The organism is Pseudomonas sp. P1_A1, assembly GCF_056406935.1.
The window spans coordinates 287,412-345,082 of the sequence record NZ_JBFTZE010000006.1; the positions used below are offsets into that span (position 1 = coordinate 287,412).

The following is a 57,671-nucleotide window of genomic DNA, read 5'->3' on the forward strand; positions in this document are numbered from 1 at the left end:
CGTGATGCCTTTGACCCTCGTTCTTGAAGCGGACTGGTGATATGACTGACAACCTGATCGAAATCCGTGACCTCAATGTAGCCTTCAGTGGCCAGACCGTGGTGCGCAACCTGTGCCTGGACATCCACCCCGGCGAATGCCTGGCGCTGGTCGGCGAGTCCGGATCCGGCAAGTCGGTGACCGCCCACTCGATCCTGCAACTGCTGCCCGAAAACGGTACGCAAACCACCGGCAGCATTCGCTATCGCGGCCAGGAATTGATCGGCGCCGACGCTAACGTCTTGCGCGAACTGCGCGGTAACCGGATCGCGATCATATTCCAGGAGCCGATGACCTCCCTCAATCCGCTGCACAGCATCGAGAAACAGATCGGCGAAACCCTGCTGCTGCACAAAGGGCTGGGTGGCAAAGCGGCGCAAGCGCGGATTCTCGAATTGCTGCAACTGGTGGGCATCCAGAAGCCCGAAGAACGGCTCAAGGCCTACCCTCATCAACTGTCCGGCGGCCAGCGACAACGGGTGATGATCGCCATGGCCCTGGCCTGCGAACCGGAATTGCTGATCGCCGACGAGCCGACCACCGCGCTGGATGTGACGGTGCAGCGCAAGATCCTGCGGCTGCTCAAATCCCTGCAACAGCAGCTTGGCATGTCGCTGCTGCTGATCAGCCACGACCTCAATCTGGTGCGCAGCATGGCCCAGCGCGTCTGCGTGATGCACGCCGGGGAAATCGTCGAGCAGGCACCTTGCGAAACGCTGTTCACCGAGCCGAAACACCCTTACAGCTGTGTGCTGCTGAACGCCGAGCCGGAAGGTGAAGCCCTGCCCCGGGACGAGCGTGAAAACGTGCTGGAAGTGGAGAATTTGCAAGTGCAGTTCACCCTCGGTGGCGGGCTGTTCCAGCGTAAGACGTACCTGCGCGCAGTGGACGGCATCAGCCTGAACGTTCAGCGCGGCAAGACCCTGGGCATCGTCGGTGAGTCCGGTTCAGGCAAGTCCACGCTCGGTCAGGCGATCCTGCGCTTGCTTGATTCCGAAGGCAGCATTCGCTTTCAGGGGCAGGCGCTGGATGGCCTGACGCAAAAGCAACTGCGGCCATGGCGCAAGAAGATGCAGGTGGTATTCCAGGACCCTTTCGGCAGCCTCAGCCCGCGAATGTCCGTGGCGCAGATCATCAGTGAAGGCCTTGAGGTCCATAGCCAGTCCACCCCTGCCCAATGCGAGGCCCAGGTCATCCGGGTGCTGGAAGAAGTCGGCCTCGATCCGCAAAGCCGTCATCGCTACCCGCACGAATTTTCCGGCGGGCAACGCCAGCGCATCGCCATTGCCCGCGCGCTGGTGCTCAAACCGGCGCTGATCCTGCTCGACGAACCGACCTCGGCGCTCGATCGCACGGTGCAAAAACAAGTGGTCGCCCTGCTCCGCCAGCTTCAGGAGAAATATGGCCTGACCTACCTGTTCATCAGCCACGACCTGGCGGTGGTGCGTGCCCTGGCCCACGACATGATCGTGATCAAGGACGGCAAAGTGGTGGAAAGCGGCGCCAGCCACACGGTGTTCGACTCGCCGCAGCATCCGTACACCAAAGAGCTGTTGGCGGCGGCGCATCCGGGGTTGGCATAATCCCTGCGATCTTTTGATCTTGATTTCCAAAAATGGACACCCCGATGAACACCACCGAAAGCCTCAAGGACTACCAGCGCGTTCGCACCCTGGCGATCCGCTCGCTGTTCGAGATCATCGAGCAATCGAGCGAAGGCACGGTGATTGTCGACCGCGATGCGAACATTGTCTGGATGAACGAGCGCTATGCCCGGCGATTCGGCCTGGAGTCGGCCGCAGGTGCCATCGGCAGGGCCTGTGAAAGCGTGATCCCCGGCAGCCTGTTGCGTGAGGTGGTGCGCACCGGACGGCCGATCCTGCTGGACATGCAAGACACCCCCAAGGAACCGCTGGTGGTGATGCGCCTGCCGATTCACGACGATGCCGGCGCGGTGATCGGCGCCATCGGTTTTGCCCTGTTCGACGAATTGCGCAGCCTGTCGCCAATGCTCAAGCGCTACCTGAGCATGCAGGAAGAACTGGCGTCCACCCGCTCGCTGCTGCGGGCGCGACAGACCAAGTACAACTTCGCGCACTTCATCGGCACCAGCGCCGCCAGCCTCGAAGTCAAACGCCGCGCCCGACGCAGCGCCAGTGCAGAGTCGCCGGTGTTGTTGCTCGGTGAAACCGGCACCGGCAAGGAACTGCTGGCCCAGGCGATCCACGGCGCATCGCCCCGAGCCCACAAAGCTTTCGTCAGCATCAACAGCGCAGCGATTCCCGAGTCGCTGCTGGAAGCCGAGTTCTTCGGCACCGCGCCCGGTGCGTTCACCGGCGCCGATCGCAAGGGTCGCGCCGGCAAGCTGCAGATCGCCCAGGGCGGCACGCTGTTTCTCGACGAAATCGGCGACATGCCGCTGCCGCTGCAAAGCAAGTTGCTGCGGGTGTTGCAGGAAAAGGAATTCGAACCGGTGGGCTCCAACGAAGTGATTCAGAGTGATGTGCGAGTGATCGCCGCCACCTCCACCGACCTGGTGGCGGCGATCAAACGCGGCGAGTTTCGCGCCGACTTGTATTACCGCCTCAACGTGCTGCCAATCCAGGTCCCGCCCCTGCGTGATCGCCTCGACGACCTGCCGGCCCTCAGTGAAGCGATCCTTGAGGAACTGCGCAGCCAGCACGAATTGAATCGCGAAGCCCTGGAATTGTTGGGGCAACACGCCTGGCCAGGGAACATTCGTGAACTGCGCAACGTGCTGGAACGGGCGGCGTTGCTCAGTGATGACTTGATGCTGAACGCGGCGGACATCCGCGCGGCGATTGGCAGTTTTACCCCGGTGGAGCGTGCGGCGCCTCTTCCCCTTGAGCCGATTGCCCATGAAACCTTCAGTGAGGCTCGCGAACGGTTTGATCGGCAGTTGATTGAATCGACCCTCGCGCAATGCGGTGGGAAGGTGATCGAAGCGGCGGCGCGGTTGGGGCTGGGGCGGTCGACGCTGTACAAGAAGATGCTGGCGCTGGGGATTGCAGAGTCTCTGTAAAGAGACATGCGTCTCTATTTGTAGATGGATTTTCAAGATCAAAAGATCGCAGCCTTCGGCAGCTCCTACGGTGAATTCCGCGTTCCCCTGTAGGAGCTGCCGAAGGCTGCGATCTTTTAAGGCGCCAAATCGTCTCCGAATAGAGACAAAAATCCTCCACAACATTCATAAAAAAGTATAAATCTTTTATATTTCAATAACTTAGATATCTGGCACGAAACCCGCTATAGCCCTCCCACCAAGCTTCACCCTACAAAAATAACAATCCTGGAGAGACACACCATGAGTGTGATCATTGCCTTGGCAGCCCTCGCGCTGCTGATGGTGGCTGCTTACCGTGGCTACAGCGTTATCCTCTTTGCCCCGATCGCCGCCCTCGGCGCCGTCCTGTTCACCGACCCTTCCGCCGTTGCCCCTGTCTTCACCGGGGTGTTCATGGAAAAAATGGTCGGTTTCGTCAAACTGTATTTCCCGGTGTTCCTGCTCGGCGCAGTGTTCGGCAAGCTGATCGAGTTGTCGGGTTTCTCCCGCTCCATCGTCGCAGCAGCGATTCGCTTGCTCGGCACTCGCCAGGCGATGCTGGTGATCGTGCTGGTCTGCGCCTTGCTCACCTACGGCGGTGTGTCGCTGTTTGTGGTGGTGTTTGCGGTGTACCCGTTTGCCGCCGAGATGTTCCGCCAGAGCAATATTCCCAAACGCCTGATCCCGGCGACCATCGCCCTCGGCGCGTTCTCGTTCACCATGGACGCCCTGCCTGGCACGCCGCAGATCCAGAACATCATCCCCAGCACCTTCTTCAATACCACCGCCTGGGCGGCGCCGTGGCTGGGGGTGATCGGCACGATTTTCGTGTTCTGCGCCGGCATGCTGTTTCTGCAGCGCCAGCGCAACAAGGCCCAGCGCAGTGGTGAAGGCTATGGTTCAGAGCTGCGTAACGAGCCGGAAACCGCGCCGGACATCAAACTGCCTAATCCCTGGGTCGCGCTGTCCCCGCTATTGATGGTGGGCCTGATGAACCTGCTGTTCACCCGCTGGATTCCTGTGTGGTACGGCAAGACCCACAGCCTTTCGCTGCCGGGCATGGCCGCCCCGGTGACCACCGACATCGCCAAGCTGACGGCGATCTGGGCGGTCCAGGCGGCCTTGCTGGTGGGCATCGTCATGGTGCTGGTGTTCGGCTTTCAGGCGATTCGTGGCAAGTTGGCCGAAGGCAGTAAAAGTGCGGTCAGCGGCGCATTGCTGGCAGCGATGAATACTGCATCGGAATACGGTTTCGGGGCGGTGATCGCCTCGTTGCCGGGCTTCCTGGTGCTGGCCGACTGGCTCAAGAGCATTCCCAACCCGTTGGTCAACGAAGCGATCACCGTGACCTTGCTGGCCGGCATCACCGGCTCGGCGTCGGGTGGCATGAGCATCGCCTTGGCGGCGATGTCCGAGAGTTTCATCAGCGCCGCCCACGCCGCCAATATTCCGCTGGAAGTGCTGCACCGGGTCGCTGCGATGGCCAGTGGCGGCATGGACACCCTGCCGCACAACGGCGCGGTGATTACCTTGCTGGCGGTCACCGGGTTGACCCACCGCGAGGCCTACAAAGACATTTTCTGTATTACGCTGATCAAGACACTCGCTGTTTTTGTGGTGATCGGTACTTTCTACGCCACTGGCATTGTGTGAGGTATTCATGACGACTCTTTCGGGCAAGACCGCACTGGTCACCGGTTCCACCAGCGGCATCGGTCTGGGGATCGCCCTGAGCCTGGCCAAGGCTGGCGCCAACCTGATCCTCAACGGTTTCGGCGATGCGTCCGCGGTGATTGCCGAGGTCGAACAATTCGGTGGCAAGGTCGGCCATCACCCCGCCGACGTCAGCGACCCGGCGCAGATCGCCGACATGATCGAGTACGCCGAGCGTGAGTTCGGCGGCGTGGATATCCTGGTCAACAACGCCGGCATCCAGCACGTGGCGTCGGTGGAAGATTTTCCGGTGGAGCGCTGGGACTCGATCATCGCGATCAACCTGTCATCGGTGTTTCACAGCACCCGCTTGAGCCTGCCGGGCATGCGTACCAAGGGCTGGGGCCGCATCATCAACATCGCTTCGGTGCACGGCCAGGTCGGTTCGGTGGGTAAAGCGGCGTATGTCGCGGCCAAGCATGGCGTGATCGGCCTGACCAAAGTGGTCGGCCTGGAAACCGCCACCACCCACGTTACCTGCAACGCCATTTGCCCAGGCTGGGTGCTGACGCCGCTGGTGCAGAAGCAGATTGATGATCGCGCCGCGACCGGGATCGACCCGCAGCAGGCGCAACACGACTTGCTGGCCGAGAAACAGCCGTCCCTGGAATTCGTAACGCCGCCGCAGCTGGGTGAGTTGGTGCTGTTTTTATGCAGCGAAGCGGGTAGCCAGGTGCGTGGCGCGGCGTGGAATATAGATGGTGGGTGGTTGGCGCAGTAGCCTGCCGCCAGCCCCCTGACAATGATCGTTCCCACGCTCCGCGTGGGAATGCCTCAATGGACGCTCTGCGTCCGCTTTTGGGACGCGGAGCGTCCCGGGCTGCATCCCCACGCGGAGCGTGGGAACGATCTGACTAGAAAAAGAGGCCAAGCCATGTCCGACATCCTCTGGCAACCCGGCACCGAGCGCATCGGCAAGAGCCGCATGGAGGCCTTCCGGCGTTTCGTCAATCAGCGACACACCCTTGGGATCGCCGACTACCCTGCCCTGCACCAATGGAGCATCGACCAGCGGGAAGCCTTCTGGCAGGCGATCGTCGATTTCTTCGACATCCGTTTTCACGATCAGCCAGACGCGGTGCTGATCGAGGGCTCGCAAATGCCCAGCGCCCAATGGTTCCCCGGCGCTACCTTGAACTTCGCCGAACACCTGCTGCGCCGTCGCGACGATGCCGTGGCAGTGGTCGCCATCGGTGAAAACGGCCAACGGGAACAGCTGACCTGGGCCGAACTGGCAAGCCACGTCGCCGGTTTTCAAAATAGCCTGAAAGCCGCCGGTGTCGGCCTCGGCGACCGCGTGGCGGCGTGCATGCCGAACACCTGGCAAACCCTGGTGGCCATGCTCGCCACCACCAGCCTGGGTGCAATCTGGTCCTGTTCTTCACCGGATTTCGGCACCCACGGGGTGATCGATCGCTTCGGCCAGATCGAACCGAAAGTGCTGATCACCTGCGCCGGTTACCGCTACGCCGGTAAAGAGATCGACCAGAGCACCAAGGTCAATGAAATCCTCGGACAGTTGCCGTCATTGCAGCAATTGATTGTTGTGCCTTATGCGCGTCCTCAAGCGCGCATCGAGGATTTCCACTGCCAGGCCAACGTGACGCTGTGGGACGATTTTTACGACCCGGGCGGCGAGCCGCAATTCGTTCCCGTGCCCTTCGCCCATCCGCTGTACATCCTCTATTCCAGCGGCACCACCGGCGTACCGAAGTGCATTGTGCACGGCACCGGCGGCGTGCTGCTGCAACACGTCAAGGAACATGGCCTGCACACCGACCTCGGTGCCGGTGACCGTTTGTTCTACTACACCACCTGCGGCTGGATGATGTGGAATTGGCTGGTCTCGGCGCTGGCCGTCGGCAGCGCCGTGGTGCTGTATGACGGCTCGCCGTTTCATCCAGGGCCGGAGCGCTTGATCGACCTGATCGACGACGAACGCCTCAATGTCTTCGGCACCAGCCCGAAATTCCTCACTGCGCTGGAAAGCAATGGCTTGAAGCCGTGCGAAAGTCATGACCTGAGCAGTCTGAGAACCATCCTGTCCACCGGCTCGGCGCTGTCGCCGCAAAGCTTCGATTACGTCTACGGCGCATTCAAGTCCGACCTGTGCCTGTCTTCGATGTCCGGTGGTACCGATATCGTATCGTGCTTTGTGATTGGCAACCCGGTCCTGCCTGTGCGCCGTGGTGAGATGCAATGCAAGAGCCTGGGCATGGCGGTCGAAGTGTGGAACGACGATGGCAAGCCTGTGATCGGTGAAAAAGGCGAGCTGGTGTGCACCCGACATTTTCCTGCCATGCCCATCGGCTTGTGGAACGACCCGCAACAGGAAAAGCTGCGCGCCTCATATTTCAGCCTGTTCCCCGGTGTCTGGGCCCAGGGCGATTACGCCGAACAACTGCCCCATGGTGGCATGCTCATCCACGGCCGCTCCGACGCAGTGCTCAACCCCGGCGGCGTACGCATCGGCACGGCGGAAATCTACCGTCAGGTGGAGAAAGTCCCGCAGGTGCTGGACAGCGTCGCCATCGGTCAGCAATGGCAGGATGACGTGCGAGTGGTGCTGTTCGTGCGTTTGCGCGACGGCGTCGAGCTGGACGAAGCGCTGCAACAACAGATTCGCCAGGTCATCCGCGCCAACACCACGCCACGGCATGTGCCGGCGAAGATTGTCGCGGTGACGGACATTCCGCGGACCATCAGCGGCAAGGTGGTCGAACTGGCGGTGCGCAACGTGGTGCATGGCCAGAAGGTGAAGAACACCGATGCACTGGCCAACCCCGAAGCCCTGGAGCAATTTCGAAACCGCCCTGAACTGAACGACTGAAATGCGCCACATCGAACTGAACGACTGAAATACGACCCCTGTAGGAGCTGCCGAAGGCTGCGATCTTTTGATGTTTAGCGATTCATCTGACGCCAAAGTCAAAAGATCGCAGCCTTCGGCAGCTCCTACGGGGGTAGACGTCAGTCCATTAGACCCCATTCACCCGGCGGCGTATGGGGACCGGGCGTGGCCTCGGCGTGCATTTTCAGGCGCAAGCGCAGGTTGTTCACCGAGTCGGCATGTTTCAACGCCTCTGCCTCATCGATCGCGCCCTCGGCAAACAACGCGAACAGCGCCCCGTCAAACGTCTGCATCCCCACCTCTGAAGACTTCTCCATAATCCCCTTGAGTTCGCCAAACTCATTGCGCCGGATCAGGTCGCCGATAGTCGGCGTGCCCAGCATCACCTCCACCGCCGCCCGGCGCTGCCCGTCGCGGGTACGCACCAGACGCTGGGACACAAACGCCTTGAGGTTGTTACCCAGGTCGTTGAGCAACTGCCCCCGGCGCTCTTCGGGAAAGAAATTGATCACCCGATCCAGCGCCTGATTGGCGTTGTGCGCATGCAACGTGGAAATCACCAGATGACCGGTATCGGCAAACGCCAGCGCATGTTCCATCGTCTCGCGGTCACGGATTTCGCCGATCAACACCACGTCCGGCGCCTGGCGCAACGTGTTTTTCAGCGCGGCATGGAAACTGCGGGTATCGACGCCGACCTCGCGCTGATTGACGATCGATTTCTTGTGCCGATGGATAAACTCGACCGGGTCTTCAATAGTGATGATATGACCGCTGCTGTGGCGGTTGCGATAATCGATCAACGCCGCCAGCGAGGTCGACTTGCCTGAACCGGTCGAGCCGACGAACAGCATCAACCCTTGTTTGAGCATCACGGTTTCGAGCAGCACCGGTGGCAAGTTAAGGTCTTCGAAGCGTGGAATGTCGAGTTTGATGTTGCGCGCCACGATGGAAACATCGTTGCGCTGCTTGAAGATATTGAGCCGGAAACGCCCGACCCCGGCCAGGGAAAGCGCCAGGTTCATTTCCAGGTCCCGATCGAACTCCTGGCGCTGTTCGGCGTCCATGATGGACGCGGCAATGGCCGCCACTTCTCCCGGCTTGAACGGTTGATCGGTCAGGGCTTTGAGCACACCGTCAAATTTCGCGCTGGGTGGCGCGCCCGTGGACAAGTAAAGATCGGAGCCATTGCGGCTGGCCAGAATCTGCAACAGTGCATCGATTTCCATGGCAAAAAGCACCCGCGAAGCATTCAATGAAAAAAATGACCCCATGCGGGTCATCCAGCGTCTACCGCCTTGCAAGGATAGTAGACGCCGCCACACTGACTCATGCGCAGGACATGTAGATGAACGCACCACCGACCGCCAGCGATGCCCAGGCCTTGATTGCCCGACTGGACTGGACAAACAACCCGCTGGGCGCCGCCGAAAACTGGCCGCAGAGCCTGCGCACCGCGGTGGACATCGTGATCCACTCGCCGATGCCGATGCTATTGCTGTGGGGCCCGCAGCTCACCCAGATCTACAACGACGGCTTCGCCTTCCTCGCCGGCAGCAAACACCCTCACGCTTTCGGACAACCGACGCACCTGATCTGGCCGGAACTCAAAGACTTTACCGACCCGATTTACAGCGCCGTCCTACAGGGTCAGGTGCGGACCTACAGCGAACAGCGCTTCACCTTGCAGCGCGACGGTCGGGATTCCGACTTCTGGCTGGATTTAACCTACAGCCCCATTCGCAATGAAAGCGCCGAGGTTGCCGGGATTCTGGTCACGGCCATCGAAACCAACGAACGCCGCCGCATCGCCCTCGAACTGGAACAACGCTCTGCCGCCAGCCTCAAGGCCCAGCAAGAAACCGAGCAGCGTCTGCAACTGGCACTGGCCGCCACCGATGCCGTCGGCACGTGGGACTGGGACATTGGCGAAGACCGTTTCATCGCCGATGCGCACTTCGCGCAATTGCATGGTATAGATCCGGCCATGGCCAGCCAGTTGCCGATCAGCGAATACCTCCACGGCGTGCACCCGGAAGACCGCGCCATGATCGCCCGCAGCATCAAGCACTGCATCACCCATGGCAGCGAGTACGCCGAGGAATATCGCTTGCTGCAAGCCGACGGCCAGTTGCGCTGGGTGTTTGCCCGGGGTCGTTGCTACAAGGACCACCATGGCCGGCCGATCCGCTTCCTCGGCGCCGCGCTGGACCTGACCGAACGCAAACACATCGAACAGGCCTTGCGCCAAAGCCAGACCGAGCTGCAACTGATCATCAACGCGATGCCGATCCTGATCAGTTATGTGGACCGCGAAGAGCGCTTTCGCCTGAATAACGCCGCCTATCTGGAATGGTATGGCCTGACGCCCCAGGAGCTTTACGGCCGTACCATTCGTGAAGTGCTCGGCGATGAAGCCTATGCCCTGCGCGCCGAACACATCGCCGAAGCGCTGAAAGGCAAGACCTGTTGTTTCAGCATCAGCGCCGATCACCGCGATGGCAGCACCCGCCAGGCCCTGATGAACTACCTGCCACGCCACGGCGCAGACGGCGCGGTGAATGGTTTCTACATCTTCGTGATCGACGAGACCGAGCGCAAACAGACTGAAGAGGCGCTGCGCAACCTCAACGAAACCCTGGAAGAACGCGTGAGCGCTCGCACCCAACAACTGGCCGAAGCCAACCAGCGACTGCAGAACGAGATGTTCGAACGCGAGCGCGCCGAAGACGCCTTGCGCCATGCACAGAAAATGGAAGCGGTCGGCCAGCTCACCGGCGGCATCGCCCATGACTTCAACAACATGCTCACCGGGATCATCGGCAGCCTCGATTTGATGCAGCGCTACATCGCCGATGGGCGCGCGGCCGAGATCGGTCGCTTCACCGAAGCGGCGGTGTCCTCGGCCCATCGCGCCGCCGCCCTGACCCATCGGTTGCTGGCATTCTCAAGGCGTCAGTCACTGGATCGCAGGCCACTGGACGCCAACCAGCTGGTGCATTCCCTGGAAGACTTGCTCAGCCGGACCAAGGGCGATCACATCGAGCTCAAACTGAAGCTGGCCGATGAGGTCTGGCCGGTCAGTACCGATGTCAGCCAACTGGAAAACGCCTTGCTCAACCTCGTGATCAATGCCCGGGATGCGATGCCCGATGGCGGCGAGTTGTTGATCGAAACCGCCAATGTTCACCTCGACGGCAGCGACGTCACTCCGCTGGAGCCAGTCAGGGCCGGGGATTACCTGATGATTGCCGTCAGCGACAACGGTGCCGGCATGACCCCATCAGTACTGGCCAAGGCCTTCGATCCGTTCTTCACCACCAAACCCATCGGCCAGGGCACCGGCCTTGGGTTGTCGATGATCTATGGTTTCGCCCAGCAGTCGGGCGGGCACGTCAGCCTGCACAGCCGGCCTGGCCAGGGCACCAGCGTTCGCCTGTATTTGCCACGGTTGCACGTCGCCCTGCCGGAACACGCTCAGCTGCCGGTCACCGGCGAAGCACCGCCAGCGGTTGCCGGTGAAACCGTGGTGTTGGTGGAAGACGATCCGGCGGTGCGCATGCTGGTGCTCGACCTGCTCAAAGAGTTGGGTTATCACGCCCATGAAGCCGAAGATGCGCAGAGCGCCCTGCCCTTGCTGGAGTCCGACCTGCGGGTCGATCTGCTGGTAACCGATGTCGGGCTGCCGGGCATGAACGGTCGGCAATTGGCGGAAATCGCTCGTCAGCACCGCCCGGAACTCAAAGTACTGTTCATTACCGGTTATGCCGAGAAAGCCGCCGAACGCCAGGGCTTCCTGGAGGAAGGCATGGACATGGTAGCCAAACCCTTTTCCATGGACCTGTTGGCCAACAAGATTCGCACGATGATCGGCCAAGCCGGCTGAGTTAAGGCATAATCGCGCGCCCCACGCTGGCACCAACATAGCCACCACCGTTGCAAGGTACTGCCCATGAAAGCCCAAGCCCGCCATATTCTGGTGAAAACCTCGGAAGAAGCCGAGCAGCTCAAACAACGCATCGCCAAGGGCGAAGCCTTCGATGTGCTGGCCAAGAAATACTCCACCTGCCCGTCCGGTAAACGCGGCGGCGACCTTGGCGAAGTACGGCCCGGGCAGATGGTCGGGGCGATCGATGCGGTGATCTTCAAAAAACCGCTGCGGGTGGTGCATGGGCCGATCAAGAGCAAGTTCGGGTATCACCTGGTGCAGGTGTTTTACCGGGACTGATCGGCTGGCTCGATGTACAGGGTGAGGCTTGCCAAAAAAATCACAGCATCCCCAAAGATTGCATTTCAATCTTTGGGGATCAGTGCCCCCGGAATCTGAATCACCCGACTCGCCAAGCGATGCCCCGCTTCAGCAGCCTCGACCGGGCTCCCACCCTTGAGGCGGCAAGCCAGATACGCCGCGCTGAACGAATCCCCCGCCGCCGTGGTGTCCACTACCCGTTCGACCACCTGCGCCGGCACTTCGAACGACTCGCCGTCACAGCGAATCAGACACGCCTCGGCACCGCGCTTGAGCACCACTTCGGGCGTGCCCATCTGCTCGTAAGCGGCAAACACCGCCGCGTAATCAGAAAAGTGGAACAACGCCTGCTCGTCATCAACCGTCAGCAACGCCAGGTCGACATAAGGCAGCACACGGCGATAAGCCGCCCGCGCGTCCTCGACCGAGGCCCACAGACGTGGTCGATAATTGTTGTCGAACACGATCCGCGCATCCCGCTGTCGGGCTTCGATCAGGGTGTCCAGCAGTTTCTCCCGGCCCTGCTCACCGAGCACCGCCAGGGTGATGCCGCTGAAATACAGCACGTCGTAATCCGGCAGTGCTGCCAGGATCGGCGCGGCCGCCGGGGTGGTAAAGCAATCGCGCACGGCCGCTTCATTGCGCCAGTAGAGAAAACGCCGCTCGCCGGCCGCATCGGTCTGGATGCAATACAGACCGGGCAAGCGACCGGGCAAACGCTGGACCATGCCCAGGCCGATGTGTTCGCTGGCCCAACTCTGGCACATCGCATCGCTGAAACTGTCGTCACCCAGGGCAGTGACGTAATCCACCGTGCCGCCATCGCCCAGTTCACGGGCCAGATAGACCGCGGTGTTCAGGGTATCGCCGCCGAAGCTTTGTTGCAGAGAGCCGTCGGCGCGCTGCTGCAGTTCGATCATGCACTCGCCGATCAGGGCGATGCGCGGAGTGTTGGGGCCCAGGGGGCTGATGTTGTTCATGTTGTGGGGGCTCTTAGAAACAGGTTTCCATGGTTTCGATGACATTCAGTTGCTCATCCACCAGACACCCGATACGCCACTTGTCGAACGTCAAACACGGGTGCGAAGTCCCGAACGAAATGATATCGCCCACCCGCAACTCAACCCCCGGTGCCACCGTCATGAAAGCGTGCTGGTCCATCACCGCCGTCACCTTGCAGGCACTCACATCATCGCCGGTCGCCGGCACCACGCCGGCCTTGTAACGCAGCAACGGCACCGGCAAACCGGCGTCATAGGCCACGTCGCGCTTGCCCAGGGCGATCACCGCAAAACCCGGTTCGGGCAACGACTGCACATGCGCCCAGACTTCCAGCGCCGGGCGCAAACCTTCGTGCAGGTCGCTGCGACGGTCGAGCACGCAGCATTGCGCTTCTTTGTAGATGCCATGGTCGTGGGCCACGTAACTGCCGGGGCGCAGCACGCTGAGGAAGCGCCCGCCGGCATTCTGCGCTTCGAACGACTCGGCGATCAGGTCGTACCAGGCCGACCCCGACGCGGTGATGATCGGCTTGGCAATCGCGAACGCGCCGCTGTCCTGCAGTTGCACCGCCAGACGCACCAGGGAGGCGGCGAACTCGCGGATGCCGCTCACCGCGTGATCGCCGTGAATCACCCCTTCGTAGCCCTCGATGCCGGTCAGCGCCAACGCCGGTTGAGCGTTGATAGCCTTGGCCAGCGCCAGCACTTCGGCTTCGGTGCGGCAACCGCAACGACCGCCGACTACGCCGTACTCGATCATCACGTTCAGGCGCACGCCGCGCGAAGCGAAAAACGCGCCGAGGTCGGCGACGTTATCCGGGTGATCGACCATGCAATAGAACTCGAAGGTCGGGTCTGTCAGCAGGTCGGCGATCAGTGCCATGTTCGGCGTGCCAACCAGTTGATTGGCCATCAGCACCCGGCGCACACCATGGGCGTAGGCCGCGCGGGTTTGCGTGGCACTGGCCAGGGTGATGCCCCAGGCACCGGCGTCCAGTTGGCGACGAAACAGCGCCGGGGTCATGCTGGTTTTACCGTGGGGCGCCAGTTCCGCGCCGCTGTGGCTGACGAAGTCCTGCATCCAGCGAATGTTGTGTTCCAGCGCGTCGCGATGCAGCACCAGGGCCGGCAGGCTGACGTCCCGCACCAGGTTGGCGCCGGTCTGGGCGGCGCCCTTTTCCACGGCGGCGGTATTGATGGCAGTAGACATGGTCGATCTCCTCACACACGCGGCCGCAGGCAGCCGCTGTTATTCGTTGATGCGCCGGGCGAGGCTGTTGGCGCTGTCGATCAGTACCCGGCGATAGTCGTTGTAATTGTTCTTCGCATCGGCCCGTGGGGCGACGATGCACAGGGTTGCGATGGCAATGCCGTTCGGGTCTTTGACCGGGGCGGCGAAGCAATGGGTAAAGGTGTCGGCGACGCTGTCGAAGGAAAAGAATCCGTCGATGGTGGCCTGGCGGATCTCCTGGAGAAATTGCTCCAGCGGCAGGCGTTCGCCGTCGGGCAGGATGAAGTCGTCGGGGTCGATCAAATCGACGATTTGCTGATCGCTCAGGTGCGCCAGCAGCAGGCGCCCGGAAGCGGTCCAGGGGATCGGCGCGTTTTCGCCGATGTCCGAGGAAATGCGGAAATGCCGCTCCCCCTCTTTCATCAATGCCACGGTGTATTTGCGTCCGTTGAGCAGGCACATCTGCGCGGTTTCGCGGGTCTGGCTGACGATTTCCTGCAAGGCCTGATCGGCCTCGCGGGACAGGTCGAAATGGCGCAAATGCGCCTGCCCGAGGAAGTACAGCTGACGACCGAGGTAAACGTGACCGTCCTTGCCCACGGGCTCGAGGATGCGCCGCTCCAATAAGGACGCGACCAGTTCGTAGACCGTGGATTTCGGGCTGCCGATGCCGCTGGCGATTTCGTTCGGGCGCAGGGGCTGGCCGATTTCCTTGAGGAAATCGAGGATGTCGAACGCCCGGTCCAGACCGCGAGCCCGGCGCTTGATGGTGTCTTCGGTCATGTCAGTGTTCCCATTCAAATTCGCTCCCGTAGGAGCTGCCGCAGGCTGCGATCTTTTGATCTTGCCCTTGCAACGCTCCAAAAACGCCAAAAGATCGCAGCCTTCGGCAGCTCCTACAAGGGCCAATCAGCCGCGCCCTCGGTTCAGGCCTTTTTCTTGTACGCGATGCAATCAATCTCGACCTTGCAATCGACCATCATGTTCGCCTGCACGCAGGCCCGGGCCGGGGCGTGTTCGCTTTTGAAGTACTCGGAGAACACCTTGTTGAAACTCCAGAAATCCCGCGGGTCTTCCAGCCACACGCCAGTGCGCACCACGTCTTCGAGCCCGTAACCGGCCTCTTCCAGAATCGCGATCAGGTTTTTCATGGTCTGGTGAGTCTGCTCGACAATCCCGCCCACGATGATTTCACCATCCACCGCCGGCACCTGCCCGGACACGTGCAGCCAGCCATCGGCTTCGACGGCGCGGGCGAAAGGACGGGGCTGGCCGCCACCGGCGGTGCTGCCGGTGCCGTAACGAGTAATGCTCATGGGTGTTTCTCCTGATTAAAAAGTGAAGGCTTAAAAGCGGGTGCTCTTGAGAAATTCCGCCAGTCGCGGCGACTGCGGGCGCTCGAACAGTTCCTTGGGCGGCCCCTGCTCTTCGATCCGCCCCTGATTCATGAACACGATCTTGTCCGAGACCTCGAAGGCGAAGCGCATTTCGTGGGTCACCAGCAGCATAGTCATGCCGTCTTCGGCCAGGCCCTTGATCACGTTCAGCACTTCGCCCACCAGTTCCGGATCGAGGGCCGAGGTGACTTCATCGAACAGCATCAGGCTCGGGTTCATCGCAATCGCCCGGGCAATCGCCACGCGCTGTTGCTGACCGCCGGACAGCTGACCGGGGTAATGATCGCGACGCTCCAGCAGGCCGACCCGCTCCAGCCATTTTTCCGCCAGCGCTACCGCCTCGTCCTTGTGCAACTTTTTCACCTTGAGCAAACCGAGGGTGACGTTCTGTAACGCAGTGAGGTGCGGGAACAGATTGAATTGCTGGAAGGCCATGCCGGTCATGGCGCGATGGCGGGCGATGACTTTTTCCGGGTGGCGAACGCGCTTGCCGTTAACCTCGTCATAGCCGATGGATTCACCGTCGAGCAGAATCTGCCCGCCCTGGAACTCTTCGAGCATGTTCACGCAGCGCAGCAGCGTGGTCTTGCCCGAGCCGCTGGAGCCGATCAGCGTGACCACATTGCCGCGCTGCATGGTCAGGTCGACGCCCTTGAGCACTTCGAGCTGGCCGTATTGTTTGTGCAGGCCGCGGATGTCCAGCAGCGCTGGGTTCTGGGTCGAATCTTGTGCTTGTGTCATGGCAAGGCCACCCGCTTTTCAATGTGCCGGCCGAGTAATTCGATGGCGTAGTTGATGACGAAAAACAGCAATCCGGCGAACAGGTAAAACTCCAGGGTCATGAAGGTCCGGGCGATGATCTGTTGGGTGCTGAGCAACAACTCGGCAACGCCGATCACCGACAACAAGGTCGACGCCTTGACGATCTCGGTGGACGAGTTGACCCAGGTCGGCAAGATCTGCCGCAACGCCTGGGGCAACAACACATAACCCAGCGCCTGGTAAAACGTCAGGCCGATGGCCTTGCTCGCTTCCATCTGGCCACTGGGCAGCGCTTGCAACGCACCGCGCACGATCTCGGCGACATGGGAACCGCAAAACAGCGTCAGGCCCAAAGTGCCAGCCCCGAAAGCGCTGATCTGCCAGCCCAGTGCCGGCGCCATGTAGAAGCAGGCCAGTACCAATACAAACACCGGCGTGCCGCGAATGATGTCGACGTAAAACCGGAACGGCGCGCGCATCCAGAACGTGCCGTAGGTGAGTACCAGGCCGGCGACGATGCCGACCAGCGTGCCCAGCAAAATCGCCAAGCCCGAGCACTGCACACTGGTCAGAAAGCCCTGCCACAGGACATCCCGGGCCACCCATAACTCATGCAACCAGCTGGGGGATTCGTACATGGGGCCTCCTATCGGCGAATCGCCAGACGCTGTTCGAGGTAACGCAGCATCATGGCAATGAGGTAACAGGCCGCAACATAGAGCGCCGTGGTCACCAGCCAGGTTTCAATCACCCGGTAGCTCTCGACATTGATCTTGCGCGCGTAATAGGTCAGCTCCGGCACGGCAATCGCCGCCGCCAGCGAGGTGTCCTTGAACAGCGAAATGAAGTTGTTCGACAGCGCCGGCAGCACATTGCGCAGCATCACCGGCACGGTGATGTACGCCTTGACCTGCCACTCGCCCAAGCCAATCGCCAACCCGGCTTCACGTAGCCCCTTGGGAATGCTCAACAGCCCGCCACGAAACACTTCGGTCAGGTACGCCCCGGCATACAGCGACAGGGTGATGATGAACGACGGGATCTTGTCCAGACGAATGCCCAGGCTCGGCAAGGCGAAGTAGATCAACAGAATCAACACCAGAATCGGCGTATTACGGATCACCGTCACATACACCGACGCCAGCCCCCGCAATGCGCGATGCTTCGACAGCAAAGCAAATGCCATCAGCAGGCCGATCACGCAGCCGATGGCGATCGACACCAGCGCCAGCTCAAGACCCAGGCCGAGCCCCGCCAGCAAGGTGTCGAAGTCGCGCCACACGGCGGCAAAATTCAACTGATAGTTCATGGTCAGCAGTACCTTGAGCGGGGCGATTTATCACCGCCCCGCTCTCACGGGATCATTTGAATTCGACGGGGAAACCGATGGCCGGGGTTGGCAGATCGACACCGAACCATTGTTTGAAGGAGGCTGCGTAAGTCGGGAATTCAACGCCGGTCATGCCTTCATGCAGCACGGTGTTGACGAAGTTCAACCAGTCCTGATCGCCGCGTTTGACCGCACAGGCGTAGGTCTGCGGGCTCCAGGCGTAGGTCGGGCTGCGATAACGGCCAGGGTTCTGCACCATCAGGTATTTCACCGACGACTGATCGGTGGCCGCCGCGTCGGCACGGCCGGAGTTCACCGCCTGATACATCAGATCCACGCTGTCGTACTGATCGACCTTGGCCTTGGGCAGCGCCTGATGCACCAGTTCTTCGGCGTACACGTTCTGCAGTACCGCCACGGTCACACCGTCGGCGGCGGCCCTGAGGTCCTCGATTTCCTTGTACTTGCTGTTGGCCGGCAGCAACAGGCCAACACCTTCGCGGTAGTACGGCAGCGTGAACGCGACCTGTTGGGCGCGGCTGGCGGTCACGGTGATGAACTGGCAACTCATGTCGACCTTGTCGGTCAGCAGATTCGGAATCCGCGCATCGGACGACTGCACCACGAACTCGACCTTGCTCGGGTCGTTGAACAACCCCTTGGCCACCATCCGCGCGATATCGATATCAAAACCCTGCAACTTGCCGTCCGCTCCCTGGAAGTGCCACGGCGCATTGGTACTGCCCGTGCCCACAATCAATTTCCCACGGGCCAGCACGCTGTCGAGCTTGCTGTCTGCCGCTTGAGCGACACCCACGGCAGCGGCCGAAGCCGCGAGAACGAAAACACACGCTTTAAACAAGGAAGGTCGGCGATGCATGGCAAGCACTCCAGGGCTGTGTTTATTCCGCTATACCGGAACTAGGTATGTAACAACGGAATAGACAGCAGAAAGTGTGCCACAGGATGTGGGCGGAATCTCGGAGGATTTGAAAAGTGTTTTGAATCAAATGGATGCGCACAGGCGCGAAGAAGGTGTTACGAAAAGAACAGCTGGCTGAACGCTACCGTTGGCTACAGGCTGTGTGTGGTTGAGCCACATTGCAGTGCATTGCAGGTCAAAAAGAAGCAGAGCACACCTGTAATTTCTGACAGTAGACCCACCCGCTCGCCTCCTTTAACGTCAACAGGCCTTCGATAGTCTTTGAAAAGGAGATTTCAATGAGTTCGATGACCACCCCTCCACTGGATCCGGCCTACCGCAAAGCGCTCAACACCTGGCGCCCGGTGATTCTGTATTTCGGCAACGACCACTGTCCCGCCTGCGAATGGGCCGAGCCGGTTTTCCGTGCCATTGCCGAGAAGTACAAGGATCACGCGTGCATCTATGTGCTGGATACGAGCAAGTCCCCTCGGCATCTGGAAGTCACCGGCACACCGACTGTGCTGATCTACAAGGACGGGAAGCTGCTGAAGAAGCTCAAGGGGATTGGAACCGCGGAAACCCTGGAAGAATATTTCAGAAAGTACATCGGCAAACTCAGGCCCAAACGGGTTGCCCGCAAACCCCGCCACGACTTGCCGTGGCTGCAAAAAACCCTCAGCAACTTATGTACTGTGCATCGGGCTCGGGCGCTGTTGGATGTGCGTTTGACGAGTAATGTTTGAGCCGTCTGACAGAACGCTCATACCAGCAAGACGCAGATCCCTGGAGCGAGGCTTGCCCGCGAAGAATGCACTGCGTTTTTTCAGGTATTACGCGTCATCGTTCTTCGCGGGCAAGCCTCGCTCCAGGTTCCGTGATCAGAATTAGTCCGTCGGTGTGTTTATCGTCCGGAAAAACGCAGCCGCGACAACATCCGCAGGTCGCCCTCGCGGTAATAGTCATCGGTCCAGCTGTCATCCGTCGCCAACGGCCGGACCTGCTTGAGTTGCAGTTTCTTTGCGAAGTAGCGGAACCGGTAATGTTCGTAGAAGCGCAGCAGTTCCAGCCCGTAGCGATCGGCCAGGTCGGTGTTGCCACGGATGATCAGGTAGTTTTCGTCATTGCCGTTGCTGGCCGCGTCACTGAGGTTGTGGCTGCCGCTGATGATGGTTGGTGAATCGCTGGTGAAGTCGACGACGATGGCTTTGGTGTGCACCAGCAGGTTGCCCTTCTGGCCTTTCATGTTTTCCTTGAGCCAGCCTTCCAGGCCGGTGTTGAGCAGCGCGGTGGCGGCGAATTCGGCGGTGCGGTCGGCGTGGAAACCGGTGATGCTGCTGACCGTGTTTTGCAGGCCGTAACGCAAGATGTCGTCGTGGGGCTGGCCGAGCAGCGCGTTGAGTATTTTGTCCGGCAAGGTGAATGCGGTGACAAACAGCAGGTCTTTTTTGGCGGCGTTGATGATCCTGACGAACTCACTCAAGTCGCCCTCGCCCGAGCGCGGTGAAAAACCGGCGAACAGCGGCTGGTCAGGCTGCATCGGATTATGTTCCGTGAGCCAGTCCCGCGTGGCGCCGACGTCCGTCGGTGTGGCCCAGACCTGCTCGAAGGTTTGCAGATAACTGGCGCCGATCCGGGCGTCGTCCAGCACATGCACGACGTTGGCCTGACGGTAAACGCCGTTGGCAGTGAAGTTGGTGCTGCCGCAGAGTACCGCTTCGGGCTGATGCTGCCCCGTCGCATCGAGCCGGCTCAGGACCATGAACTTGTCGTGAAAGATATTGTGGGTGACTCGCCCGCGTTTGTTCGCCGCCGGGATTTTTTCCAGGCTGGCTTCGTTCAGCGCCGTGGTGTCTTCGCCAGGTTGGGCGTGGTACAGGACCCGAACCTTTACGCCACGCTCGAAGGCGGCGTTCACCGCATCGACGATCGCCTGCAGCTGGTATTCGTAGATCGCGATGTCCAGCGCCCAGTGGCCGTCCACGGCACGTTCGATAAACCCGAGCAGACGCGCGAGCAGACCATTTTCCAGCCATTGCCGTGGCGCGTCGGGCCATTCTTCGATGGGCAGTGTCTTGTTGACGCTGAGCAGCGCATCGAGGTCGGCGAATTTGCGCTGGAACGCCTGACTGGCAGCCACCGCCCGGTTGAAAATCACGTTCTGGCCCGTGGGCTGGCCATTGTCGGTGGTAACCGTCACTTCCAGGCTTTCACCCAGCTGTGGCGCATCGGCGGTGCCGTAGGCCAGGTGAACCCGATAATGGATCGTCACACCCGGATTGACCGCGTAATCGGCCCAGCGAAATTTCTGCAAAGGCGCGGAATCGCTGGGGGTGGCGTGAAACTGGGGGAACGTATGATCCTTGCCGGGAAAGGTCAGGCTGTTGAACAGAAACAGCCAGGGTTTGTCGCCTTGCTGTTTTTCGATGGCAAACCCCAGCAGGCCTTTGCGGCGGGGTTCGGCCAAGTCGATGGCCAGCAATACACCGTTGGTGCCGGCGTAGGCCTTGACGCGGAAATCGTCCTGATCGTTGCGGGCTAGAACGCGCATGGGTCACTCCTGTGAAGATCAAAAGATCGCAGCCTTCGGCAGCTCCTTCACCGATTGTGGCACACCCGTCATGCGCGGATGTACCCACTTCATTCGCGGATGTACTCACCCCCTGTAGGAGCTGCCGAAGGCTGCGATCTTTGCGCCCCGCTACAGATCATCGATATGCCGGTAATGCGCTTGCAGTTGATCTGCCAACACTTTAGCTCGCCCAAGGCGAATCGGCCCGCGCTCGATGTCGATCAGCAACCCCGGACAATCCAGCGCCGGCACCGTCGACCATTCCTTCAACCGTCCATCCGTCACTAGCAACAGCCGCTGCTGTTCGGCCGGAAAACGCTTTTGCCGTGCCGCCAGCCAGTGCCCCGCCTCACCCAGCGCCGCCAGCATCGGCGTCCCGCCGCCGGCGCCCAATCCCTGGAGCCAATCGCGTAAGCCCGCAGAGGCTTTCAACCCCTGCACCTGCCACTTCGGCAGGTGACCGCTGGCGGTCAGCAAAGCCAGACGCGCACGCTGGCGATAGGCATCGTCGAACAGTTGCGCCAGCAAGCCCTTGGCATCGCTCAACGCCTGATGGCGCCGGGTCGAGGCCGAGGCATCGACGATCACCAGCCACAGTTCATGCGGGGTGCGGGTACGCAGATGGAACAATAGGTCATCGCGTTGACGCGGTCGGCCGTTGAGCAAAGTGCCGGGCCAGTTGACCGATCCGCTACGGGCGGCGTGACGCTTGCCCTGTTTACCGTGATCCAGCCGGCCTGCGCGGGGTCTGGCATTCGCCCCCGCGTCTGATCGAGGGCGAATGCCTAGGGCTTTTTTGGCCAGCTCGGCACTTCACGTCGAGCACCGACCGGCAGCGCCTGGGCGGGCATTTCGCCCCACTGGCCCTGACCTTCGTTCGGGTTGGTGGTTTGCGCAGGGGATTGCTGTGGCGCTTGGGAGTGTTGCGGCGCAGAGGTCGAATGCTCCCGACGACGATGACGCAAGGCAAATTCGGCGACCGCGTCGATATCCTCTTCGGCAATGGCGTTCGCACCGCGCCAGGCCGCATGTGCCCGCGCCGCGCGCAGCCAGACCAGATCGGCCCGCAAGCCATCGACGCCGGCAGCAAAGCAGCGCTCGGTGATCTGCGCCAGTGCGGCATCGTCGAGCGGGATACTCGCCAGGGCCGCACGCGCCTTCTGGCAACGCTCGCGCAGGGCGTGTTGCTGACTTTCCCACTCGGCGCAGAAGCCTTGGGGATCGCTGTCGAAATCCAGTCGACGACGGATGATCTGGCCGCGCTCGGCGGGTGCGGTATGGCCACTGAGGGCGACGTTCAGGCCAAAGCGGTCGAGCAGTTGCGGACGCAGTTCGCCCTCTTCCGGGTTCATGGTGCCGATCAGCACAAACTTCGCCGAATGCCGATGGGAAATCCCGTCGCGCTCGATCAGGTTGGTGCCGCTGGCGGCCACGTCGAGCAGCAGGTCCACGAGGTAATCGGGCAGCAAGTTCACTTCATCGACGTAGAGCACGCCGCCGTCGGCCTTGGCCAATACACCGGGAGAAAACTGTGCGCGCCCTTCGCTCAAGGCCGCGTCGAGATCGAGGGTTCCGACCAGCCGTTCTTCGGTGGCGCCCAGGGGCAAGGTGACGAATTGACCACTGGCCAGCAGGTCCGCCAGGCCTCGGGCCAGGGTCGACTTGGCCATGCCGCGCGGGCCTTCGATCAGCACACCACCGATTTTCGGGTCGATGGCGGTCAGGTACAGGGCGAGCTTCAAGTCATCGGCGCCGACCACGGCGGAGAGCGGGAAATGGGGGGTGTCGGTCATGTTCAAATCTCAGTCATGGTCGGTGATGATGATCGTTCCCACGCTCTGCGTGGGAATGCAGCCCGGGACGCTCTGCGTCCCAACAGCCGAACGCGGAGCGTCCGTAGAGGCGTTCCCACGCAGAGCGTGGGAACGATCCCGCTAACTGTCTTCTTCTATGTCCAGCAACAAATTCTCCAGCGCCTCACGGTATTCACCCGGCTCCTGCCACATCCCCCGTTGCTGCGCTTCGAGCAGGCGCTCGGTCATGTCGCGCAAGGCGTGGGGATTGTGTTCGCGAACAAACTCCCGGGTCGCTGGATCAAGTAAATAGGCGTCCGCCAGCAACGCATACTGGTGATCGTCGATCAGCTGCGTGGTGGCGTCGAACGCAAACAGGTTATCGACCGTCGCCGCCAGTTCGAACGCGCCTTTATAGCCATGACGCTTGATCCCGTCGATCCATTTCGGATTGGCCGCCCGGGAACGGATCACTCGGTTCAACTCTTCCTTCAATGTGCGGATCTTCGGCAAGTCCGGCTGACTGTGGTCGCCGTGATAACTCGCCGCCGCTGCACCGCTGAGGCTTTCGACGGCCGCCAGCATGCCGCCCTGGAACTGGTAATAGTCGTTGGAATCGAGCAAGTCGTGCTCGCGATTGTCCTGGTTTTGCAGCACGGCCTGCACCTGGCTCAGACGCTGGGCGAACTGCTCGCGTGCGGCGGTGCCTTCATCGGAGCCGCCGTAAGCGTAGCCGCCCCAGTTCAGGTAAACCTCGGCCAGGTCTTCGCGGCTCTGCCACAAACGACCGTCGATGGCGCCCTGCACGCCGGCACCGTAAGCACCCGGTTTGGCCCCGAAGATCCGCCAGCCGGCCTGCCGTCTGGCCGCCTCTTCATCCAGACCGGATTCCAGCAGTGCTTCGCGCTCGGCACGAACCTTGGCTGCCAACGGGTTGAGATCGTCCGGTTCATCCAGCGCGGCGACCGCTTGCACGGCGGCGTCGAACAGCCGGATCAGGTTGGCAAAGGCATCGCGGAAAAATCCGGAGACGCGCAAGGTCACGTCCACCCGCGGCCGGTCCAGCAGGCTCAACGGCAGAATCTCGAAGTCATCGACCCGCTGACTGCCCGTCGCCCACACCGGCCGCACGCCCATCAAGGCCATGGCCTGGGCAATGTCGTCGCCGCCGGTGCGCATGGTCGCGGTGCCCCAGACCGACAGGCCGAGCTGACGCAAATGATCGCCGTGATCCTGCAAGTGCCGCTCAAGAATCAGGTTCGCGGATTGAAAACCGATGCGCCACGCCGTGGTGGTCGGCAGGTTGCGCACGTCCACCGAATAGAAATTGCGCCCGGTGGGCAACACGTCCAGCCGTCCACGGCTGGGCGCACCACTCGGCCCGGCCGGGACGAATCGCCCGCTGAGGGCGTCCAGCAGGCCGCGCATTTCCGCCGGGCCGCAGGCGTCCAGGCGTGGCGCAACCACCTCGCACAAACTGTCGATGATCGCGCTCACGTCGGACCAGCCTGGCTGGTTCAACGGAGCAATTTCAGCGCTCAAGGCCTGCCCGATCAACTGCGCGGCGAACAGTTCCAGACGCTCACGGGTATCCCCCGCCGTGCGCCACAGCTCATCACTGACCGCCTGCAAGGCATCCGGCCGAGGACCGTTCCAGGGCTCGGCCAACACGCAATCCAGTGGGTCGACGCCCAACTCGAACGCCTTGGCCAGCGCCCGCAGCACGCTCGATTGCGCACCACGGCCGTCGCCGCGAGGAATACGCAACAAGGCCAGTAAAGTGTCGATGCGCAAACGCCCGGTCGGCGACTCGCCAAACACATGCAGGCCATCGCGGATCTGCGATTCCTTCAAGTCACACAGGTAAGTGTCCAGGCGCGGCAACCAGATCGCCGCGTCGGCATCGCTGTCGAGCTTCTCGTCCAGTTGCAGTTCGCGGTCAATGTGCGTGTCGCGCACCAGTTGCAGAATGTCGCGTTGCAGTTCCCGGGCGCGGCGTGGATCGAGCAACTGCGCTTCGTAATATTCGTCGGCCAACAACTCCAGGTTGCGCAACGGGCCGTAGGTTTCGGCGCGGGTCAGGGGCGGCATCAGGTGATCGATGATCACCGCTTGCGTACGGCGCTTGGCCTGGGCGCCCTCGCCCGGGTCGTTGACGATGAACGGATAGATGTTCGGCAGCGGTCCGAGCAGCGCGTCAGGCCAGCAGTTTTCAGATAACCCGACGCCCTTGCCCGGCAGCCATTCGAGGTTGCCGTGCTTGCCGACGTGGATCACGCCGTGGGCGCCGTAGGTGTTGCGCAACCAGAAGTAGAACGCCAGATAACCGTGGGGCGGCACCAGGTCCGGGTCGTGATAGACCGCGCTCGGGTCAACCTGATAACCCCGGGCCGGTTGAATGCCGACGAAGGTCAGGCCGAAGCGCAACCCGGCAATCATCATTCGCCCGCCACGGAACATCGGATCGTTTTCAGGCGAGCCCCAACGTTGCAGCACCGCCTCGCGATTGGCTTCGGGCAGCGCGTTGAACATCAAAAAGTAATCGTCCAGCGCCAGGCTTTGCTGACATGGACGTTGATCGAGCGTGTCCAGGTCATTGCTGACGCCACCGAGCAGTTGCTGGATCAGCGCGGTGCCGCTGTCCGGCAACTCGGCCGGTAGTGGATAACCTTCTTGATGCAGTGCACGCAGGATGTTCAGCGCCGCGGCGGGTGTGTCGAGACCGACGCCATTGCCGATGCGTCCATCGCGAGTCGGGTAGTTGGCGAGGATCAGGGCAATGCGTTTTTCACCGTTGGGCACTCGCGCCAGATCGATCCAGCGCCGTGCCAGTTCAGCGACAAAATCCATCCGTTCCGGTTGTGGTCGATAGCAAACCACATCGGACTGACTGCGCTCGCTGCGCCACGCCAGATCCTTGAAGCTGATCGGCCGACTGATGATTCGCCCGTCCAGCTCCGGCAGCGCGATGTGCATCGCCAAGTCACGGGGACCGAGGCCTTGCTCGCTGGCACGCCAACCGGGCTCGTTGTCCTGGGCGCAGATCGCCTGAATCACCGGGATGTTGCGACGAAACGGCCGCAGATGCGGCGCTTCAGGGCTGGACTGGGCGAAACCGGTGGTGTTGAGAATCACCCCCGCCTTGACTTCATCCAGCAAGTCCTCGACCACCATCAGGCAGCCGGATTCTTTCAGACTGGCCACGGCAATCGGCAACGGGTTAAGCCCCGCCGCCTGCAAACGCTGGCAGAAAATATCGATGAAACCGGTGTTCGCCGCCTGCAAGTGCGAGCGGTAAAACAGCACCGCCGCCACCGGTTGACCGGCCTGCCAATCGGCTTGCCAATCCTGAAGGTGCGCGGGGCTTTTTTGCGGGTGGTAGATCGCGGTGCGTGGCAGGGTTTGCGGCTCGGACCATGGATAGTCGCGACCCAGCCAGCGACTGGCGAGGCAGCGAAACAGGTCGAGCGCATTGGCCATGCCGCCCTGACGCAGGAAGTGCCAGAGCCGGTCGCGGTCTTCGGGGATCACGGTGCTCAGATCGCTGAGTTCCGGGTCCGGACGATCGTCGCCCGGCACCAGAATCAACTGCACACCGCGCTGGGACAATTCCACCAGACGCTCGATGCCGTAACGCCAATAGGCGATGCCGCCATGCAGCGAGATCAGAATCACCTTGGCGTGGCGCAGCACTTCGTCGACATAAAGATCGACCGAGGCGTGATTCTGCACCTGCATTGGGTTGGCCAGGCGCAGGCTCGGGTAATCGTCGGGCAGCTGCTGCGCCGCCTCGGCGAGCAACGCCAGACTGGAATCGCCGCTGCACAGGATCACCAGCTCGGCGGGGGTTTGTCCAAGGTCGGCAATGTTGTCATCCGACACGAAACCGCCGGGCTGGGTCCTGAGCAGGTGCATGGGTTAAACGCTGAGCGCAGCGCGCAATTGCGCTTCGAGTTGAACGGCGTCCAGCGCCTGACCGATCAACACCAGACGGGTGGTGCGTGCTTCATCCGCGCCCCACTGACGGTCAAAGTGCTTGTCGAAACGCGTGCCCACGCCCTGAATCAGCAGGCGCATCGGCTTGTTCGGCACCGCCGCGAAACCCTTGACCCGCAGAATGCCGTGCTGCACCACCAGTTGCGTCAGCGCGTCCATCAGCAGACTTTCGTCGGCTTGCGGCAGTTCGATCGAGATCGAGTCGAATGCGTCATGGTCGTGATCATGATCGTCTTCACCTTCATGGTGATGATCGTGATGGCTGTGGCGACTGTCGATATGTTCTTCGGAACCGGCACCGAGGCCGATCAGCACGTCCAGGGGCAAGCGACCGCTGCTGGCTTCGATGACTTTCACCGCTGGCGGCAGCTCTTCGGCGACTTCCAGGCGCACGCGGGCCAGGTCTGCGGCGCTGATCAGGTCAGCCTTGTTGAGGATTACCAGGTCGGCGCTGGCCAGTTGGTCGGCGAACAGTTCGTGCAGCGGCGATTCGTGGTCCAGGTTCGGGTCGAGTTTGCGCTGGGCGTCCACTTGATCCGGGAATGCAGCGAAAGTGCCGGCGGCCACGGCTGGGCTGTCGACCACGGTGATGACAGCGTCAACGGTGCAGGCACTGCGGATTTCCGGCCACTGGAAGGCTTGAACCAAAGGCTTTGGCAGGGCCAGGCCCGAGGTTTCGATGAGGATGTGGTCGAGATCGCCGCGACGCGCGACGAGTTCGCGCATCACCGGGAAGAACTCTTCCTGGACGGTGCAGCACAGGCAGCCGTTGGCCAGTTCATAGACGCGACCGCTGGCCTCTTCTTCAGTGCAGCCGATGGAGCACTGCTTGAGGATCTCGCCGTCGATGCCCAGCTCGCCGAACTCGTTGACGATCACCGCAATGCGACGGCCCTGGGCATTGTCGAGCATGTGCCGCAGCAAGGTGGTTTTGCCCGAACCGAGGAAGCCGGTAACGATGGTGACGGGGAGTTTGGCCAGTGTTTTCATCGGATGCCCTTTGGCAAGGTGGCGGGCATACGGGACGACGACCGGCAACGCGGGGGCGCGTGCCTGAAGAGTTCGCCACCGGATCACCCCGCCCGGTTGAAAGTGAGAATCTGTGTCGAGGCAGGTCTCCTGGCTGACGGTGTGCCGGGCGGGTCAGCCTGGCATTCGCTGCGCCTTCCCGCGAGCCCGTTGCACAGGGTTTGCAGTGGCGTGGCAGCGAACATCACCGTTCACAGTTGCGGGGGCAGCCGCGGCATCGACCGCGTTCCCTTCTTAGCTTCGGCAGACGCCGAAGAACCTCGAAAGCGCAAGGCTACGCATCGTGTGGGGGCGGGTCAATCACTGCGCACGCCACCCGCCCCTACAAAGAACCAATCGGCATTTGGCCTCCAATTGAGAACCCCTGCCAATTGACTCCCCGCCCTCGCCCATGCTCTCCTACACGCCCTGTTACGGGTGCCCTTCACAGGGTGAAACGGGAAACCGGTGAATCATGTGCTTTACTCTAAAGCCATGTCAGTCCGGTGCTGCCCCCGCAACGGTAAGCGAGTGAAGCGTCAGATCCACTGTGCCGGTCATACGGCATGGGAAGGTGATGCTTGCAGGTCCAGGCGCAAGCCCGGCCCCTCGCGAGCCCGGAGACCGGCCCGCAACACAAAGTGACTTTTACGTTCACTGAATAACAAACCCGCGGTGGGCGGGCGCTGTTCGAAATCTCTGCGAGCCCTTGGCGTGCGGAGGTTTTCATGCGCTCTATTCGCCCGCTGACAGACCAGAGGGAAGCGCCATGTCGATCATCAGCAGCACCGGCAGCAACACCGATAAGAGCATCGCCAGCACCACCACGACCCTGACTCAACGCCTGACCGCCGCCGTGTGTGCGTCGATCCTTGGCGCCAGCCTTGTGTATTTCGCCGGTTTCTCGCACATCGAAGCGGTGCACAACGCCGCGCACGATACCCGTCACAGCTCCGCATTTCCGTGCCATTGAGTCCTGCCGAGATGATCAAGCGTATTGCGCAAACCGCAGGTTTCACCGGGCTGCTGGCCGCCCTGCTATTGACCCTGCTGCAAAGCTTCTGGGTCGCCCCGCTGATTTTGCAGGCCGAGACCTACGAAAAATCCGAGCCGGCCGCTGTTGAAGTCCACGAGCACGCCGCGGGCGCAGTCGCTCACACCCACGATGCCCAAGCCTGGGAGCCGGAAGACGGCTGGCAGCGCGTGCTGTCCACTACCGGCGGCAACCTGGTAGTAGCCGTCGGTTTCGCCCTGATGCTCGCCGGTCTTTACACCCTGCGCGCACCGACCAAAACCTCTCAGGGCCTGCTCTGGGGCCTGGCCGGTTATGCGACGTTCGTGCTGGCTCCGACTCTCGGCCTGCCGCCTGAGCTGCCGGGCACTGCCGCGGCTGATCTGGCGCAACGGCAAATCTGGTGGATCGGCACTGCCGCGTCCACGGCCGTCGGCATCGCGTTGATCGTGTTCAGCCGTCACTGGCTGATGAAAGCGCTCGGCGTGGCGATCCTGGCCGTGCCGCATGTGATTGGCGCACCACAACCGGAAGTCCATTCAATGCTGGCGCCGGAAGCTCTGGAAACGCAATTCAAGATCGCTTCGCAGCTGACCAACGTGGCGTTCTGGCTGGCCCTGGGCCTGATCAGCGCCTGGTTGTTCCGCCGCAAAAGCGATGGACATTACAGCGCATGACTGAAAGCGGCACAGTGCCGACCCTGGTGGTCGGCCTGGGCTGCCAGCGCGGCTGCCCCGTCAGCACGCTGCGGGCGCTGCTCGATCAGGCGTTACAGGCCCATCAGATCGAGCTTCGTGAGATCAAGGCCCTGGCCAGCATCGACCTCAAGCGCGATGAACCTGGCCTGATCCAACTGGCCGAACAGCTGGCATTGCCGTTGATGTATTTCAGCAGCGAACAATTGGCCGGTTATGAACCGCAACTCAGCCACCACTCGGACATCGCGTTTGAACGCACCGGTTGCTACGGTGTGGCGGAGAGTGCCGCGTTGGCTCTGGCCGAACAATTGGCCCAGGCACCGGCAAAGTTGCTGATTCCACGACAAAAATACGCCCAGGCCACCCTGGCATTGGCCAGCGCCGCGTAAAATCCCCGATAATCCCCGCCTTCGATCATGAGCATTCTTCATCTGAAGCATGCCCAGGCCCTATTTCTGACAGGAAACGACGATGACCGTCTACTTCATTGGCGCCGGCCCCGGCGACCCGGAACTGATCACCGTCAAAGGCCAGCGGCTGATTCGTAGCTGCCCGGTCATCATCTATGCCGGCTCCCTGGTCCCCGCCGCCGTGCTGGAAGGCCACCGAGCCGAACAGGTGGTCAACAGCGCCGAACTGCACCTGGAACAGATCGTCGAGCTGATCAAGACCGCCCACGCCAGCGGCCAGGACGTGGCCCGGGTGCATTCCGGCGACCCGAGCCTGTACGGCGCGATCGGCGAGCAGATTCGCTACTTGCGTGAACTCGACATCCCTTTCGAAATCATTCCCGGTGTCACCGCCACCGCCGCCTGCGCGGCCCTTTTGGGTGCCGAACTGACCCTGCCGGACGTGTCACAGAGCGTGATTCTGACCCGTTACGCCGACAAGACCGCCATGCCCGCTGGCGAAGAGCTGGGTAGCCTGGCGCAACACGGGGCGACCATGGCGATCCACCTGGGGGTCAATCATCTGGAGAAGATCCTTGCCCAATTGCTGCCGCACTACGGCGCCGACTGCCCGATCGCGGTGATTCACCGGGCGACCTGGCCGGATCAGGATTGGGTGGTGGGGACGCTTGCGGACATTGCGCAGAAGGTACAAGCCAAGGGCTTTCGCCGGACGGCGCTGATTCTGGTGGGTCGGGTGCTGGGCAGCGATCACTTCAGTGAATCGTCGCTGTATCGCGCGGGGCATGCTCACCTCTACAGACCCTGAGATGATCGTTCCCACGCAGAGCGTGGGAACGATCAAAAAAAACGGCACTCACGGGTGCCGTTTTTTCGTTTCTGCAGCGAACACCTTAGTAGTAGGCGTTTTCTTTCTGCGTGTGGTCAGTCACGTCACGTACACCCTTGAGCTCGGGAATGCGCTCGAGCAAGGTGCGCTCGATGCCTTCCTTCAGGGTGACGTCTGCCTGGCCGCAGCCCTGGCAACCGCCGCCAAACTTCAGCACGGCGATGCCGTCTTCGACCACATCGATCAGGCTGACCTGACCGCCGTGGCTGGCCAGCCCCGGGTTGATCTCGGTTTGCAGGTAGTAGTTGATGCGCTCGTTGACCGGGCTGTCGGCGTTGACCATCGGGACTTTGGCGTTTGGCGCCTTGATGGTCAGTTGGCCGCCCATGCGGTCGGTGGCGTAGTCGACTACCGCATCGTCCAGAAACGCTTCGCTGAACGAGTCGATATAAGCGGTGAAGCTTTTGAGCCCCAACGCCGTGTCTTCAGGTTTTTCTTCGCCCGGCTTGCAGTAGGCAATGCAGGTTTCGGCGTACTGGGTGCCAGGCTGGGTGATAAAGACGCGGATGCCGATACCCGGGGTGTTCTGCTTGGAGAGCAGATCGGCCAGGTAATCATGGGCGGCGTCGGTAATGGTAATAGCGGTCATGGAAACTCCTCGCAGGCTTGGACGCAGTTTACGCCAATCGACGCGCCGCACAAAGTCCTAGTATTTTTGTCGGGAAAGCGGTCATCAAAGATTCTCGTAGCGATTCATGTCCAGCACGCCCTCTTCCACCGGGTCGGTGTCGTGGATGTAGCGGCTCAGATCATGGAAATACTGCCAGAACTGCGGATGACTGCGACGAATGCCCCAGCGTTCGACGATTTTTTCGAAACTGGCGGCGTCTTTGGCGTTTTCCATCTCGTCGACAAACGCCGGCACTTGCCCGGCCGCAATGTTGAACATGAAGTTCGGGTAGCTGCTCAGAACACCCGGATAGATCGTCAACGTGTCGAGCCCCGGCTGATAACGCAGCGACTCTCCGAGCAGGAACGCCACGTTGCTGTGGGCCCGGTTACGCAGCAGGCTGTAGACCTCGCGCTTGCCGCTTGGGGTTTCGATGCGCAACATCGTGGCTTCCGGCAACTGATCGATGACTTTCAAACCGGCGGCCGGGCGCGACGTCAGGCGGCTCAGGGCCTGCTCGGCGTTCTGCAACGCCGGATCGATGTTCGGCCGCGAGCAGTAAGCGCCGTCGCAGCGGTTGATCGGATCGGGCCTGGCATTGAGCTCGCCGTAACGGGACAGCAACTGCAAGGCGAAATCGCGTTTCGGGTCGTTTTCGTCCAGCGTCAGCGCCGTCGGCTTGTCGTTGTCGATGTCCTCGTAATCCAGCCACATCTTGAACTTGCCGCTGTTCTGGTACCAATCGTCGAGATAGCCGTCCCGTGAGCTGGCCGGCATCAGGCGCAGAAAGTTCTGCTCGGCGCCGTTGCGGATCAGGTCGAAGTACAGCCGGGTCTGAGCCTGATGGGACACGTTGCCGAACACATCGAAGTTGACCGCCAGTTGGTAATACGTGCGTTCCAGCAACGGGTAATCGAACAGCCACATCGTCTGCGGCACATCGCCGATCAGGCCCTTGGTCACCGAGGCGCTGTCGAAATGCCGAAAGATACTCAGCAGTGCGTTGTCATTGCCAGCCCACAGGGTCGACCAGCTCGGCGCCGGCAAGTCGGCATAGCTGTCCCGGCGCAGGGCCTCATATTCGTTGCGTTTGTTGCGGTAGTCGTGCCACAGGCTCAGGACACTGCCGACGTCATCGTTCTGCCCCGGCATCGCCAGCAACGGCGTAGCCTGGCCGCGATATTTCGGGTCGGTGATATAAAGGTCATGTTCCGGGGCCTGGAACAGTGCCCAGAAGTTGTCGCGAATCACGTCGGTGGCGATCTGGCCCCGGCAGACCGGGCCGCGAATAAAGGTGCGCACGAAGTATTCGGCGTTATCGAGCATGAACTGGTAACGCGCCTGGGCCGGGATCGCTTCGAACGTGGCAAACGGATTGGCCCGCCGCTCCGGCCCGTAGCCCGGCAACGCGTAGACCTGCCAGTTGCCGTTGTAAAACAGGCTCTTGATCCGCGCCATCTTCGCCGCGCTCAGCGGGTAGGTGATGTGGGTCTTGTGCACGATCACGCCTTGCACCGGCCACAGACGGTAATAGACCTGAGTGCCCGGATCGTCATTCGGACGACGGGTGTTGATCAGGTCGATGGGCTGCCCCGTCGGCGTGCGCGAACGTACCCACTGAAAGAAATGCCCCAGCTCGCCGTCCTTGAAATAGATATGGGCCAAGAACCAGTGCTCGAACAGCCAGCGCCCGACCAGGCTCTCCCGGGCGCCCGGCGCATTCAGCAGGTTTTCCCACTGCACCACTTCCAAGGCTTCCCTGGCGCTGGGCACCAGGCCCTGCTGATCGATCGGCGCGCCGGAGGCCAGCCAGCGCTGCAGCGTCTGGTACTGCTGATCGGTCAAGCCGGTGACCGCCAGCGGCATGCCCTCTTTCGGATGAGAGTTGGCGTAATCGCTGAACTCCGCTGGCATGGCGCACTGGTTTTCCCGGTTCAGGCCCAGGACGATGTCTTCCGGTAGCTTGGCGTTGGGTTGCAACGGGGTTTTGTGCCCCAGCTCAAGCATCCGCGCCATCAGTGCCGCCTGGCTGCCTTGGGCGTCGAGCACTGAATAGAAGCCCTTTTGCTGCCAGGCACGCTTGCCGAAGGCGTCATAAAACAACCGGGTCGGCGCGGCTGCCTTGCTACGTTCGCCGTCATAGACTGGCGCCTTCGTCGCACCTCGGGACGCCCCTTCACCACTGCCCAGGTTGAGCTGACAGGCGGAGTCGTAGCAGGCATGGCAGGCCACGCACTTTTCGGTGAAGATCGGTTGAATGTCGCGAACGTAGGAAATGTCCGGACCTTGCGCAGCGGCGCCCCCGCTTAAAAGCAGCATCAATAGGCTGGTGACGACGCGATACGACATATCCCTGGTCCTGATCATGAGAAAACGCCGCGATTCTACCGGTCTGGCTTGCGCACCAACATGAACGATATTCATGCAAAACCGGCACATGCTCCAAAAGCACACAGGTTTGTTATTATCCCGGCCCTTCGTCATGGCCTTACCGAGTAGTCCAAATGTCCGATCGCAGCGTTCGCCTTCAAGCTCTCAAGCACGCCCTCAAAGAGCGCATCCTGATTCTCGACGGCGGCATGGGGACAATGATCCAGAGCTACAAGCTCGAGGAACAGGATTACCGTGGCAAACGCTTCGCCGACTGGCCGAGCGATGTCAAAGGCAATAACGACCTGTTGGTGCTGACCCGCCCGGATGTGATTGGCTCTATTGAAAAAGCCTACCTGGATGCCGGCGCCGACATTCTGGAAACCAACACCTTCAACGCCACCCAAGTGTCCCAGGCCGACTACGGCATGCAAGGCCTGGCGTACGAACTCAACGTAGAAGGCGCACGCCTGGCGCGCAAGGTGGCGGACGCCAAGACTCTGGAAACCCCGGACCGACCACGCTTCGTCGCCGGTGTGCTCGGTCCTACAAGTCGTACCTGCTCGCTGTCGCCTGACGTGAACAACCCCGGCTACCGCAACGTGACCTTCGATGAACTGGTGGAGAACTACACCGAGGCTACCAAAGGCCTGATCGAAGGCGGCGCCGACCTGATCCTGATCGAAACCATTTTCGACACCCTCAACGCCAAAGCGGCGATCTTCGCCGTGCAAGGGGTTTACGAAGAGCTGGGCGTCGAGCTGCCGATCATGATTTCCGGCACCATCACCGATGCCTCTGGTCGCACCCTCTCCGGCCAGACCACCGAAGCGTTCTGGAACTCCGTGGCCCACGCCAAGCCGATTTCCGTCGGCCTGAACTGCGCCCTCGGCGCCCGTGAACTGCGCCCGTACCTGGAAGAGCTGTCGAACAAAGCCAGCACCCACGTGTCGGCGCACCCGAACGCCGGCCTGCCGAACGAATTCGGCGAGTACGACGAACTGCCGGCCCAAACCGCCAAGGTCATCGAAGAGTTCGCCCAAAGTGGCTTCCTCAACATCGTTGGCGGCTGCTGCGGCACCACACCGGGCCACATCGAAGCCATCGCCAAAGCGGTAGCCGGTTACGCCCCGCGCGAAATTCCGGACATCCCCAAGGCCTGCCGCCTGTCGGGCCTGGAACCGTTCACCATCGATCGCAGTTCGCTGTTCGTCAACGTCGGCGAGCGGACCAACATTACCGGTTCCGCCAAATTCGCCCGCCTGATCCGTGAAGACAACTACACCGAAGCCCTGGAAGTCGCCCTGCAGCAGGTCGAAGCCGGCGCCCAGGTGATCGACATCAACATGGACGAAGGGATGCTCGACTCGAAGAAGGCCATGGTGACCTTCCTCAATCTGATTGCCGGCGAACCGGACATCTCCCGCGTCCCGATCATGATCGACTCCTCCAAGTGGGAAGTGATCGAAGCCGGCCTCAAGTGCATCCAGGGCAAGGGCATCGTCAACTCCATCAGCATGAAGGAAGGTGTCGAGCAGTTCATTCATCACGCCAAACTGTGCAAGCGCTATGGCGCCGCGGTGGTGGTGATGGCCTTCGATGAAGCCGGCCAGGCCGACACCGAAGCGCGCAAGAAAGAAATCTGCAAACGCTCCTACGACATTCTGGTCAACGAAGTCGGCTTCCCGCCGGAAGACATCATCTTCGACCCGAACATCTTCGCCGTGGCCACCGGTATCGAAGAACACAACAACTACGCTGTGGACTTCATCAACGCCTGTGCCTACATCCGCGACGAACTGCCGTACGCCCTGAGCTCCGGCGGTGTGTCCAACGTGTCGTTCTCGTTCCGTGGCAACAACCCGGTGCGCGAGGCGATTCACTCGGTGTTCCTGCTGTATGCAATCCGCAACGGCCTGACCATGGGTATCGTCAACGCCGGCCAACTGGAGATCTACGACCAGATCCCGGTGGAGCTGCGCGACGCCGTTGAAGACGTGATCCTCAACCGTACTCCGGAAGGCACCGACGCCCTCCTCGCCATCGCCGACAAGTACAAGGGCGACGGCAGCGTCAAGGAAGCCGAGACCGAAGAATGGCGCAACTGGGACGTCAACAAGCGTCTGGAGCATGCGCTGGTCAAGGGCATCACCACCCACATCGTCGAAGACACCGAAGAGTCGCGCCTGTCGTTCGCGCGCCCGATCGAAGTCATCGAAGGCCCGTTGATGGCCGGCATGAACATCGTCGGTGACCTGTTCGGCGCCGGCAAAATGTTCCTGCCGCAAGTGGTGAAGTCCGCCCGCGTGATGAAGCAGGCCGTGGCTCACTTGATTCCGTTCATCGAACTGGAAAAAGGCGACAAGCCGGAAGCCAAGGGCAAGATCCTCATGGCCACGGTCAAGGGCGACGTGCACGACATCGGCAAGAACATTGTCGGCGTGGTGCTGGGCTGTAACGGCTACGACATCGTCGACCTCGGCGTGATGGTGCCGGCGGAGAAGATCCTGCAGGTCGCCAAAGACGAGAAGTGCGACATCATCGGCCTGTCCGGCCTGATCACGCCTTCGCTGGACGAAATGGTTCACGTGGCCCGCGAGATGCAGCGTCAGGACTTCTATCTGCCGCTGATGATCGGTGGCGCGACCACCTCCAAAGCGCACACGGCGGTGAAGATCGAGCCCAAGTACAGCAACGACGCGGTGATCTACGTCACCGACGCCTCCCGCGCCGTGGGCGTGGCGACGCAGTTGTTGTCCAAGGAACTGAAAGCCGGTTTCGTCGAGAAGACCCGCCTGGAATACATCGACGTTCGCGAGCGCACCGCCAACCGCAGCGCCCGCACCGAGCGCCTGAGCTACCCGGCGGCCATCGCCAAGAAACCGCAGTTCGACTGGGCCAACTATGAGCCGGTCAAACCGACGTTCACCGGCGCCAAGGTGCTGGACAACATCGACCTGAAGGTTTTGGCCGAATACATCGACTGGACACCGTTCTTCATCTCCTGGGACCTGGCCGGCAAGTTCCCGCGCATCCTGCAGGATGAAGTGGTCGGTGAAGCCGCCACCGCGCTGTACGCCGATGCCCAGGAAATGCTTGCCAAGTTGATCGACGAGAAGCTGATCAGCGCCCGTGCGGTGTTCGGTTTCTGGCCAGCCAACCAGGTGCGCGACGACGACATCGAAGTCTACGGCGATGACCGCAAGCCATTGGCCAAGCTGCATCACTTGCGCCAGCAGATCATCAAGACCGACGGTAAGCCGAACTTCTCCCTGGCCGACTTCGTCGCGCCGAAGGACAGCGGCGTGACCGACTACGTGGGTGGTTTCATCACCACCGCCGGGATCGGCGCCGAAGAAGTGGCCAAGGCCTATCAAGAGGCTGGCGACGATTACAACTCGATCATGGTCAAGGCCCTGGCCGACCGTTTGGCCGAGGCGTGCGCCGAGTGGTTGCACCAACAAGTGCGTAAAGACTATTGGGGCTACGCCAAGGACGAGACGCTGGACAACGAGGCACTGATCAAAGAGCAATACACCGGCATCCGCCCTGCTCCGGGCTACCCGGCGTGCCCGGATCACACCGAGAAAGCCACGCTGTTCAAGCTGCTGGACCCGGAAGCGGAAGAGCTCAAGGCCGGCCGCAGCGGCGTGTTCCTCACCGAGCACTACGCGATGTTCCCGGCGGCGGCGGTCAGCGGCTGGTACTTCGCTCACCCGCAGGCGCAGTATTTCGCCGTGGGCAAGATCGACAAGGATCAGGTGCAGAGCTACACCTCGCGCAAAGGCCAGGAGTTGAGCGTGACCGAGCGCTGGCTGGCGCCTAACCTGGGTTACGACAACTAACCCCCTTCCCCTGTGGGAGCCGTTGTGGCGAGGGAGCTTGCTCCCATGCTTGCCTCATACACATTCGTGACGGGGGATTTATGGACGATCCAGTCGACAACAATAACCACGACAAACCACCGACCTTCTGGCAGATGCTGCACAGCGTCATGGCGGCGGCGTTCGGGGTGCAAAGCGGGAAAAACCGGGCCCGGGATTTCACCCACGGCAAGCCCAGTCATTTTGTGATTCTGGGGATTCTGTTCACGGTGGTGTTCGCCCTGACGCTGTTCGGCATCGTCAAACTGGTGTTGCACCTGGCCGGGATCTGAGCCGACTCAATGCATCAGGGTTTGCAAGCTGAACGGGTAGCGGTACGACGTCGGCCGCCCCTTGGCCGAGAGCTTTTTAAAATCCACGTTGTAATCCTGAGTGGCACCCATGGCCAGCAGCCGCCGGGCTTGCGCGTGGTCGATCAGTTGCAATGACGGAATCTGCCGGTCGCGCCCGCCGTACTGGCTGACATCCACCCCCTGGTCGTAGTCATGCAACTGCACAAGCGCCCAACCGCCCAGAGTGAAGTGCCCGCCCAACAACACGCTTAGCCGCCCCTCCAACAGCGCCTGCAACGCGGCCGGTGAATTGTTGATGGCGCTGAACAGCACACCCTTGCCCGGCTGACCTCCCGTTTCGGCGTACGCCTGCATGGCGCCGAAAGCCATTTCATCGTTAGCCGACCAGACCAGCGATGTTTGCGGGTAACGCTTGAACAATAACCTGGCCTGTTCATGGGCGCGCTCGCGGGTCCAGCCGCCATACACCAACTGGCGCAACCGCACTTCGGGGTGTTCGGCCAATGCCCGCATCATGCCCTGCTCACGCTGTTGCGCAGCCGGCGTGATTTTCAGGCCGGAAAAGGCCACCAGTTCGATGACCTCACCGGGTGCGACCGGGCCATGCAGGCGAATCAGTTCCTTGAGCATCAGGTAGCCGCCCTCCTCATTGTTGGGCACCAGGCTACCCAGCCAGTCGGGATACTTGTCCGGCTGGGCGCCGAGCAGGCGCATCTGGTCGGCGGTCAGGCCGTTGTTGACCAAAAACAGCTTCACGCCGCTGCCTTGAGCCAGGCGCAGGATTTCGGGGGCGACATACAGTTCGTTGGAGAACACCAGGTAGTCCGGCCGACTCGGCCCTTGCAACGCTTCGCGGGCCTGTTTGAGTGTGGTCTCGGCGTTTCGCTCGGCATATTGGATATGCAAATCCATGCCCAGGTCCTTGGCCGCGGCCTGCATGAACTGCGAGTAACTGACCCAGAATGTCTCTTGGCTGGTCCCAGGATTGAGGAACAATACGGACGCCGCCTGGGCACACGGTCCCAGGACCGCGCCAAGCGCCAGCACTACACCACAGAAGAACTTCAACATTGATCGTCCGAGCCCCCGAAAATCCGCGGCGCATTATAGCCAGCGAAGGCCCTTGAAACGGCGCTTATTCCGGCTTTTAGTCCGACAATTGTCGGCGCCGGGCTCGGACGGGGTCGTTTATTGATGGCTGACCCAGAACACCGCCGTACCCACGACCAGGATGATCAGGAACAAAATCGCCCAGGCATCGACCGTGCTATCGCTTTTCCTTGCTTTGGTTGGGTTGCTCATTGCATCGCCTCTTGTCGGTTTTATCGGTGATTGCATAAAGACTCGAGCACAGTTAAGACGATGATTGCCCGCACCACAAATGAGGGTTTTTCCACTACGAATTTCATTAGTCGTTTTGGTTCTTTGCATATACTCAAACATCACTTTTGCGCATAACTGCAAACTGGTATCTTGCGTCGGCTCCGTTGGGAGTGCGCGGCCGTGCGCGCAGAATTGCCGAGGCAGAACCGGATGAAAGCTTGCGAAAACGCAGCTGTATCCGACCGGCCCAAGCCTGAGAACAGGACTTATATGTACGTATACGACGAGTACGATCAGCGGATCATCGAGGACCGCGTCAAGCAGTTCCGTGATCAGACCCGACGCTATCTGGCAGGCGAGCTGAGCGAAGAAGAATTCCGCCCCCTGCGCCTGCAAAATGGCCTTTATATCCAGCGCTTTGCCCCGATGCTGCGGGTGGCGGTGCCTTATGGCCAACTCACTTCGCGCCAGACGCGAATGATGGCCAAGATTGCCCGCGACTATGACAAGGGCTACGCCCACATCAGTACCCGGCAGAACGTGCAGTTCAACTGGCCGGCCGTGGAAGACATCCCGGACATCCTGGCTGAGCTGGCGACCGTGCAGATGCACGCGATCCAGACCAGCGGCAACTGCCTGCGCAACGTCACCACCGACCAGTTCGCCGGTGTCGCCGCCGACGAGTTGATCGACCCGCGGCCATGGTGCGAAATCGTCCGTCAGTGGACCACGTTCCACCCGGAATTCGCCTACCTGCCGCGTAAATTCAAAATCGCCATCAACGGTTCGACGTCCGACCGTGCGGCCATCGAAGTCCATGACATCGGCCTTGAGCCGGTGCACAACGCCGCGGGCGAACTGGGCTTCCGTGTGCTGGTCGGTGGCGGCCTGGGCCGTACGCCGGTGGTGGGCGCGTTCATCAACGAATTCCTGCCGTGGCAGGACCTGTTGAGCTACCTCGACGCCATTCTGCGGGTCTACAACCGCTACGGCCGTCGCGACAACAAGTACAAGGCGCGGATCAAGATTCTGGTCAAGGCCCTGACGCCTGAAGTGTTCGCACAAAAAGTCGATGCGGAAATGGAACACCTTCGCGGTGGCCAGACCACGCTGACCGAGGCCGAAGTGCATCGCGTGGCCAAGCACTTTGTCGATCCGGACTACAAGGCTCTGGACAATCAGACGGCCGAACTGGCCGACCTCGACAAGCAGCACCCGGGCTTCGCCCGCTGGCGTGCCCGCAACACCCTGGCCCACAAAAAGCCGGGTTACGTCGCCGTGACGCTGTCCCTGAAACCGACCGGCGTTGCACCGGGCGACATCACCGACAAACAGCTCGATGCCGTTGCCGACCTCGCCGATCGTTACAGCTTCGGTCAGCTGCGCACCTCCCACGAGCAGAACATCATTCTGGCCGATGTCGAGCAGAGCCAGTTGTTCGCGATGTGGGGCGAGTTGCGCGAGCAAGGTTTCGCCACGCCGAACATCGGCTTGCTGACCGACATCATCTGCTGCCCTGGCGGCGACTTCTGCTCCCTGGCCAACGCCAAGTCGATCCCGATCGCCGAATCGATCCAGCGCCGTTTCGACGACCTGGACTACCTGTTCGACATCGGCGAGCTGGACCTGAACATCTCCGGCTGCATGAACGCCTGTGGTCACCACCATGTCGGCCACATCGGCATTCTCGGAGTGGACAAGAAAGGCGAAGAGTTCTACCAGGTGTCCCTGGGTGGCAGCGCCAGTCGCGATGCAAGCCTGGGCAAGATCCTCGGCCCGTCCTTCGCCCAGGAAGCCATGCCTGATGTGATCGAGAAGCTGATCGACGTGTACATCGAACAACGTACCGAAGACGAGCGCTTCATCGACACTTATCAGCGTATCGGCATCGACCTCTTCAAGGAGCGCGTCTATGCAGCGAATAATTAAGAACAACGAAGTCGTCGACGAAACCTGGCACTTGCTGCCGAAAGATTTCAACATCGACGAGATCAGCAACTGCGACGACCTGATCGTCCCGCTGCAACTGTGGCGCGAACACAGCCGTATGCTCAAGGCCCGCGATGGCGGCCTGGGTGTCTGGCTGGATGCCGACGAAGAAGCTGAAGAAATCGGTGATGACGTGGCGAACTTCCAGGTCATCGCCCTGAACTTCCCAGCCTTCACCGATGGTCGCAATTACTCCAACGCCCGTCTGCTGCGTGACCGCTATGGTTTCAAAGGCGAACTGCGGGCAATTGGCGATGTGCTGCGCGACCAGCTGTTCTACATGCACCGTTGCGGTTTCGATGCCTTTGCCATTCGCGCCGATAAAGACCCCTACGAAGCCCTTGAAGGCCTCAAGGACTTCTCGGTGACCTATCAGGCCGCCACCGACGAACCTCTGCCGCTGTTCCGTCGCCGTTGATCGTCACACCTTGAACCCCTTGCGGGGTTCAAGGTTTTTCCCTTACTGCGTGCCTATCGGAAACGGTCGTCCCATGGCCTCCCAGTCCCGACAAAACCGGGCACGGTCCTCAAGTGCCGTGAACAGCGCAAACGGGTTTTCAGGATCGATCTGAGCCGCCTCAATCTCCTGAACCAACTGCGTTCGCAATGCCACTGAAGCGTCGGCATCACCGAGCATCCGCCACACCCTCGCCTGCAGCGACAGATAGTCGATGCGGAAATCCGCCGTCAGGCTTATGCCGTCCATGAATCTCAACAAGCGAGTACCCTGCGGGCTCGCCGCCAGCCTCTGCCAGATCGAGCGCCGGGCTTCCCGTTGCCCGTCATCGACGTCGTGCAGCCATTCATTGACGTTGCCGTAGCCTGCGCCAGGCTCGTTCAACCACAGGTTGATGCCGGTCCGCCGTCGGTGATCCACGACGCGTAACAGCGTATCCTCATCCGTCATCGGATTGCCCTGCAACAGCAAACGGTCCCTGGCGATTCCCTGGTTCATCACGGACGGTGGCACACGGGCGATGTGGTTATTACGCAGGTCCAGGGTCATCAGATAAGGCTGATCCAGAATGCCGACCGGGCAGGTGCTGATCCGGGTGTTTCTCAAGATGAGCTGGCGCAAGTCGTTCATTCCCAGCACCAACGGCGGAACATTCAATGGGTTGTCGCTCAAGTCGAGCGCTTGCAGGCGAGTCAGATCCGTCAATTGAGCAGCGGCGCGCTCACTGAATGTCAGACTCGGTCGTCGTCCGTCAACACACCGAGAAGTGCCGTATAAAGATGCCTTCATAGGTGTCGTGATTGCCGCTGCCGTAATCGGCGAACTCGTCGACATGCTCGACAATCCGCACCGTCGGGCCGACGTCCGGCGGTGTGTACAGACCAAAGGCGGTTTCAGCAAAACGGCCGTCCCCAACCGTCGTAATTTGAGAGCAGCGCTTGCAGCAGCGACCGCGAGTTCGCCACCTGGCCTTGCTGGAAACCATTCTCTTCAGGGTGGCCCTTGTAGTGGTAATCGAGGGTGACCATCAAGGTCGTCTGCGGGTCGATGTCCTGCCCCCATTTTTCCTTGATCAGGTGTTCGCCCAACTGGCCGGGGGTTTGGGGGAGAGCGATGTCCAGTGCCGCTTTCAGTTCGTCGCGCATTCGCAACGATGGGGCTGGATGAGGTGCGGCAACGTGGTGAAGGAGCTCGTTCATGGTGCAATCCATTGCAGTCAATTCAGGCCAGTCACCCTACTCCGCCTGACTCCACACGAAAGCGCGACCGATCKACAATGGCATTAGGAAAATTCGTTATTTCTTGAGGGTGAGTGGACACCTTCTGAAGGTCAAAAAAAACCGTGGGCAATCCACGGTTTTTTTTACTGACGGTGATGCCTGGTACGGTTACCAGAAGCGTTGCTGGGTCAACCGGCTCCACCAGCTCAGCAATACGCGATCGATCGAACCGCTGGCCGCCATGCCGATGCGCTCCTGGAGGGTTTTACGTTCGGCGTAATGCAAATGATAGAGCTCGGACTGTTTAGCGCGTTCAGCGAGGTATTCGTCGCTGGTCTTGAGCTCATCCACCAGTTGCTTGTCGAGTGCCGAAACACCGAGCCAGATTTCCCCGGTGGCCACTTCGTCGATAGCCAGTTGCGGGCGATAGCGGGAAACGAAGTTCTTGAACAGCTGATGGGTGATGTCCAGCTCTTCCTGGAATTTCTCCCGGCCCTTCTCGGTGTTTTCGCCAAACACTGTCAGGGTGCGCTTGTACTCACCGGCCGTGAGCACTTCGAAGTCGATGTCATGCTTTTTCAGCAGGCGATTGACGTTGGGCAACTGCGCCACCACGCCGATCGAGCCGAGAATCGCGAACGGTGCGCTGATAATTTTCTCGCCGATGCACGCCATCATGTAGCCGCCGCTGGCCGCGACCTTGTCGATGCACACGGTCAACGGCACGCCGGCCTCGCGAATGCGCGCCAGTTGCGAAGATGCCAGGCCGTAGCTGTGAACCATGCCGCCGCCGCTTTCCAGGCGCAGCACCACTTCATCCTTTGGCGTGGCGAGGGTCAGCAGCGCGGTGATTTCGTGGCGCAGGCTTTCAGTGGCCGACGCCTTGATGTCGCCGTCGAAATCCAGCACGAACACCCGCGGCTTGGCCTCGGGTTTCTTCTTTTGCTTTTTCTCGGTTTTAGCCTGGGATTTGCGCAAAGCCTTGAGCTGGTCCTTGTCGAGCAAGGTTTGCTCCAGGCGTTCGCGCAGCCCTTTGTAGAAATCATTGAGTTTGCTGACTTGCAGTTGGCCGGTCGACTTGCGCCGACCTTTGCTGCGCAACGCCGCAAAACTGGCCAGGACCACCAGAATGGCGATCACCAGTGTCACGGTTTTAGCCAGGAAACTGGCGTACTCGGACAAAAACTCCACAAGGGCACCTCGAAGGCTTGAAAGCCTCATTCTACGGGCATTGTCTAACGAGTGTCTAACCATGTTCTAACACTTTGATTCACCTGAGAGCCGCTGCAAGGCATCTGATGCTGAACCCTGAATTACGTGGCTTACAGTGCGCACATGGGCGCGATAAGGCCCCATGCGGGCATCTGCGAACCCCTCAGAGCGATGGCATACGGGGGAACCTGCGTGGTATGTATCAATGAGGTGGTCATTCCCAAATTTTCTGTATTTTCTCGTTAAGGTCCCTTGAGGTGCCCGTAAAGCCAAAAGGCAAAATGGACAGCCACACAGACCAGATAGGCAGCCTGTAGGGTGTCCATTGGGTTCTCCTTTTGAGATGGTGGTGGACTCAGTAGTCCGGGGATGATGCCTTGAGGTTCTCCTTGAGTCGGGTCTTGGAGGCTCGCTTGGCTTTGTCCTTACGGGCCTTCTCCTCGGCCACCTTAAGGTTGATCTCCTCGGCCTTGCTGCGCAGCCAATCCAGACCACGGGGCTTTACCCGCCAGCCTTCCCGGTTGCCGAAGTCCGATGAGACTTTCACGAAGGCACTCTTCTCGAAGCCGGACTTGTGTGGTCGAGGTGAGCCCTCACGGGACCCGAAGTTATCCACGGGGTACACAAAGGCGCCCATTGAGACCAAAGCATCTTGAGCGAGTCGAGGTTGTTGGATACCAGCCACACGACACGCCTCAGTCCATGTCAGGCCAGCGCCTCGGGCTTTCATATCGAGAGTCGAAGCCTTGGGCATATTAGCGTCTAAGAGGGCATCCTTATAGCGAAGCTCACTGACTGCACTGTTACGCATGGCGACGAAAGCAGAGGCCACCATCAGATAAAACTCAGGCGAGACCCACATGGCATAGGCGATGGTCCCCAGCTCATCTGCAAATGAGCCCACCTTGTCCACCTTCACGAAATTTCGGGAAGCTTCGAGGGCTCGTGAGATTTCATTATCCCACTTTGACGGAGACTTGCTGTCTGGCAGGTCGAGCCCCTTATGGATCTCGTTGAGATGCCACATGCGGTCTTGGTTGGCCGAGAAGGTGTGACCCATCAGGGATACAGGAATAGGGCTATTGGTCATGTTCATTGTCTTGTTCCTCTTGTTTGCTCCCTCAAGTTCGCTCCCACAGTCCAGCGCAGAGACCCGACAAAGGTTCTGGACGGCGGCATGAAGAAGCAAACAGGAAGACTCTACGATTGATTGGGTGATGCCCAGCGACGGGCGAAGGGTTGAAGCGAAGTTGGCTGGTCCTGATACGGACTAAGGTTGTCGGTCCCCGTTGGTGAGGTTTTTTGTGAAGTGATGCCCCTGCCGTTCCCTCTCGGGTCGGCCTTACGGGGCTCTTTACGATCAGCTCAAAGTAACGCGGGTGATCATCGGGAAGGCCACAGTCTCGGTCTGAAGACCATCAGCAGTCAGCTTCACACGGACCTTACCGTTGGCGATGATATCCACAATGGTCATGATCTCGATGTCCCATGCTTGATGAGCACCATTACGGGTCGCTTGGATCTTCCAGATGTCGCCGTTACGGCCTTCGCGGTAGCTCAGCGAGGTGAACATCTTAGGCAGCATGAACAGACCATAGTCAGTGCCGCTGTAAGGTTGCACAGAGGCACCAATCAGAGCCTCAATATCCTCGACACCGGCACTCTGAGCAGCACGCTCAAGAATAGCCAGCAGGGTCGCAGGCAGCAGGACCACGAAGTCAGCCAGCGAGGTGCCCACAGTCTGGTTGATGTTCATGGTCAGGATGTCGATAAGGCCCTCAGCGATCTCTACAGGCTTGCCGGTTGGCTTAGCCACAGAGAAGCTCTCAGTGCTTGGGGCGGTCGAAAGGATCTTAGCGATACTCCCAGCGGCCTCATACTCGATGTCCCGCAACAGCTTCTCAGCGGTCTGGTTCATGGAGCCCTCGGTGAAGCCAGCCATCAAGGTATGGTCAAGTAGGGTGAAGCGCTTGCTAATCAGCAATGCCTCAGAGGTCGGTTCAGTGAAGATCACAGACCCAGCCAGGACGGGGCCCTTCGAAATGGTCTCATTGTCCCAGTTCCTACGAGGGTCGAAACTGACGGTGCGGTCGGCCATGGTGATGATCTGTTGACCACTGGCCTCAGAGCCAGCCGGGCGGAACTCACAAGGGGTTGCCTCCATGGCAGCCTCACGCCACTCATCACTATTTAGGAGTTCGTCGAGGCCATCTGTCAGGGCTTCCACATAGACGGACACATCGGTAGCTGCCAAGTCTTCCGAGCGGATGTTGCCGGTGGTGAACTGGATGGTGCTACCGTTCTCGAAGGTCGAGGTCAGGTGCTTAACGTTAGTGGTGGTCGGTGCTACGTATTGGTTATGCAGTTTCATGGGCATGGTTCTCCTGAATTAGATAGTGATGTGGTATCGAGGGTGCTGTTACCAGCCAGATGAGCGAGAGGCCGCTCGGACACGGGCACCTTGTTCTCGAATGGCAGCAGCTCGGGCTTCTCTGTCGGCCTTCGCTTGGGCCAGCTCACGGGGCGTCCATTCACGGCAGCGCTCAGCATGGGCAACGGACTCACGTTGCTGGCGGGCTCTCTCAGTTGCCTTTGCGTGCTGGTCTTGGCGGTATTCTCGGGCGACATCGGGAATAGCAGTGAGCGACAGACCGGCCTCATCGAAGGCCTTAACAACCTCGAACTTGGTGCTGTTATTGCTGCCAAATTGAGCCATCAACAAAGGCAGCATGATGGTCTCGACGTACTCACGTTTCATGATCTGACCGGAGATGGTCACTTCATCTTTCAGGACGTTGGTGATGTTGATTTGCATGGTGTTGGATCTCCTATTAGGGCGACCCATTCGTTCAGCCTTGGCGCCATAGACGCGCACGACAAGACGGCAAGGAGGGAGCCGCGTGGGCATCTTCCAAGACTGACGAATGGGTTCTTGATTGGGTTGTGTGGCTAATGCTGGATCAGGACATGGCGGACCTGAGAGGCATCTTTGAGGACAACCGTGGCGACGGTCATTGCTACTGGCGAGGGACGATTACCGGAATCTTTTTATTGATTCTCTGGTCTCTCCTCAATAGTGAGGGGTTTTAAACGACACCTTGACGGAGACCTTAAACCCTGAGCGATATTGGGTCAGCTCCCGTCAAGGGGATCTTCAGGGGTGACGTAGCGATAGCCTGAAGGCAGACCCCTTGGGCGACCAGAGAGGACACCCGCTCGGCAGTCTTTGCGGACAGCTTAAAGGCGACCTCTTTGAGCATGGCATCAGTGTCGAAGGTGACGACCCCAGAATCGTAGGTCCTAAAGGATGCGCTTTGATTCTTCAGGACTCTACGAAGCTCAATCAGTTGAGGTCGTGAAGGTGCTGGGAAGACCAGAGACAAGGTGGCTAAGTCGTCTTCAGCGAGCATTGAGGTTGCTGGGCAAGTGATGAGAGCAGTCATAAAGTTCTCCTTGAGGTTGTTCTTTAAGATTCCTTTTGGGAGGAGTGATTATTATCACTACCCCTCTTCTCAATGAGCGGGTCGATAAGGGGTCTGTTATCTGGTCGATTGCTATGGTCGATTGGGTGTCCTAAGGGTTCTTATAAGTATGCGGCATTTAATCAGAGACACTCTCAGCCCCCAGCGTCCTCAGGTCTTGGTGTAGCTTTGCGAGGTCTTCAGGACTTGGCGGCTCAAGCTGGTCTTCCCAGTCATTGACTCGGGTGTCGGCCTTTAGGAAGCCGTAGCGCATCTCATGGCTGAGGTCATCGGGGCGACTCTTAAGAAGGTACGGCATCGCCAACTCAATGGCCTTCACGTAGCGCTGAGCCTGCCGGAGACCCAGCCGGTATTGAGCCATGACGGTGGCCGCTGAGACGACCTCAAGTTCCGCGAGGATGGCTACAAGGCGCTTCACGGACAGAGGCTTGGATGAGCCACCAGACCCGATAGGCCGGTCATGCCAGTCCAGCCGAGCGATGCCCTCAAGGATGTCCATGGCGAAGGTAGGATATTGGCCGTAGTCAGTGGTCGGACCGATGAAGTCGTGGAATAGGTTGGTGATGATCTTGGTTGGTCGGCCTCGGCCACGCTTGGGGATGGCGAGCGATGCGGTGGTGATGGCTTCGTGTAGAGCGGGGTCATAGCTGGTCATTGGAATGGTCCTCGTCTGTCGCCACGACGCTGTGGCAATAGTGAGGGTTTTTAACGACAGCTACTTTCGACCAGCAAACACGGGGCTTCAGGACATCTTGAGGTTTACTGCCTCGCTCCTACGCTCACGGAGCAAGGCCAGGACCCAGCGAGTGGATTAGATTTCACGTAGGAGCGCGTAAATTGAGCCTTTCTTGCGGAACATGGGCGCGGAACTTTAATAGACCAAGAGCTGGTCAAGGACGCTCAAGGTTCCCGCCCGATAGCCCCTTACAGTACTCCCTTAGATTGTGAACAGTGGTCATGACGCAGGGCTTGTGAATGGCCCATTCCTCAGGGCAAACCCAGTCATAAAACTCAAGGGTCTGACTGTTATCATGACCAGTAATGGACTCCAACAACTCCATACCTTTCGCTAACGAAATGGGTCTAAGGGTCTCTTTGTCTATAATGTGAGCGGCATACTTATTTCGGAACTTGCAAATATTCCGCTGCTCTATCTGGGCTGCATCCCTGTAGATACCCTCAGTTTCCTCCTTTGGTAGGCGACTCAGAAACTTTGTGTATTTGGTCCTAATCTCATGCAGTTTGAATAGAGAAAGCATGATGCTGTGATTACACACCCGCAAGCGCCCCATGGCTTTGTAAGTGCTCTCAGGGCTCCCATCATGCAGTCTAAATACCTCGCGTCCCATCCCAACTGCTGCTGCAAGATCGACCACTAAATCGTTTAGCAGCCATTTAATATGATTTGCCTCATTATCTAAGCTCAAACCGTCACCCCATCAATTCCGAAAGCTTTTTTGAGAGCCTCAGCCATCCGCCCCAACTGCACAGTCCCAGCGGCACCATAAAGATCATACGTAATCGACCCAGAGCTATGCCCAGTGATCTCCTGAGAGATTCCCAAGGACACCTCTGCGGCCTTGAGGCGCCCCGACATGGAGTGACGAAGCGAGTGGAAAGACAGCCCGGTATTGGTCTCGGTGCCCAGCACATCACGAGTCAACTGATTCAGCATGGACGTGAAGCCACTTGAGGACCGCTTGAATAGCTTCCCATCGGCAGTCTCAGCGAATGCCTTGAGCGCCTCCAAGTCCAGACCATAGGCAGCCACCAAGGGCACCTTACGGACACTGAATTTGTTCTTGATGGTCTTTCCGTCATTGGTGTTTATGTCCATGACCAATAAGCCTTGGGCCTCAATGATGTCTTTCGAGGTCAACTGGTAGATCTCACCAATACGGGCCCCAGAGACCACGCCAATGCTCAGCGCCCAACGCTTCCAATCAGTCGCCGGGAGCTTGTTCGCGTAGTCCATGAGCTGGGTCACTTGTGCCGGTGAGAACTCCTTACGCTGGCTATCAGAACCCCTAAGTATCTGGAGCTTCTTGTCGTAAGCCTTCTCGATATAGGCATTGGCTTCAGCCCAGCTCATAACCGTGGAGAGGTGAGTCAGGATTTTATTGACCGTCGAAACCTTACGGCCCTCCTTCAGGCCATCCCTCAAGGCCAACATGTGAGCCCGTGTGTGGGTCTTCAGGTCCAAGTCCCCGAGAAGCACGCTGATGGTGTTGCAGGACGCCCTGAGGTTCTTCAGGGTGGAGCCAGTGAGGTCATCTTTGTGTTCAGCCATATAGAGCCCTGAGAGGTGCTCGAAGGTGTGCAGCAGAGAACCTTCAGGAGCCCCTTGAGGCGCTAATACAGATAGGGACACAGGTAAAGGCACGTCACTCGCGTGCTTCATATCTTCGATGATCTCAACGATCTCTCCAAGGCTTCCATGAGTTCGCTCTTCAGCGGCAGCCATGATCCTTGTCCCCATCATCACCGCCTTGGCCTGATCGGAGTTCAAGGGCACCGTACAGGCGATCTCGTCGAGGTCCCTACGGATCTCGGAATAGACCAACCCCATGCCGCCATAAGCTGGTGAGGCGCTCACAGGGTCGTAAGGGTCCCACGCGGAGCCGGTTCCCAAGACGCCCTCAGCGATCTCCTTGAGGCGCTCGCGGAGTTGATCCCAAGTGGCCTCGGGTCGATCAAGATGGAAGGTTCTGAGTGTGGTCAGCAGGTGCTTTGCGATGGTCACAGCGGTGTGCCTATGGATCGTCTTGAGGGAGAGCGTGCAGGTAGCTTTAGAGCCCAGTGGGCGTATGCGGAGAGTGTAACGGCCTTGCCTGCGGTAGACCCATGGCGTGGCGAGTTCTAACAGGGTTCTAACAGTTGCTGCTTTGGTGGTGAAGGTCATGGTTGGTCGCGCCCTTGTCCTGCTTGGGTTTGACCTTCGTTGCGCCCCAGTTGGACAAAAACTCCACAGAGACTCCTTCAACACGATGCGCGGCATGAACACGCGCGGGATACCTCCAGCATACCCATGAGCCGGCCCGGCGACCAGTCGTGAAACCTCGAGTGTCCTGTCTCACAAATACTGTTCCTTTTTGACGGCGTCCGTTGCCGTCATGCTGCGTCGCCGCTCCTCGCCATAGCGGGCTATGACTCTTCGCGGCGCCTTGCCTGACGACAACAGCCACTCGTCAAAAGAGGAACGTATTTGTAAGACAGGACACTAGCAACAGGCCTGTAACGGGCATTTCAAACAAGCGTATGTTTTTTCATTGACAGCTCACCGTCATCCTCATAACCTCGCCAAACCTTCAACGTACCGGGATGACGCGGACGTGGGCAGCATCTATTTGATTCGACATGGCCAGGCCTCCTTTGGTGCAGACGACTATGACGTTCTGTCGCCGACCGGTATTCGCCAGGCAGAAGTCCTCGGCCGGCACCTGGCCGAGCTCGGTGTCAGCTTCGATCGCTGCCTGTCGGGCGACCTGCGCCGTCAGCAACACACGGCCACCAGCGCGCTGGAACAGCTCGCCGCCGTGGGCTTGCCGGTACCGACGCTGGAAATCGATTGTGCCTTCAACGAGTTCGACGCCGACGCGGTGATCCGCGCCCTGCTGCCGGCCATGCTGGAAGACGAGCCCGAGGCGCTGGAGACCCTGCGCAACGCCGCGCAAAACCGTGCCGAGTTCCAGCGCATCTTCGCCCTGATCATCGAGCGCTGGCTCGCCGGCACCTATGACACACCGGGCCTGGAAAGCTGGCTGGGCTTCGTCGATCGTGTGCAGGCTGGCCTGCAGCGGCTGCTCGAAAATGCCGACAACACCCAGAAAATCGCCGTGTTCACCTCCGGCGGCACCATCACTGCCCTGCTCCACCTCATTACGCAAATGCCTGCCAGGCAGGCCTTTGAACTGAACTGGCAAATCGTCAACACCTCGCTCAACCTGCTCAAGTTTCGTGGTCGCGAGGTGGCCCTGGCTTCCTTCAACAGTCATACGCACCTGCAACTGCTGAAGGCCCCGGAACTCATCACGTTTCGCTGATTCCGGACTATTGTGACCCTGGCTGTATCCACCCAGCTCTTATTACCCAAGAAAGGATCGAACCATGACCTCCGTAGCTGATGCCGTACAAGCAATGAAAGCCAAGTTCAACCCAGCCGCTGCTGCCGGTCTGGACCTGGTATTCGGTTTCCGCATCGACGACACCAAGAACTTCTCGTTGATCGTCAAAGACGGCACCTGCGAGCTGCAAGAAGGCGAAAACCCGGACGCCCAGGTGACTCTGGTGATGGACGGCGAAACCCTGGAAGGCATCGTCGACGGTTCGACCGACGGCATGCAAGCGTTCATGGGCGGCAAACTGCGCGCTGAAGGCGACATGATGCTGGCCATGAAACTGTCCGAGCTGTTCCCAGGCTAAGACGACGGCTCCCGCTACCGGGAGCCTCTCTGGCTGCATGCGAATCCCGCCCCTCGTGGCGGGATTTGTCGTTTTTCACCCTCGGAAAACGGCTATCTGTGGATATGCCGTCTATATTCCTTCTGGCCGCATGCGTCAGACATCGGCTGTTTGCCCTCGCTTCTTTTATAAAGAACTGTGTGGAGAGCACTGCCATGAGCCCACCTGACGAGCACAATGACTTCAGTCGCCGCCGTGTACTGCAAGGTCTTTCGGCAGGCGCCATCGGTGCCTGGATCAGTCCGCTAACCGCAGGGAGTAAAACCATGCCCGACACCCCCGCCGACCTGATTCTGTACAACGGACGCCTGCACACCGTCGACCGCAAGAAACCCCAGGCCAGCGCCGTCGCGATCAAGGACGAGCGCTTTGTGGTGGTCGGCAGCGATGCCCAGGCCATGGCCCTGCAAGGCCCCGGCACGCAAATCGTTGACCTGCATGGGCGTACGGTGATTCCCGGCCTCAACGACTCGCACCTGCACCTGATTCGTGGCGGCCTCAATTACAACCTCGAACTGCGCTGGGAAGGCGTGCCGTCCCTGGCTGATGCGCTGCGTATGCTCAAGGATCAGGCCGACCGCACCCCTACCCCGCAATGGGTGCGGGTGGTCGGTGGCTGGAATGAATTCCAGTTTGCCGAAAAACGCATGCCGACCCTTGAAGATCTGAACAAAGCCGCGCCGGACACTCCGGTATTCGTCCTGCACCTCTACGACCGCGCCCTGCTCAACCGTGCCGCACTGAAAGTGGTCGGCTACACCCGTGATACGCCGAACCCGCCGGGCGGCGAGATCCAGCGCGATGCCAATGGCGACCCCACCGGCATGCTGATCGCCCGCCCGAATGCGATGATCCTCTACTCAACCCTGGCCAAAGGGCCGAAGCTGCCGCTGGAATATCAGGTCAACTCGACCCGCCAGTTCATGCGCGAACTCAACCGACTGGGCATCACCAGCGCCATCGATGCCGGCGGCGGTTATCAGAATTACCCGGACGACTATCAAGTCATCCAGCAACTGGCCAAAGATCAACAGCTCACGGTGCGCATTGCCTACAACCTGTTCACCCAGAAACCCAAGGAAGAATTGACCGACTTCAAAAACTGGACCAGCACTTCCCATTACGGCCAGGGCGATGACTTCCTGCGGCACAACGGCGCCGGCGAGATGCTGGTGTTCTCGGCAGCGGATTTCGAAGACTTCCTCGAACCGCGCCCGGACCTGCCGCAAACCATGGAGCAGGAGCTGGAACCGGTGGTGCGGCATCTGGTGGAGCAGCGCTGGCCCTTCCGCCTGCACGCCACCTACAACGAATCCATCAGCCGCATGCTCGACGTGTTCGAGAAGGTCAACCGGGATATTCCGTTCAACGGTTTGCCATGGTTCTTCGATCACGCCGAAACCATCACCCCCCGTAACATCGAACGGGTCAAGGCCCTGGGCGGTGGCATCGCCATTCAGGACCGCATGGCGTTCCAGGGCGAATACTTCGTCGACCGTTACGGAGCCAAAGCGGCCGAAGCGACACCACCGATCGCGCGCATGCTCGCCGAGGGCGTTCCAGTGGGCGCCGGCACCGATGCCACGCGCGTCTCCAGCTACAACCCCTGGACATCGCTGTACTGGCTGGTCAGCGGCCGCACCGTCGGCGGGCTGGAGCTGTACCCACAGGGCTTGAGCCGCGATACCGCACTGGAACTCTTCACCCACGGCAGCGCCTGGTTTTCCTCCGAACAAGGCAAGAAAGGCCAGATCAAAGTCGGGCAACTGGCGGACCTGATTGCGCTGTCGGCAGACTACTTTCACATCGAAGACGAAGCCATCAAATGGATCGAGTCGGTGCTGACTATTGTCGACGGCAAGATCGTCCACGGTAGCGTCGAGTTCGAAAAACTGGGGCCACCGCCAATCCCGGTGGTGCCTGAGTGGTCGCCCGTGGTGAATGTACCGGGGCACTGGAAACCCCTGGCGCCACTGACCGCGCAAGTGCACCAGTGTGTGGGCGCTTGCGCGGTGCATGCCCATAGCCATGAACGGGCGCGGTTGTCGTCGGCGCCGGTCAGTGACTTTCAAGGTTTTTGGGGAGCGTTTGGCTGTTCGTGTTTTGCGTTTTGAAAAGAGAAAAGATCGTCCGAAGGCTCGGGCCGCGTTCGGACGATCTTTTGATTTTAAGCCTCCGCAACATCCGCTGACGCAAGCTTGATCTCGATCAGTTGTTCTCCCTCCCGCACTCTCTACTATCACGCTTCCATCGAAGGCCAAGGACGGCTCATTGGGAGCCTGCGGCCGATCATTCTCAAGGAAGAGTCAATCATGCGGTCATTGAAGATCATTCTGCTGGCATCGGCGTTCAACGGCCTGACCCAGCGGGCCTGGCTGGACTTGCGTCAGGCCGGCCACTCGCCCAGCGTGGTGCTGTTCACCGATGAAGATACGGTGTGCGAGCAGATCGAACACTCCGGCGCCGACCTGGTGATCTGCCCGTTTCTCAAGGACCGGGTACCGCAGCAACTGTGGAGCAACCTCAAGCGCCCTGTGGTGATCATTCATCCAGGCATCGTCGGCGACCGAGGCGCCAGTGCGCTGGACTGGGCGATCACCCGTGAACTGAGCCGTTGGGGCGTGACCGCATTGCAAGCAGTGGAGGAAATGGACGCCGGGCCGGTCTGGGCCACCTGTGAATTCAATTTGCCCCAGGGCTTGCGCAAATCCGAGTTGTACAACGGCCGTGTCAGCGACGCGGCGATCGTCTGCATTCGCGAAGTCGTGGAAAAATTCATCGACGGTTTCGAGCCAGTGCCTTTGGACTACAGCCAACGCCATGTGATTGGCCGCTTGCAGCCGAACATGAAGCAAGCTGACCGGATCTTCAGCTGGCACGACAGCGCACACTTCATCAAACGCCGCATCGACGCCGCCGACGGTCAGCCCGGCGTATTGGCCAGTCTGGCCGGCGGTCAGTATTACCTGTATGACGCCCATCTGGATTCGCGCAGTGGCACGCCGGGGGAGATTCTCGCGGTGCACGACGATGCGGTGCTGGTCGCGACCGGTAATCACAGCCTGTGGATCGGTTCGCTGCGACGCAAACCCCGGCCCGGCGAAGAAACCTTCAAGCGTCCGGCCCGGCATGTGCTCGCCGAACAGCTTGCGCAAGTCCCGACCCTTGATTGGTCGATCGCCTCTCAACCATTTAACAGCGAAAGCTATCAACCGATCCGCTATCGCGAGTCGGGGCATGTCGGCGAGCTGACCTTCGAGTTTTACAACGGCGCCATGAGCACCGAACAGTGCCAACGACTGGTGGAGGCCCTGCGCTGGGCCAAGTCCCGGGACACCCAAGTGCTGCTGATCAAAGGTGGACGCGGCAGTTTCTCCAACGGCGTGCACCTCAACGTGATCCAGGCCGCAGCGGTTCCGGGGCTGGAAGCCTGGGCCAATATTCAAGCGATCGACGACGTCTGCCAGGAACTGCTCAGCGCCCGGCAACTGGTGGTCAGTGGCCTGACCGGCAATGCCGGGGCCGGCGGCGTGATGCTGGCGCTGGCTGCCGACATCGTCTTCGCCCGCTCCGACATCGTGCTCAACCCCCATTACAAGACCATGGGCCTGTACGGCTCCGAATACTGGACCTACAGCCTGCCCCGCGCCGTCGGCCCGGCGATGGCGGAAAAACTCACCGAAGACTGTCTGCCGATCAGCGCCGTCCAGGCCTTGCAGTTGGGCATGGTCCAGGAAATCGGTCCGCGCTGCCCGGACGAGTTTGGCCTGTGGCTGTTGCAGCGCGCCAATGGAACGTTGAGTGATCCGGCGTACCAGGCGGTGCGGGAGCGTAAAAACCGGTTCGATACTCAATTGATGCAGCACTGCCGCAATGCCGAGCTGGAAGAAATGCATCAGGACATGGTGCAAAACCGTAAACAGTTCGCCGAGAAGTGCAGAAATTTTGTGCTTAAGCGCAAGGCGTGTGGCACGCCGCAGCGGTTGGTGGCCGATTGGGCGGTGGTGAGGGCGGTTGAGGTGGCGGACTAATTGTTTGGCACGAGGTGATCAGGCCGGACAGTGAACTCTGTGGCGAGGGAGCTTGGGGCCGCTTCGCGCCCCAGCGGGAGCAAGCGCCCTCGCCACAGACGGTATCGGAAGACCATGGCTGCTCTTACAATGCCCGCACCTCCCACATCGGCCTGCCCATGGACATCGACCTCGCCCGCACCTTTCTGGAAATCGTCCGCCACGGCAGCCTGGCCGCGGCGGCTGAAAAGCTGCACGTCACCCAGACCGCGATCACTGCCCGGGTGCAGAAACTCGAAAGTCAGCTGGGCAGCACGCTGTTTGTGCGCAATCGTGCCGGCGCGCGCCTGACGCCGAACGGCGAGGCCTTTGTGGTTTACGCCAATCAACTGGTGCAGACCTGGGAAGCCGCTCGTCGCGACTTGCCACTGCCCGAGGGCTACCGCGACGTGCTGCACATCGGTGGCGAGGTCAGCCTGTGCAACCCGTTGATGCTCAGTTGGGCCGGGGAACTGCGCGAGAAGATTCCCAGCCACGCCCTGCGCATGGAAATCCGCGATGGCGAAAACCTGCTGCGCCAACTGGAATTGGGGGTGTTGGATGCGGCGCTGGTCTATCAGCCCGAATACTGGCCACGCCTGCAAGTCGAGCAGGTGCTGGAAGAAAAACTGATCCTGGTGCGCCTGGCCGGACGGCCCGATCCTTACGTGTATATCGACTGGGGCCCTGACTTCCGTCGTCAGCACGACGCCGCGCTGCCGGAAAAAGCCAAGGCGGCCTTGAGTTTCAACCTCGGCCCGCTGGCCTTGCAATACATCCTGGAAAACGGCGGCAGCGGCTATTTCCGCACTCGCGTGGTCCAGAGTTACCTGGAAAACGGCTTGCTGGAACAAGTGCCCAAAGCCCCGGAATTCAGCTATCCGACCTACCTGGTTTACTCCCGGGACCGCGACTCGGCGACCCTGCAACAGGCGTTCGACCTGCTGCGTGAAGTGATCAAGACCGATGACGACTGGTCCCAGCGCTGGAACCCGCTGACCTGACACCCCGTCTTGCACCGAAGCATGGCGCTTGTGTCCTCAAGGTTCGGCCTGCCTGTGCGGCGGGATCGGCTAATCTGCTGGTTATAACAATAACCACAGGTGAACTCAGTGAGGCAGACCACCGAAGCGTTCCGCGCGCGCTACCGTGCCGACATTCATCCGCTCTACAACCCTTGGTTGCACGGCGCCTTTGTGCTGCTGTTCGGGTTGCTGGCCATCGGTGGGTTCTGGCGCACGGTGCATCAGGTGCAACTTCTGGAATGGCTGACGGTGCCGCTGACCCTGTTGTTTTACAACTTCGGCGTGTACGTCGTGCATCGGCATCTGGGGCACCACAAAAAGAGCCTGGCGCGGATGTTCTACGCCCGTCACGCCGGTGA

At 60.4% G+C, this 57,671-nt stretch carries 47 protein-coding genes, 2 pseudogenes and 2 riboswitches (2 of these 51 cut by a window edge); of the genes and pseudogenes, 23 read left to right on the forward strand and 26 right to left on the reverse strand.

Annotated features, from left to right (window positions below; genetic code table 11):
* The 6 genes from AC1D2Q_RS11915 to AC1D2Q_RS11940 form a co-directional block, all read left to right on the forward strand.
* Nucleotides 1-27, forward strand: the final stretch of a protein-coding gene (locus AC1D2Q_RS11915) for an ABC transporter permease (protein WP_305412210.1). 996 nt of this gene lie to the left of the window's left edge; the window shows 27 of its 1,023 coding nt (coding positions 997-1,023); the start codon falls outside the window, past its left edge; it ends in the stop codon at nt 25-27.
* Nucleotides 28-41: 14 nt separating this feature from the next.
* On the forward strand, nt 42-1,622 hold the full coding sequence (locus tag AC1D2Q_RS11920) for an ABC transporter ATP-binding protein (protein ID WP_477813290.1): 1,581 nt from the start codon (nt 42-44) through the stop codon (nt 1,620-1,622).
* Nucleotides 1,623-1,666: 44 nt separating this feature from the next.
* Entirely contained in the window at nt 1,667-3,082 is a 1,416-nt protein-coding gene (locus AC1D2Q_RS11925) for a sigma-54 interaction domain-containing protein (protein WP_477813291.1), read from the forward strand.
* Between the two features lie 282 nt (nt 3,083-3,364).
* On the forward strand, nt 3,365-4,756 hold the full coding sequence (locus AC1D2Q_RS11930) for a GntP family permease (protein WP_477813292.1): 1,392 nt from the start codon (nt 3,365-3,367) through the stop codon (nt 4,754-4,756).
* Between the two features lie 7 nt (nt 4,757-4,763).
* Nucleotides 4,764-5,537 (forward strand): 3-hydroxybutyrate dehydrogenase, encoded by a 774-nt coding sequence (hbdH, locus tag AC1D2Q_RS11935; protein ID WP_477813293.1) that lies wholly within the window; start codon nt 4,764-4,766, stop codon nt 5,535-5,537.
* Between the two features lie 153 nt (nt 5,538-5,690).
* Nucleotides 5,691-7,646, forward strand: a complete 1,956-nt coding sequence (locus AC1D2Q_RS11940) for an acetoacetate--CoA ligase (protein WP_477813294.1) — start codon at nt 5,691-5,693, stop codon at nt 7,644-7,646.
* 140 nt (nt 7,647-7,786) lie between these two features.
* On the opposite strand, the gene AC1D2Q_RS11945 is transcribed toward AC1D2Q_RS11940, so the two are convergent.
* A complete protein-coding gene (locus AC1D2Q_RS11945) occupies nt 7,787-8,896 on the reverse strand; it encodes a PilT/PilU family type 4a pilus ATPase (protein ID WP_477813295.1) in 1,110 nt (369 codons plus the stop codon).
* A 119-nt stretch (nt 8,897-9,015) separates the two neighbouring features.
* Here AC1D2Q_RS11945 and AC1D2Q_RS11950 point away from each other — a divergent pair, with 119 nt between their 5' ends.
* Nucleotides 9,016-11,553 (forward strand): PAS domain-containing hybrid sensor histidine kinase/response regulator, encoded by a 2,538-nt coding sequence (locus tag AC1D2Q_RS11950; protein ID WP_477813296.1) that lies wholly within the window; start codon nt 9,016-9,018, stop codon nt 11,551-11,553.
* Nucleotides 11,554-11,619: 66 nt separating this feature from the next.
* Nucleotides 11,620-11,895: a peptidylprolyl isomerase gene (locus AC1D2Q_RS11955; protein WP_007933743.1), complete on the forward strand. Its 276-nt coding sequence runs from the start codon at nt 11,620-11,622 to the stop codon at nt 11,893-11,895.
* Between the two features lie 65 nt (nt 11,896-11,960).
* Here the strand turns inward: AC1D2Q_RS11955 and AC1D2Q_RS11960 are convergent, their stop codons facing one another.
* The 8 genes from AC1D2Q_RS11960 to AC1D2Q_RS11995 all read right to left on the reverse strand — a co-directional run bounded on the left by AC1D2Q_RS11960 (nt 11,961) and on the right by AC1D2Q_RS11995 (nt 18,517).
* Nucleotides 11,961-12,896, reverse strand: a complete 936-nt coding sequence (locus tag AC1D2Q_RS11960) for a sugar kinase (protein ID WP_477813297.1) — start codon at nt 12,894-12,896, stop codon at nt 11,961-11,963.
* A 13-nt stretch (nt 12,897-12,909) separates the two neighbouring features.
* A complete protein-coding gene (locus AC1D2Q_RS11965; RefSeq protein ID WP_111454617.1) occupies nt 12,910-14,127 on the reverse strand; it encodes an amino acid deaminase in 1,218 nt (405 codons plus the stop codon).
* A 39-nt stretch (nt 14,128-14,166) separates the two neighbouring features.
* Nucleotides 14,167-14,931: an IclR family transcriptional regulator gene (locus AC1D2Q_RS11970; RefSeq protein ID WP_477813298.1), complete on the reverse strand. Its 765-nt coding sequence runs from the start codon at nt 14,929-14,931 to the stop codon at nt 14,167-14,169.
* Nucleotides 14,932-15,074: 143 nt separating this feature from the next.
* On the reverse strand, nt 15,075-15,464 hold the full coding sequence (locus AC1D2Q_RS11975; protein ID WP_018927658.1) for a RidA family protein: 390 nt from the start codon (nt 15,462-15,464) through the stop codon (nt 15,075-15,077).
* A 30-nt stretch (nt 15,465-15,494) separates the two neighbouring features.
* On the reverse strand, nt 15,495-16,286 hold the full coding sequence (locus tag AC1D2Q_RS11980; RefSeq protein ID WP_477813299.1) for an amino acid ABC transporter ATP-binding protein: 792 nt from the start codon (nt 16,284-16,286) through the stop codon (nt 15,495-15,497).
* The gene (locus tag AC1D2Q_RS11985; protein WP_018927656.1) at nt 16,283-16,945 is read right to left on the reverse strand and encodes an amino acid ABC transporter permease; all 663 of its coding nucleotides are present in this window, start codon (nt 16,943-16,945) and stop codon (nt 16,283-16,285) included. Before AC1D2Q_RS11985 ends, AC1D2Q_RS11980 begins: the two co-directional genes overlap by 4 nt.
* Before the next feature lie 8 nt (nt 16,946-16,953).
* Nucleotides 16,954-17,616 carry an amino acid ABC transporter permease gene (locus AC1D2Q_RS11990; protein ID WP_018927655.1) on the reverse strand — a complete coding sequence of 221 codons (663 nt, stop codon included), beginning with the start codon at nt 17,614-17,616 and terminating at the stop codon, nt 16,954-16,956.
* Between the two features lie 52 nt (nt 17,617-17,668).
* Nucleotides 17,669-18,517, reverse strand: coding sequence for a transporter substrate-binding domain-containing protein (locus AC1D2Q_RS11995; RefSeq protein ID WP_019578493.1), 849 nt, complete (start codon nt 18,515-18,517; stop codon nt 17,669-17,671).
* Nucleotides 18,518-18,858: 341 nt separating this feature from the next.
* Between AC1D2Q_RS11995 and AC1D2Q_RS12000 the strand changes: the two genes are divergently transcribed.
* Nucleotides 18,859-19,305 (forward strand): thioredoxin family protein, encoded by a 447-nt coding sequence (locus AC1D2Q_RS12000; RefSeq protein WP_477813300.1) that lies wholly within the window; start codon nt 18,859-18,861, stop codon nt 19,303-19,305.
* Between the two features lie 158 nt (nt 19,306-19,463).
* Here AC1D2Q_RS12000 and AC1D2Q_RS12005 read toward each other — a convergent pair whose 3' ends face one another.
* The 5 genes from AC1D2Q_RS12005 to cobW all read right to left on the reverse strand — a co-directional run bounded on the left by AC1D2Q_RS12005 (nt 19,464) and on the right by cobW (nt 27,910).
* A complete protein-coding gene (locus AC1D2Q_RS12005) occupies nt 19,464-21,110 on the reverse strand; it encodes a phospholipase D-like domain-containing protein (RefSeq protein ID WP_477813301.1) in 1,647 nt (548 codons plus the stop codon).
* A gap of 150 nt (nt 21,111-21,260) precedes the next feature.
* Nucleotides 21,261-21,797 carry a vWA domain-containing protein gene (locus tag AC1D2Q_RS12010; RefSeq protein ID WP_477813302.1) on the reverse strand — a complete coding sequence of 179 codons (537 nt, stop codon included), beginning with the start codon at nt 21,795-21,797 and terminating at the stop codon, nt 21,261-21,263.
* A 119-nt stretch (nt 21,798-21,916) separates the two neighbouring features.
* Complete coding sequence (locus AC1D2Q_RS12015; protein WP_477813303.1) at nt 21,917-22,924, reverse strand: magnesium chelatase ATPase subunit I; 1,008 nt, start codon at nt 22,922-22,924, stop codon at nt 21,917-21,919.
* Between the two features lie 141 nt (nt 22,925-23,065).
* Complete coding sequence (gene cobN / locus AC1D2Q_RS12020; protein ID WP_477813304.1) at nt 23,066-26,839, reverse strand: cobaltochelatase subunit CobN; 3,774 nt, start codon at nt 26,837-26,839, stop codon at nt 23,066-23,068.
* Between the two features lie 3 nt (nt 26,840-26,842).
* Nucleotides 26,843-27,910, reverse strand: a complete 1,068-nt coding sequence (gene cobW, locus AC1D2Q_RS12025; RefSeq protein ID WP_477813305.1) for a cobalamin biosynthesis protein CobW — start codon at nt 27,908-27,910, stop codon at nt 26,843-26,845.
* Between the two features lie 102 nt (nt 27,911-28,012).
* Nucleotides 28,013-28,227: riboswitch (cobalamin riboswitch) on the reverse strand.
* Between the two features lie 120 nt (nt 28,228-28,347).
* A riboswitch (cobalamin riboswitch) is annotated at nt 28,348-28,575 on the forward strand.
* Nucleotides 28,576-28,697: 122 nt separating this feature from the next.
* On the opposite strand from cobW, the gene AC1D2Q_RS12030 reads away from it, so the two are divergent.
* The 4 genes from AC1D2Q_RS12030 (at nt 28,698) to cobM (ending at nt 30,856) form a co-directional block, all read left to right on the forward strand.
* Nucleotides 28,698-28,901, forward strand: coding sequence for a CbtB domain-containing protein (locus AC1D2Q_RS12030; protein ID WP_477813306.1), 204 nt, complete (start codon nt 28,698-28,700; stop codon nt 28,899-28,901).
* Nucleotides 28,902-28,912: 11 nt separating this feature from the next.
* Entirely contained in the window at nt 28,913-29,617 is a 705-nt protein-coding gene (locus AC1D2Q_RS12035; protein WP_477813307.1) for a CbtA family protein, read from the forward strand.
* Entirely contained in the window at nt 29,614-30,027 is a 414-nt protein-coding gene (locus tag AC1D2Q_RS12040; RefSeq protein ID WP_477813308.1) for a cobalamin biosynthesis protein, read from the forward strand. Before AC1D2Q_RS12035 ends, AC1D2Q_RS12040 begins: the two co-directional genes overlap by 4 nt.
* Nucleotides 30,028-30,109: 82 nt before the next feature.
* Nucleotides 30,110-30,856, forward strand: coding sequence for a precorrin-4 C(11)-methyltransferase (gene cobM, locus AC1D2Q_RS12045; protein ID WP_477813309.1), 747 nt, complete (start codon nt 30,110-30,112; stop codon nt 30,854-30,856).
* Between the two features lie 85 nt (nt 30,857-30,941).
* Here the strand turns inward: cobM and nfuA are convergent, their stop codons facing one another.
* Nucleotides 30,942-31,526 carry a Fe-S biogenesis protein NfuA gene (nfuA, locus tag AC1D2Q_RS12050; RefSeq protein WP_007946504.1) on the reverse strand — a complete coding sequence of 195 codons (585 nt, stop codon included), beginning with the start codon at nt 31,524-31,526 and terminating at the stop codon, nt 30,942-30,944.
* A gap of 84 nt (nt 31,527-31,610) precedes the next feature.
* Complete coding sequence (locus tag AC1D2Q_RS12055) at nt 31,611-33,896, reverse strand: fatty acid cis/trans isomerase (RefSeq protein ID WP_477813310.1); 2,286 nt, start codon at nt 33,894-33,896, stop codon at nt 31,611-31,613.
* A 155-nt stretch (nt 33,897-34,051) separates the two neighbouring features.
* On the opposite strand from AC1D2Q_RS12055, the gene metH reads away from it, so the two are divergent.
* A complete protein-coding gene (metH, locus tag AC1D2Q_RS12060) occupies nt 34,052-37,762 on the forward strand; it encodes a methionine synthase (RefSeq protein WP_477813311.1) in 3,711 nt (1,236 codons plus the stop codon).
* An 80-nt stretch (nt 37,763-37,842) separates the two neighbouring features.
* Nucleotides 37,843-38,073 (forward strand): DUF2970 domain-containing protein, encoded by a 231-nt coding sequence (locus tag AC1D2Q_RS12065; protein WP_477813312.1) that lies wholly within the window; start codon nt 37,843-37,845, stop codon nt 38,071-38,073.
* A gap of 6 nt (nt 38,074-38,079) precedes the next feature.
* Here AC1D2Q_RS12065 and AC1D2Q_RS12070 read toward each other — a convergent pair whose 3' ends face one another.
* Nucleotides 38,080-39,165: an ABC transporter substrate-binding protein gene (locus AC1D2Q_RS12070; protein WP_477813313.1), complete on the reverse strand. Its 1,086-nt coding sequence runs from the start codon at nt 39,163-39,165 to the stop codon at nt 38,080-38,082.
* Nucleotides 39,166-39,687: 522 nt separating this feature from the next.
* Between AC1D2Q_RS12070 and AC1D2Q_RS12075 the strand changes: the two genes are divergently transcribed.
* Nucleotides 39,688-41,346 (forward strand): nitrite/sulfite reductase, encoded by a 1,659-nt coding sequence (locus tag AC1D2Q_RS12075; RefSeq protein ID WP_018927640.1) that lies wholly within the window; start codon nt 39,688-39,690, stop codon nt 41,344-41,346.
* Complete coding sequence (locus tag AC1D2Q_RS12080; RefSeq protein WP_007941763.1) at nt 41,330-41,824, forward strand: DUF934 domain-containing protein; 495 nt, start codon at nt 41,330-41,332, stop codon at nt 41,822-41,824. The genes AC1D2Q_RS12075 and AC1D2Q_RS12080 overlap by 17 nt, the downstream gene beginning before the upstream one ends.
* Before the next feature lie 42 nt (nt 41,825-41,866).
* Here the strand turns inward: AC1D2Q_RS12080 and AC1D2Q_RS12085 are convergent.
* From AC1D2Q_RS12085 to AC1D2Q_RS12125, 9 genes and pseudogenes are all read right to left on the reverse strand, one after another.
* Nucleotides 41,867-42,610, reverse strand: a pseudogene (locus AC1D2Q_RS12085) (NEL-type E3 ubiquitin ligase domain-containing protein); the annotation flags it as partial.
* A gap of 28 nt (nt 42,611-42,638) precedes the next feature.
* Nucleotides 42,639-43,062: pseudogene (locus AC1D2Q_RS12090) on the reverse strand (hypothetical protein); the annotation flags it as partial.
* 189 nt (nt 43,063-43,251) lie between these two features.
* Nucleotides 43,252-44,274 carry a protease SohB gene (gene sohB / locus AC1D2Q_RS12095; protein WP_018927637.1) on the reverse strand — a complete coding sequence of 341 codons (1,023 nt, stop codon included), beginning with the start codon at nt 44,272-44,274 and terminating at the stop codon, nt 43,252-43,254.
* A 376-nt stretch (nt 44,275-44,650) separates the two neighbouring features.
* Nucleotides 44,651-45,391, reverse strand: coding sequence for a hypothetical protein (locus tag AC1D2Q_RS12100; protein WP_477813314.1), 741 nt, complete (start codon nt 45,389-45,391; stop codon nt 44,651-44,653).
* A 264-nt stretch (nt 45,392-45,655) separates the two neighbouring features.
* Nucleotides 45,656-46,666, reverse strand: a complete 1,011-nt coding sequence (locus AC1D2Q_RS12105; protein ID WP_477813315.1) for a hypothetical protein — start codon at nt 46,664-46,666, stop codon at nt 45,656-45,658.
* 48 nt (nt 46,667-46,714) lie between these two features.
* Nucleotides 46,715-47,110 carry a hypothetical protein gene (locus AC1D2Q_RS12110; RefSeq protein ID WP_477813316.1) on the reverse strand — a complete coding sequence of 132 codons (396 nt, stop codon included), beginning with the start codon at nt 47,108-47,110 and terminating at the stop codon, nt 46,715-46,717.
* Nucleotides 47,111-47,405: 295 nt separating this feature from the next.
* A complete protein-coding gene (locus tag AC1D2Q_RS12115; RefSeq protein WP_477813317.1) occupies nt 47,406-47,738 on the reverse strand; it encodes a hypothetical protein in 333 nt (110 codons plus the stop codon).
* 157 nt (nt 47,739-47,895) lie between these two features.
* Entirely contained in the window at nt 47,896-48,432 is a 537-nt protein-coding gene (locus AC1D2Q_RS12120) for a hypothetical protein (protein ID WP_477813318.1), read from the reverse strand.
* A 768-nt stretch (nt 48,433-49,200) separates the two neighbouring features.
* Complete coding sequence (locus AC1D2Q_RS12125; RefSeq protein WP_477813319.1) at nt 49,201-50,679, reverse strand: tyrosine-type recombinase/integrase; 1,479 nt, start codon at nt 50,677-50,679, stop codon at nt 49,201-49,203.
* 430 nt (nt 50,680-51,109) lie between these two features.
* Here AC1D2Q_RS12125 and AC1D2Q_RS12130 point away from each other — a divergent pair, with 430 nt between their 5' ends.
* The 6 genes from AC1D2Q_RS12130 to AC1D2Q_RS12155 form a co-directional block, all read left to right on the forward strand.
* Nucleotides 51,110-51,820, forward strand: a complete 711-nt coding sequence (locus AC1D2Q_RS12130) for a histidine phosphatase family protein (protein WP_477813320.1) — start codon at nt 51,110-51,112, stop codon at nt 51,818-51,820.
* Between the two features lie 64 nt (nt 51,821-51,884).
* Nucleotides 51,885-52,199, forward strand: coding sequence for an SCP2 sterol-binding domain-containing protein (locus AC1D2Q_RS12135; RefSeq protein ID WP_007941766.1), 315 nt, complete (start codon nt 51,885-51,887; stop codon nt 52,197-52,199).
* Between the two features lie 305 nt (nt 52,200-52,504).
* A complete protein-coding gene (locus tag AC1D2Q_RS12140; RefSeq protein WP_477813333.1) occupies nt 52,505-54,352 on the forward strand; it encodes an amidohydrolase in 1,848 nt (615 codons plus the stop codon).
* Between the two features lie 198 nt (nt 54,353-54,550).
* Nucleotides 54,551-56,269 carry a hydrogenase maturation protein gene (locus AC1D2Q_RS12145; RefSeq protein WP_477813321.1) on the forward strand — a complete coding sequence of 573 codons (1,719 nt, stop codon included), beginning with the start codon at nt 54,551-54,553 and terminating at the stop codon, nt 56,267-56,269.
* Nucleotides 56,270-56,427: 158 nt separating this feature from the next.
* A complete protein-coding gene (locus AC1D2Q_RS12150; RefSeq protein ID WP_477813322.1) occupies nt 56,428-57,291 on the forward strand; it encodes a LysR family transcriptional regulator in 864 nt (287 codons plus the stop codon).
* A 108-nt stretch (nt 57,292-57,399) separates the two neighbouring features.
* Nucleotides 57,400-57,671, forward strand: partial view of an SRPBCC family protein gene (locus tag AC1D2Q_RS12155; RefSeq protein ID WP_477813323.1) — the 5' end (the start) only. 874 nt of this gene lie beyond the right edge of the window; 272 of the gene's 1,146 nt are visible here — the first part of the coding sequence; the start codon lies at nt 57,400-57,402; its stop codon lies beyond the right edge, outside the window.

Excerpts from the sequence above, each read along its gene's own strand:
- AC1D2Q_RS11920 (WP_477813290.1), top strand. The coding sequence starts at position 42 with ATGACTGACAACCTGATCGAAATCCGTGACCTCAATGTAGCCTTCAGT.
- AC1D2Q_RS11925 (WP_477813291.1), top strand. The coding sequence starts at position 1,667 with ATGAACACCACCGAAAGCCTCAAGGACTACCAGCGCGTTCGCACCCTG.
- AC1D2Q_RS11930 (WP_477813292.1), top strand. The coding sequence starts at position 3,365 with ATGAGTGTGATCATTGCCTTGGCAGCCCTCGCGCTGCTGATGGTGGCT.
- hbdH (WP_477813293.1), top strand. The coding sequence starts at position 4,764 with ATGACGACTCTTTCGGGCAAGACCGCACTGGTCACCGGTTCCACCAGC.
- AC1D2Q_RS11940 (WP_477813294.1), top strand. The coding sequence starts at position 5,691 with ATGTCCGACATCCTCTGGCAACCCGGCACCGAGCGCATCGGCAAGAGC.
- AC1D2Q_RS11945 (WP_477813295.1), bottom strand. The coding sequence starts at position 8,896 with ATGGAAATCGATGCACTGTTGCAGATTCTGGCCAGCCGCAATGGCTCC.
- AC1D2Q_RS11950 (WP_477813296.1), top strand. The coding sequence starts at position 9,016 with ATGAACGCACCACCGACCGCCAGCGATGCCCAGGCCTTGATTGCCCGA.
- AC1D2Q_RS11955 (WP_007933743.1), top strand. The coding sequence starts at position 11,620 with ATGAAAGCCCAAGCCCGCCATATTCTGGTGAAAACCTCGGAAGAAGCC.
- AC1D2Q_RS11960 (WP_477813297.1), bottom strand. The coding sequence starts at position 12,896 with ATGAACAACATCAGCCCCCTGGGCCCCAACACTCCGCGCATCGCCCTG.
- AC1D2Q_RS11965 (WP_111454617.1), bottom strand. The coding sequence starts at position 14,127 with ATGTCTACTGCCATCAATACCGCCGCCGTGGAAAAGGGCGCCGCCCAG.
- AC1D2Q_RS11970 (WP_477813298.1), bottom strand. The coding sequence starts at position 14,931 with ATGACCGAAGACACCATCAAGCGCCGGGCTCGCGGTCTGGACCGGGCG.
- AC1D2Q_RS11975 (WP_018927658.1), bottom strand. The coding sequence starts at position 15,464 with ATGAGCATTACTCGTTACGGCACCGGCAGCACCGCCGGTGGCGGCCAG.
- AC1D2Q_RS11980 (WP_477813299.1), bottom strand. The coding sequence starts at position 16,286 with ATGACACAAGCACAAGATTCGACCCAGAACCCAGCGCTGCTGGACATC.
- AC1D2Q_RS11985 (WP_018927656.1), bottom strand. The coding sequence starts at position 16,945 with ATGTACGAATCCCCCAGCTGGTTGCATGAGTTATGGGTGGCCCGGGAT.
- AC1D2Q_RS11990 (WP_018927655.1), bottom strand. The coding sequence starts at position 17,616 with ATGAACTATCAGTTGAATTTTGCCGCCGTGTGGCGCGACTTCGACACC.
- AC1D2Q_RS11995 (WP_019578493.1), bottom strand. The coding sequence starts at position 18,517 with ATGCATCGCCGACCTTCCTTGTTTAAAGCGTGTGTTTTCGTTCTCGCG.
- AC1D2Q_RS12000 (WP_477813300.1), top strand. The coding sequence starts at position 18,859 with ATGAGTTCGATGACCACCCCTCCACTGGATCCGGCCTACCGCAAAGCG.
- AC1D2Q_RS12005 (WP_477813301.1), bottom strand. The coding sequence starts at position 21,110 with ATGCGCGTTCTAGCCCGCAACGATCAGGACGATTTCCGCGTCAAGGCC.
- AC1D2Q_RS12015 (WP_477813303.1), bottom strand. The coding sequence starts at position 22,924 with ATGACCGACACCCCCCATTTCCCGCTCTCCGCCGTGGTCGGCGCCGAT.
- cobN (WP_477813304.1), bottom strand. The coding sequence starts at position 26,839 with ATGCACCTGCTCAGGACCCAGCCCGGCGGTTTCGTGTCGGATGACAAC.
- cobW (WP_477813305.1), bottom strand. The coding sequence starts at position 27,910 with ATGAAAACACTGGCCAAACTCCCCGTCACCATCGTTACCGGCTTCCTC.
- AC1D2Q_RS12030 (WP_477813306.1), top strand. The coding sequence starts at position 28,698 with ATGTCGATCATCAGCAGCACCGGCAGCAACACCGATAAGAGCATCGCC.
- AC1D2Q_RS12035 (WP_477813307.1), top strand. The coding sequence starts at position 28,913 with ATGATCAAGCGTATTGCGCAAACCGCAGGTTTCACCGGGCTGCTGGCC.
- AC1D2Q_RS12040 (WP_477813308.1), top strand. The coding sequence starts at position 29,614 with ATGACTGAAAGCGGCACAGTGCCGACCCTGGTGGTCGGCCTGGGCTGC.
- cobM (WP_477813309.1), top strand. The coding sequence starts at position 30,110 with ATGACCGTCTACTTCATTGGCGCCGGCCCCGGCGACCCGGAACTGATC.
- nfuA (WP_007946504.1), bottom strand. The coding sequence starts at position 31,526 with ATGACCGCTATTACCATTACCGACGCCGCCCATGATTACCTGGCCGAT.
- AC1D2Q_RS12055 (WP_477813310.1), bottom strand. The coding sequence starts at position 33,896 with ATGTCGTATCGCGTCGTCACCAGCCTATTGATGCTGCTTTTAAGCGGG.
- metH (WP_477813311.1), top strand. The coding sequence starts at position 34,052 with ATGTCCGATCGCAGCGTTCGCCTTCAAGCTCTCAAGCACGCCCTCAAA.
- AC1D2Q_RS12065 (WP_477813312.1), top strand. The coding sequence starts at position 37,843 with ATGGACGATCCAGTCGACAACAATAACCACGACAAACCACCGACCTTC.
- AC1D2Q_RS12070 (WP_477813313.1), bottom strand. The coding sequence starts at position 39,165 with ATGTTGAAGTTCTTCTGTGGTGTAGTGCTGGCGCTTGGCGCGGTCCTG.
- AC1D2Q_RS12075 (WP_018927640.1), top strand. The coding sequence starts at position 39,688 with ATGTACGTATACGACGAGTACGATCAGCGGATCATCGAGGACCGCGTC.
- AC1D2Q_RS12080 (WP_007941763.1), top strand. The coding sequence starts at position 41,330 with ATGCAGCGAATAATTAAGAACAACGAAGTCGTCGACGAAACCTGGCAC.
- AC1D2Q_RS12100 (WP_477813314.1), bottom strand. The coding sequence starts at position 45,391 with ATGAACATGACCAATAGCCCTATTCCTGTATCCCTGATGGGTCACACC.
- AC1D2Q_RS12105 (WP_477813315.1), bottom strand. The coding sequence starts at position 46,666 with ATGAAACTGCATAACCAATACGTAGCACCGACCACCACTAACGTTAAG.
- AC1D2Q_RS12110 (WP_477813316.1), bottom strand. The coding sequence starts at position 47,110 with ATGCAAATCAACATCACCAACGTCCTGAAAGATGAAGTGACCATCTCC.
- AC1D2Q_RS12115 (WP_477813317.1), bottom strand. The coding sequence starts at position 47,738 with ATGACTGCTCTCATCACTTGCCCAGCAACCTCAATGCTCGCTGAAGAC.
- AC1D2Q_RS12120 (WP_477813318.1), bottom strand. The coding sequence starts at position 48,432 with ATGACCAGCTATGACCCCGCTCTACACGAAGCCATCACCACCGCATCG.
- AC1D2Q_RS12125 (WP_477813319.1), bottom strand. The coding sequence starts at position 50,679 with ATGACCTTCACCACCAAAGCAGCAACTGTTAGAACCCTGTTAGAACTC.
- AC1D2Q_RS12135 (WP_007941766.1), top strand. The coding sequence starts at position 51,885 with ATGACCTCCGTAGCTGATGCCGTACAAGCAATGAAAGCCAAGTTCAAC.
- AC1D2Q_RS12140 (WP_477813333.1), top strand. The coding sequence starts at position 52,505 with ATGCCCGACACCCCCGCCGACCTGATTCTGTACAACGGACGCCTGCAC.
- AC1D2Q_RS12145 (WP_477813321.1), top strand. The coding sequence starts at position 54,551 with ATGCGGTCATTGAAGATCATTCTGCTGGCATCGGCGTTCAACGGCCTG.
- AC1D2Q_RS12150 (WP_477813322.1), top strand. The coding sequence starts at position 56,428 with ATGGACATCGACCTCGCCCGCACCTTTCTGGAAATCGTCCGCCACGGC.